The 57,671-nt window shown below is 51.3% G+C and carries 41 protein-coding genes, 1 tRNA gene and 2 pseudogenes (1 of these 44 running past the window's edge); 11 read left to right on the top strand and 33 right to left on the bottom strand.

Going from position 1 to position 57,671, the window contains the following annotated elements:
• The 4 genes in view from DFP95_RS20140 to DFP95_RS20125 are tightly spaced (at most 25 nt apart) and all read right to left on the bottom strand, a layout consistent with a single transcriptional unit that may run on beyond the window.
• On the bottom strand, positions 1-779 hold the 5' portion of the coding sequence (locus tag DFP95_RS20140; RefSeq protein ID WP_115994490.1) for an acyl-CoA dehydrogenase family protein. Its footprint begins 1,003 nt before the window's first position; the window shows 779 of its 1,782 coding nt (coding positions 1-779); its start codon is at positions 777-779; the stop codon falls past the left edge of the window.
• 20 nt (positions 780-799) lie between these two features.
• The gene (locus DFP95_RS20135) at positions 800-1,984 is read right to left on the bottom strand and encodes an acetyl-CoA C-acyltransferase (RefSeq protein ID WP_115994489.1); all 1,185 of its coding nucleotides are present in this window, start codon (positions 1,982-1,984) and stop codon (positions 800-802) included.
• A gap of 25 nt (positions 1,985-2,009) precedes the next feature.
• Positions 2,010-4,406, bottom strand: a complete 2,397-nt coding sequence (locus DFP95_RS20130) for a 3-hydroxyacyl-CoA dehydrogenase/enoyl-CoA hydratase family protein (protein ID WP_115994488.1) — start codon at positions 4,404-4,406, stop codon at positions 2,010-2,012.
• 13 nt (positions 4,407-4,419) lie between these two features.
• The gene (locus tag DFP95_RS20125; RefSeq protein ID WP_115994487.1) at positions 4,420-6,582 is read right to left on the bottom strand and encodes a heterodisulfide reductase-related iron-sulfur binding cluster; all 2,163 of its coding nucleotides are present in this window, start codon (positions 6,580-6,582) and stop codon (positions 4,420-4,422) included.
• A gap of 109 nt (positions 6,583-6,691) precedes the next feature.
• Between DFP95_RS20125 and DFP95_RS20120 the strand changes: the two genes are divergently transcribed.
• From DFP95_RS20120 to DFP95_RS20105, 4 genes are read left to right on the top strand one after another with little or no spacing between them, the layout of a single operon-like run.
• Positions 6,692-7,276 (top strand): fatty acid metabolism transcriptional regulator FadR, encoded by a 585-nt coding sequence (locus tag DFP95_RS20120; RefSeq protein ID WP_115994486.1) that lies wholly within the window; start codon positions 6,692-6,694, stop codon positions 7,274-7,276.
• A 40-nt stretch (positions 7,277-7,316) separates the two neighbouring features.
• Positions 7,317-8,084: an electron transfer flavoprotein subunit beta/FixA family protein gene (locus DFP95_RS20115; protein ID WP_115994485.1), complete on the top strand. Its 768-nt coding sequence runs from the start codon at positions 7,317-7,319 to the stop codon at positions 8,082-8,084.
• A gap of 37 nt (positions 8,085-8,121) precedes the next feature.
• Positions 8,122-9,105 (top strand): electron transfer flavoprotein subunit alpha/FixB family protein, encoded by a 984-nt coding sequence (locus tag DFP95_RS20110; protein ID WP_115994484.1) that lies wholly within the window; start codon positions 8,122-8,124, stop codon positions 9,103-9,105.
• Between the two features lie 3 nt (positions 9,106-9,108).
• A complete protein-coding gene (locus DFP95_RS20105; RefSeq protein ID WP_115994483.1) occupies positions 9,109-9,963 on the top strand; it encodes an SDR family oxidoreductase in 855 nt (284 codons plus the stop codon).
• A 66-nt stretch (positions 9,964-10,029) separates the two neighbouring features.
• Here DFP95_RS20105 and DFP95_RS20100 read toward each other — a convergent pair whose 3' ends face one another.
• The 13 genes and pseudogenes from DFP95_RS20100 to DFP95_RS20040 all read right to left on the bottom strand — a co-directional run bounded on the left by DFP95_RS20100 (position 10,030) and on the right by DFP95_RS20040 (position 28,038).
• Complete coding sequence (locus DFP95_RS20100; RefSeq protein WP_115994482.1) at positions 10,030-10,227, bottom strand: hypothetical protein; 198 nt, start codon at positions 10,225-10,227, stop codon at positions 10,030-10,032.
• Positions 10,228-10,405: 178 nt separating this feature from the next.
• Positions 10,406-11,299 carry an ABC transporter permease subunit gene (locus DFP95_RS20095; protein ID WP_115994481.1) on the bottom strand — a complete coding sequence of 298 codons (894 nt, stop codon included), beginning with the start codon at positions 11,297-11,299 and terminating at the stop codon, positions 10,406-10,408.
• Positions 11,300-11,314: 15 nt separating this feature from the next.
• Positions 11,315-12,211 (bottom strand): ABC transporter permease, encoded by an 897-nt coding sequence (locus tag DFP95_RS20090; protein ID WP_115994480.1) that lies wholly within the window; start codon positions 12,209-12,211, stop codon positions 11,315-11,317.
• A gap of 70 nt (positions 12,212-12,281) precedes the next feature.
• The gene (locus DFP95_RS20085; RefSeq protein WP_115994479.1) at positions 12,282-13,994 is read right to left on the bottom strand and encodes a type 2 periplasmic-binding domain-containing protein; all 1,713 of its coding nucleotides are present in this window, start codon (positions 13,992-13,994) and stop codon (positions 12,282-12,284) included.
• 144 nt (positions 13,995-14,138) lie between these two features.
• Positions 14,139-15,818, bottom strand: coding sequence for a helix-turn-helix domain-containing protein (locus DFP95_RS20080; protein WP_115994478.1), 1,680 nt, complete (start codon positions 15,816-15,818; stop codon positions 14,139-14,141).
• Complete coding sequence (locus DFP95_RS20075; protein ID WP_115994477.1) at positions 15,811-17,586, bottom strand: sensor histidine kinase; 1,776 nt, start codon at positions 17,584-17,586, stop codon at positions 15,811-15,813. Before DFP95_RS20075 ends, DFP95_RS20080 begins: the two co-directional genes overlap by 8 nt.
• Before the next feature lie 268 nt (positions 17,587-17,854).
• On the bottom strand, positions 17,855-18,856 hold the full coding sequence (locus DFP95_RS20070) for an S-layer homology domain-containing protein (protein ID WP_115994476.1): 1,002 nt from the start codon (positions 18,854-18,856) through the stop codon (positions 17,855-17,857).
• Positions 18,857-18,929: 73 nt separating this feature from the next.
• Positions 18,930-24,740 carry a X2-like carbohydrate binding domain-containing protein gene (locus tag DFP95_RS20065; protein WP_115994475.1) on the bottom strand — a complete coding sequence of 1,937 codons (5,811 nt, stop codon included), beginning with the start codon at positions 24,738-24,740 and terminating at the stop codon, positions 18,930-18,932.
• Positions 24,741-25,961: 1,221 nt separating this feature from the next.
• A tRNA-Leu gene (locus DFP95_RS20060) sits at positions 25,962-26,048 on the bottom strand.
• 280 nt (positions 26,049-26,328) lie between these two features.
• Positions 26,329-26,652, bottom strand: a pseudogene (locus tag DFP95_RS20055) (carboxymuconolactone decarboxylase family protein); the annotation flags it as partial.
• Between the two features lie 87 nt (positions 26,653-26,739).
• Positions 26,740-26,955, bottom strand: a complete 216-nt coding sequence (locus DFP95_RS20050; protein WP_115994473.1) for a hypothetical protein — start codon at positions 26,953-26,955, stop codon at positions 26,740-26,742.
• Positions 26,956-27,044: 89 nt separating this feature from the next.
• Positions 27,045-27,380, bottom strand: coding sequence for a hypothetical protein (locus DFP95_RS20045; protein ID WP_115994472.1), 336 nt, complete (start codon positions 27,378-27,380; stop codon positions 27,045-27,047).
• 85 nt (positions 27,381-27,465) lie between these two features.
• Positions 27,466-28,038 (bottom strand): xanthine phosphoribosyltransferase, encoded by a 573-nt coding sequence (locus DFP95_RS20040; protein WP_115994471.1) that lies wholly within the window; start codon positions 28,036-28,038, stop codon positions 27,466-27,468.
• A 253-nt stretch (positions 28,039-28,291) separates the two neighbouring features.
• On the opposite strand from DFP95_RS20040, the gene DFP95_RS20035 reads away from it, so the two are divergent.
• A complete protein-coding gene (locus tag DFP95_RS20035; protein ID WP_115994470.1) occupies positions 28,292-29,005 on the top strand; it encodes a hypothetical protein in 714 nt (237 codons plus the stop codon).
• 625 nt (positions 29,006-29,630) lie between these two features.
• The gene (locus tag DFP95_RS20030; protein ID WP_245987768.1) at positions 29,631-30,761 is read left to right on the top strand and encodes a YkvI family membrane protein; all 1,131 of its coding nucleotides are present in this window, start codon (positions 29,631-29,633) and stop codon (positions 30,759-30,761) included.
• On the opposite strand, the gene DFP95_RS20025 is transcribed toward DFP95_RS20030, so the two are convergent.
• Genes DFP95_RS20025 through DFP95_RS20015 form a run of 3 tightly spaced genes read right to left on the bottom strand, consistent with a single transcriptional unit; the run spans position 30,685 to position 36,452 of the window.
• Positions 30,685-33,969, bottom strand: a complete 3,285-nt coding sequence (locus DFP95_RS20025) for an AAA family ATPase (RefSeq protein WP_115994469.1) — start codon at positions 33,967-33,969, stop codon at positions 30,685-30,687. The genes DFP95_RS20030 and DFP95_RS20025 overlap by 77 nt on opposite strands.
• Before the next feature lie 16 nt (positions 33,970-33,985).
• Positions 33,986-35,284 carry a metallophosphoesterase family protein gene (locus DFP95_RS20020; RefSeq protein WP_181907538.1) on the bottom strand — a complete coding sequence of 433 codons (1,299 nt, stop codon included), beginning with the start codon at positions 35,282-35,284 and terminating at the stop codon, positions 33,986-33,988.
• 4 nt (positions 35,285-35,288) lie between these two features.
• Positions 35,289-36,452, bottom strand: a complete 1,164-nt coding sequence (locus tag DFP95_RS20015) for a glycosyltransferase family 4 protein (protein ID WP_115994467.1) — start codon at positions 36,450-36,452, stop codon at positions 35,289-35,291.
• Between the two features lie 134 nt (positions 36,453-36,586).
• On the opposite strand from DFP95_RS20015, the gene DFP95_RS20010 reads away from it, so the two are divergent.
• The 3 genes from DFP95_RS20010 to DFP95_RS20000 all read left to right on the top strand — a co-directional run bounded on the left by DFP95_RS20010 (position 36,587) and on the right by DFP95_RS20000 (position 39,091).
• Positions 36,587-37,786 carry a GGDEF domain-containing protein gene (locus DFP95_RS20010; RefSeq protein ID WP_115994466.1) on the top strand — a complete coding sequence of 400 codons (1,200 nt, stop codon included), beginning with the start codon at positions 36,587-36,589 and terminating at the stop codon, positions 37,784-37,786.
• Positions 37,787-37,836: 50 nt separating this feature from the next.
• Positions 37,837-38,787: a D-2-hydroxyacid dehydrogenase gene (locus DFP95_RS20005; protein ID WP_115994465.1), complete on the top strand. Its 951-nt coding sequence runs from the start codon at positions 37,837-37,839 to the stop codon at positions 38,785-38,787.
• Between the two features lie 211 nt (positions 38,788-38,998).
• Complete coding sequence (locus tag DFP95_RS20000; RefSeq protein WP_106359402.1) at positions 38,999-39,091, top strand: sporulation protein YjcZ; 93 nt, start codon at positions 38,999-39,001, stop codon at positions 39,089-39,091.
• Positions 39,092-39,177: 86 nt separating this feature from the next.
• On the opposite strand, the gene DFP95_RS19995 is transcribed toward DFP95_RS20000, so the two are convergent.
• From DFP95_RS19995 to DFP95_RS19970, 6 genes are all read right to left on the bottom strand, one after another.
• Positions 39,178-39,975: a Cof-type HAD-IIB family hydrolase gene (locus tag DFP95_RS19995; RefSeq protein WP_115994464.1), complete on the bottom strand. Its 798-nt coding sequence runs from the start codon at positions 39,973-39,975 to the stop codon at positions 39,178-39,180.
• Positions 39,972-40,814 carry a pseudouridine synthase gene (locus DFP95_RS19990; RefSeq protein ID WP_115994463.1) on the bottom strand — a complete coding sequence of 281 codons (843 nt, stop codon included), beginning with the start codon at positions 40,812-40,814 and terminating at the stop codon, positions 39,972-39,974. The genes DFP95_RS19995 and DFP95_RS19990 overlap by 4 nt, the downstream gene beginning before the upstream one ends.
• A gap of 152 nt (positions 40,815-40,966) precedes the next feature.
• Positions 40,967-42,595, bottom strand: coding sequence for a catalase (locus DFP95_RS19985; RefSeq protein ID WP_115994538.1), 1,629 nt, complete (start codon positions 42,593-42,595; stop codon positions 40,967-40,969).
• A 79-nt stretch (positions 42,596-42,674) separates the two neighbouring features.
• The gene (locus DFP95_RS19980) at positions 42,675-43,118 is read right to left on the bottom strand and encodes a DUF309 domain-containing protein (protein ID WP_245987766.1); all 444 of its coding nucleotides are present in this window, start codon (positions 43,116-43,118) and stop codon (positions 42,675-42,677) included.
• 1 nt (position 43,119) lies between these two features.
• Positions 43,120-43,923 carry a GTP diphosphokinase gene (gene yjbM / locus DFP95_RS19975; protein ID WP_115994462.1) on the bottom strand — a complete coding sequence of 268 codons (804 nt, stop codon included), beginning with the start codon at positions 43,921-43,923 and terminating at the stop codon, positions 43,120-43,122.
• 11 nt (positions 43,924-43,934) lie between these two features.
• A complete protein-coding gene (locus tag DFP95_RS19970; RefSeq protein ID WP_181907537.1) occupies positions 43,935-45,029 on the bottom strand; it encodes a quinone-dependent dihydroorotate dehydrogenase in 1,095 nt (364 codons plus the stop codon).
• A gap of 325 nt (positions 45,030-45,354) precedes the next feature.
• Between DFP95_RS19970 and DFP95_RS28995 the strand changes: the two genes are divergently transcribed.
• On the top strand, positions 45,355-45,498 hold the full coding sequence (locus DFP95_RS28995; RefSeq protein WP_181907536.1) for a hypothetical protein: 144 nt from the start codon (positions 45,355-45,357) through the stop codon (positions 45,496-45,498).
• An 18-nt stretch (positions 45,499-45,516) separates the two neighbouring features.
• Here DFP95_RS28995 and DFP95_RS19965 read toward each other — a convergent pair whose 3' ends face one another.
• The 7 genes and pseudogenes from DFP95_RS19965 to DFP95_RS19940 form a co-directional block, all read right to left on the bottom strand.
• Positions 45,517-46,989, bottom strand: a complete 1,473-nt coding sequence (locus tag DFP95_RS19965; protein ID WP_115994460.1) for a L,D-transpeptidase — start codon at positions 46,987-46,989, stop codon at positions 45,517-45,519.
• 138 nt (positions 46,990-47,127) lie between these two features.
• Positions 47,128-48,699 (bottom strand): stalk domain-containing protein, encoded by a 1,572-nt coding sequence (locus DFP95_RS19960; protein WP_115994459.1) that lies wholly within the window; start codon positions 48,697-48,699, stop codon positions 47,128-47,130.
• Positions 48,700-48,721: 22 nt separating this feature from the next.
• Entirely contained in the window at positions 48,722-51,382 is a 2,661-nt protein-coding gene (locus DFP95_RS19955) for a cadherin-like beta sandwich domain-containing protein (protein ID WP_245987763.1), read from the bottom strand.
• A 57-nt stretch (positions 51,383-51,439) separates the two neighbouring features.
• Positions 51,440-51,691, bottom strand: a pseudogene (locus tag DFP95_RS29845) (FecR domain-containing protein); the annotation flags it as partial.
• A 539-nt stretch (positions 51,692-52,230) separates the two neighbouring features.
• Positions 52,231-54,060, bottom strand: coding sequence for a CHASE2 domain-containing protein (locus DFP95_RS19950; RefSeq protein WP_115994457.1), 1,830 nt, complete (start codon positions 54,058-54,060; stop codon positions 52,231-52,233).
• Positions 54,061-54,244: 184 nt separating this feature from the next.
• Positions 54,245-54,481 carry a ferredoxin gene (locus DFP95_RS19945; protein WP_115994456.1) on the bottom strand — a complete coding sequence of 79 codons (237 nt, stop codon included), beginning with the start codon at positions 54,479-54,481 and terminating at the stop codon, positions 54,245-54,247.
• Positions 54,482-54,607: 126 nt separating this feature from the next.
• Positions 54,608-55,942, bottom strand: coding sequence for a DNA polymerase IV (locus tag DFP95_RS19940; protein ID WP_115994536.1), 1,335 nt, complete (start codon positions 55,940-55,942; stop codon positions 54,608-54,610).
• 89 nt (positions 55,943-56,031) lie between these two features.
• On the opposite strand from DFP95_RS19940, the gene cimA reads away from it, so the two are divergent.
• Positions 56,032-57,630 carry a citramalate synthase gene (gene cimA / locus DFP95_RS19935; protein WP_115994455.1) on the top strand — a complete coding sequence of 533 codons (1,599 nt, stop codon included), beginning with the start codon at positions 56,032-56,034 and terminating at the stop codon, positions 57,628-57,630.
• Positions 57,631-57,671 lie beyond the last annotated feature (41 nt).

Raw genomic sequence — 57,671 nt, 5'->3', positions numbered from 1 at the left:
ATATTGAACGCGATCAAGTGTCCTTTGCCGACTTCCCAGAGCAAGTTCTCCGCCGGAACCTTGACGTCCTCGAGAATAAGCGGGCGCGTTGAGGAGCCTTTAATCCCCATCTTCTTCTCTTCGGGTCCGAAGCTTACGCCGCCCATCGTTCTCTCTACGATAAAGGTGCTGAACTCATTGCCGTTTACCTTCGCATAGACGATGAAGATATCCGCGAAGCCGGCATTCGTGATGAATTGCTTCGCTCCGTTAAGTACGTAGTGCTTGCCGTCTTCCGATAGGACGGCGGTCGTCTTCGCCCCAAGCGCGTCCGAGCCCGATGAGGGCTCCGTCAAGCAGTAAGCCGCAATCTTCCTGCCAGCCGCTAGATCCGGCAAATACTTCGTCTTCTGGTCCGTTGTCCCGAAGTATACGATAGGTAAGGTCCCGATGCCTACGTGCGCGCCGATGGTAAGCGCGAACGAGGAGGCTTTGGATAATCTTTCGCTGATCAGCGTCGAGCTCACCTTATCTAATCCGAGACCCTCGTAAGCTTCCGGTACATCCGCTCCGAGCAGTCCGACCTCGCCGGCTTTTCTCATTAGCTTAACCGTAAGCTCGTAGTCCAGCTTTTCGAGCTCTTCGTCGACCGGAACGATTTCTCCCTCCACGAAGTCCGACGTCATCTCCGCGATCATGCGCTGCTCTTCCGTCCATTCATCGGGAGTAACGATCGAGAGAAAATCGATATCGTCGATAATGAAGCTTCCGCCGATTCCTTTATCCGCTGATTTTGCCATCCTGCGCATCTCCTCTTCCTCTATTCAGGATATACTTCGAACACGCCGGCCGCGCCCATTCCGCCGCCGATGCACATCGACACCACGCCATAACCTCCGCCGCGTCGACGCAGCTCATGGATCAAGCTCGTCGTAAGCTTCGTGCCCGTGCAGCCGAGCGGATGACCCAACGCGATCGCTCCGCCGTTAACGTTGACCTTGCTCTCGTCCAGCTCCAATTGCCGAATGATATGCAAGCATTGCGAGGCGAAGGCTTCGTTAATCTCGAACAATCCGATGTCCGCGAGAGTAAGACCCGCCCGTTGCAGCGCTTTAGGAATCGCCTTTACCGGGCCGACCCCCATGAGTTCGGGGTCCACGCCGGCTAACGCGAAGGATTTGAAGCTCGCGAGCGGCTTTAGTCCAAGCTCTTCCGCCTTTTCCCTGCTCATGACCAGTACCGCTGCCGCTCCGTCGCTCACTTGCGAGGTATTGCCTGCCGTAACGCTCCCGCCAGCCTTAAACGCAGGCTTCAGCTTTGCTAGAACCTCGGGCGTAGTATCCGCTCGTACCCCTTCGTCCTTCTCTAGAACGATCGGCTTCACCCAAAGCTTTCCATCGTCGCCGAAGCCTCTCAACACTGTGCTAACCGCTATGATTTCGTCGCGAAACACGTCTGAATCCAACGCTGCCGCCGCTTTCCAGTGACTCGAAGCCGCGAACTTGTCTTGGTCCTCTCTCGATATCCCATGCCGATCGGCGACATTCTCTGCCGTATGACCCATCCCGATATAGACTTGGGGCATCTCCTCTACGATGGACGGATGCGGCGAGGGCTTGAACCCCGTCATGGGGACATGGCTCATGCTTTCCACTCCGCCGGCAATGATGATGTCCGCGCTTCCAGCTAAGATTCGTTCCGCAGCGAAGGCGATCGATTGCAGTCCGGAGGAGCAGAACCGGTTGATGGTTAACGCCGGAACGGACGTAGGAAATCCGGCGTATAACGACATGATCCGGGCGAAGTTCAAGCCTTGCTCCCCTTCAGGCATCGCGCATCCGATGATGATATCCTCCACGTCCTCCTTCTTTACGCCCGGAGCACGATCGATCACGGCCTGCAAAACGATTTTCCCGAGATCCTCGGCCCGAGTATGAATAAGGCTTCCTTTCTTGGCCCTTCCTACCGGAGTTCTAACGGCGGCAACGATAACGGCTTCTCTCATTGCTAGTCACCTCTCCTCCTATGAATTAATTGCGAAGAGCTTTCCCTTTGGCGAGCATATGCTGCATCCGTTGCTGAGTCTTCGGCTCGCCGCACAGGCTAAGGAACGCCTCCCGCTCCAGATCCAGCATGTATTGCTCGGTCACCAACGTCCCCGATGGAACGTCGCCGCCCGCAATGACGTGCGCGAGCTTGCCCGCAATCAACAAATCGTGGTCGCTAATGTAGCCGCTTTGTTTCATGGCTAACGCGCCAAGCTTAAGAACGGCCTTTCCGTCGGCGCCTACCACCCTGATTTTCTCTGCTGGAGCGACATCATAGCCGGCTTGAACGAATCGCAATGCCGACTGCTTAGCCTCGTATATCAAATAATCCCGATTCGCGATTACCCGATCCGAAGGACGGAAATACCCCAGCTGCTTGGCATCATTCGCGCTCGTGGAAACCTTGGCCGTTCCTATGGTCATGAACATATCGTTAATGAAGGGCTGCAAATCGATTTCCGGCTTCGGGTTCGCTCTGCTAATACGAAGAGCCATTTCCTTGCAGCCGCCGCCGGCAGGAATAAGTCCCACCCCGACTTCGACTAAGCCGTAATACGTTTCCGCGTAGGCGCATACTTCGTCGGCCGGAAGACAAACCTCCACTCCGCCCCCGAGCGTCATAAGATGCGGCGCGGCAATTACCGGCTTCTCGAAGTGCTTAAGCTTCATCATCGTGTTCTGAAACTGCCGAATGATCCGGTCGACTTCGTCCCACTCCTCATCCTGCGCCTCCATGAGCAGCAGCATGATGTTTGCGCCGACGCAGAAGTGGCGTCCCTCGTTAGCGATAATCAGCGCGTCGTAGTTCAGACGCACCTCGTCTACGCTCTGTTGAATCATCGTCAGAATATCGGAGCCGATCGCGTTGTTCGGCGAATGAAATTCCAGACAGGCCACGCCGTTGCCGATATCGATCAAGCTCGCGCCGCCGTTTCCGCGAATGACCTTGTTTTGTTCCTTTAAGGTTGCAAGCGAGATAATTTCCGGAGACTGATCCATCTCGCGATATTTCCCATCGTTGAAGTATAGAAGCTTTGCGTTTTCCTTCAGGAAGAACGAGCTGTTTCCCGCGGCCACCCATTCCTTGACCCAGCTTGGAACGACGGTTCCTTCGGCTTCCATGCGTTCAACGGATTTCGCGAGTCCGATCGCGTCCCAGAGCTCGAACGGGCCGAGCTCCCAGTTGAAACCCCACCTCATCGCCTTGTCGATATCGGCTATCGAACCGGCGATCTCTCCCACCTTGGAAGCGGAATAGACAAGCGTCTTCTTCAGAATCTCCCAGGCTAGCTCCGAATACCGATCTTTAGCGCCCAGCAACGCTTTCGTTTTATTGATGGCGCCTTTGGCGGTTTTCGCGGCTTCCAGAGCGGCGGATGCGGGCTTCTTGCTTCCGGAATACTCCATGGTCGATAGATCGAGCGACAGAATCTCGCTTCCTTGTTCGCCCTTGATCTTCTTATAGAAGCCCTGACCGGCCTTTTCTCCGATCCACCCGCGCGAGACCATATCCTTTAATACTTGAGGAGGCTCGAAAATCAGCTTCTCGTCGCCGCCGTCGACCTTGTCGAATACGTTGTTCGCCACATGCACGAAGGTGTCCAGCCCGACAAGATCCAGCGTTCGGAACGTCGCGCTCTTCGGCCTGCCCATAGCCGGGCCGGTAACGGCATCCACCTCTTCCACCGTAAATCCTTTGTCTACCATGGCCTGAAGGGTAACGAGCAGTCCGTAAGTCCCGATGCGATTCGCTATGAAGTTCGGCGTATCCTTGGCGATTACGACGCCTTTTCCAAGCCTTCTCTCGCTCGCTTCCACGATCCGCGCCACAATGTCCGAATCCGTGTTCTCGCCGGGAATTACTTCCATTAGCTTCATATAACGCGGGGGGTTAAAGAAATGCGTACCGAGAAAATGAGTCTTAAAAAGCTCGCCGCAGCCTTCCGCCATTTCATTAATGGAGATCCCCGACGTGTTGGAGCTGACGACAATACCCGGCTTCCAGTGCTCTTCGATTTTGCGAAGCAGCTCCCGTTTAACGGCTAGATTCTCGACGACAACCTCGATGACCCAATCCACGTTCCGGATTTGGCTAAGGTGATCTTCGATATTACCGGGCGTTATTCGACTTGCGAAGGAATCATCGTATAGCGGCGACGGCTTGAGCGACGGGAGCTTAGCTATTGCATTCGCGGCCAAACGATTCCGCACTGCGGGGTGCTCAAGCGATACTCCTTTGGCTTCTTCATCCGGGGTGAGCGTTGTAGGCACGATATCAAGCAACAAGCTTGAAATGCCGACATTCGCAAGCTGCGCCGCAATGCTAGCCCCCATAACGCCCGAGCCGATAACGGCGGCTTTCCTAATATTGGCTGCCATACGATTCTACCTCCTAATTAATGATAGATTTACCGAATACGGCTTGCTCCAAAATCTCCGCGATATCGCGTGCCTTAACGCTATCTTCCACCTCCTTCTGCTTAGTGCCGTCTTCGAGCATCGTGAGACAAAACGGACAGGCGCTGCTGATCATCGTCGGGTTCGTTAACAGCGCTTGCTCCGTTCGTGCCACGTTGACGCGCTTGCCGGAGGTTTCCTCCATCCACATCATGCCGCCCCCCGCACCGCAGCACATTCCGTTTTCCCGCGATCGTTCCATTTCGAGCAGTACTACGCCCGGAATCGCCCTCAGAACGTTCCGCGGCTGATCATAGACATTGTTGTAACGCCCCAGGTAACAGGAATCGTGATAGGTAATCCTTTCGTTCACTTCATGCTTCGGTTTGAGCTTACCCGAGCGTATTAACTCTTCGAGGAGCTGGGTATGGTGCAGTATCTCGACCCCCTCCAGTCCAAAGTCAGGATATTCGTTCTTTAACGTATTGAAGGTATGCGGACATGCGGTCACGATCCGCTTCACGCCGTATTTCCGGAAGGTCGCGATATTCTCTTGGCATAATTGCTGAAATAGCAGCTCGTTTCCCATCCTGCGAGGGGTATCTCCCGAATTTTTCTCCTCGTTCCCGAGAATGGCGAAATCGATTCCGGCCTCGTTCAGCAATCGCACAAGAGCTCTGGATACCTTACGGGAACGGTTATCGTAGGAGCCCATCGATCCGACGAAAAACAGGATATCGAAATCAGGCTTATCCTTAACGGTCGGAACGGGAATGCCGCCTATCTCCTCCACCCACTTGCTGCGGTCGTTACGGCTGATGCCCCATGGATTGCCTTGCCTTTCGATGTTCTGCATCGCCCGTTGTCCCTCTTGCGGGATGCTGCCCTCCATCAGGACGAGATGACGGCGGAGATCGATAATTTTATCGACGTGCTCGTTGGCTACCGGACATTGATCTTCGCAGTTCCGGCAGGTCGTGCATGCCCAAATCTCTTCCTCCGTCATGACGTCGCCGATTAAGTTCATCTCCCCCGCTTGTATATCCGACGGCTGCCAGGTTTCTTTCTGCCATGCCATCGTTGGGGCGATGTCCGTTATAGAAGCTTTCTCGGTCGGTTGAGCGAACCACTCTGGATGAGCGCTAACCATGTTTCCGCGGTGCTGCGTATTTCCCGTCGGGAAAGCCAAAGCCGGCATCCAAGGCGACTTCGCGGTGATCGAGGCGCCTTTCTCCGTCAGATGATCGCGGAGCTTCACGATGAGATGCATCGGCGACAGCGCCTTGCCCGTATTCGACGCCGGGCATACGTTCGTACATCTCCCGCACTCGACGCAAGCGTAGAAATCCAGCATTTGCTTCCGGGTAAAATCTTCGATCTTGCCTACGCCGAACGATTCGGCCTCCTCGTTATCCAGATCAAGCTTGCGAAGCCTTCCGACCGGATCGCTTCGTCCCAGAAAAATATTGATAGGCGCAGTAATAATATGAAAATGCTTGGATTGCGGGATATACACGAGGAAAGTAAGCAGGATAATCAAATGCGCCCACCAGAAGGCGAAAAACGAGGCTTTCGCGCCTCCTGTTGATAGAAAATCGAACAATGAAGCGATAATCGAGGATATCGGCGCGTAAGCCGAAGCTTCATGCCCGAGCCATATTCGGTGAAAACCAAGCGAGAGAAGAACCGATAGCATGAGGAAGAAAATCAGGAACAATACGATGCTCGGCTTCCAATCTTTCTTCAACCGTTTCAGCTTCTCTCCGTATCTGCGGTAAGCCGCGTATCCGGTTGCTAGCACGATAAGCAGCACCGTAATCTCCTGCGAGAGACCGAAGGCCGCGTATCCGGGAATCGGGAGCGGGTCACCGCCGGATAGCCCGGTATAAATAAGATCCAGAGCGCCGAACTGTAAGATGATGAAGCCGTAGAAGATGACGAGGTGCATGAATCCGCTCTTGCGATCTTTCAGCAATTTCCGATGACCTAAACCTTGCGAGACAAGCTCTCTTACTCTCTTTTTCCAATCGAGGAACCTCTCTTCGGGCTGCCCTAGCTTCATGTAGAGGTACCGATGATAAACGGCCCTGTAAAATAAAGAAAGAGCATATCCAACCGCCAGCAAAAATAGGATGTAATGCGTCCACGTCCAGAACATGAGCAACCGTCCCTTCGGAAAGTCGAATTGTAGATTGCATTAGATCGGATTCGAAAATGAATGGCACTTCATTCAGTTTTTGGTTTGATTCTTACGTCGAGGTGAGCGAATGGCAAGTAAAAAAACGGAAAAATTCGATCGGATCATCGACGCCGCCGTTAAGGTGTTCGCCGAGACCGGCTATCATGGCTCGCAGGTTTCGAAGATCGCCCGCGAAGCCGGAGTAGCCGACGGAACCATATATCTATACTTCAAGAGCAAAGAAGATATTCTCGTCTCCCTCTTCCGCTTGCGGCTTGGGGAGCTCGTCGGCAAATTCAAAGAAAGCGTGGAGGCTTCGACCGCCGCGGATGAAGCGATTCGCAAAATATGCGAGCTCCATTATAGCGAGCTCGAGAACAATCCGGACTTCGCATACGTCACCCAGATCGAACTCCGTCAAAGCTCGCTCGAGCTTCGTAAAGCTATAGGTCAAGCCCTCAAGCCATATATTCAATTAATCGAGGACGTATTGGTTCAAGGGATGGAGGAAGGAACCTTCCGCCAAGGGCTGGATGTCAAATTAACCCGTCTTCTTATTTTCGGAGGAATCGACGAGGCGGTGACTTCGTGGCTCATTTCCGGTCGCAAATACTCTCTCAGCGCGCAGATTAATAGCACCGCGGCGTTTTTCCTAAAGGCTCTCAAGCCTTGATTCGCATACCGGCTCGTAATCATAGAGAGGAGCAATATCCATGAATGTGTACGTGATTCTCAAGCAAACCTTCGATACCGAGGAGAAGATCGCGATTCGGAATGGTCGAGTCTCCGAAGATGGAGTCAAATTCGTCATTAACCCTTACGACGAATATGCGGTAGAAGAAGCGATACGGATCAAAGAAGCGAGCGGAGGCCAGGTCATAGTCGTCTCCGTTGGTCCCGAACGAAGCGCCGAAGCTCTAAGAACCGCGCTCGCCATGGGTGCCGACGAAGCGGTACTTCTCTCGGGAGACGGCATTCCCGCCGATGAATATTCCGTTTCCGTCGCGCTTGCGGCCTTCTTCGCGGATCAATCTTACGACCTAATCCTCGGAGGCAACTTCTCGGTTGATAACGGGGCAGGTCAAGTCGCTATCCGCTTAGCCGGACTTCTCGGAATTCCTCATGTCTCTTCGGTCACGAAGCTTGAATTGTTCAATGGAAAAGCAAACGTAGAGAGAGACGCGGAGGGCGACTTGGAGGTATTGGAAGTCTCTCTTCCTGCCCTGTTCACTGCCCAGCAAGGGTTAAACGAGCCGCGTTATCCCTCGCTCCCCGGTATCATGAAAGCGAAGAAAAAGCCTTTCCGCCATATCGCGTTGGATGAACTCGCCATTGATCCCGAACGGTTGACGGCAAGAACCAAACAAACCGAGATTAACCTTCCTCCGGCAAGGATAGCCGGGCAAATTCTCCAAGGAGATCTACCGTCGCAAGCCGCCGAAATCGTACAATTGCTTCGCACGAACTCTAAAGTCATTTAATTCCGGACGACATGGATATCTAAGGAGGATTCTACTTATGAGCCATACGTATCTGATTATAGCGGAGCACCGCGACGGGAAAATTCGTCAAGTTACTTTGGAAGCGCTTCAAGCAGCTCGTACGATTTCTCATGATGGCGACCGAATTTCGGCCGTCCTCCTAGGGAGCGAACTCGATTCCTTGGCAAGCCAGCTTTCGGGCTATCCTCTATCCGAAATCCATCTGATCGACCACGACGGCTTGCGGCACTATAATCCGGAAGCTTACGTTGGAGCGTTGATTCCCCTTCTCGACTCTTTACGACCGGATGCGATTTTTACCGGACATACCGCTTTGGGTCGCGACCTCGCGCCTGCAATCGCGGCGCAGCTTCGGGCCGGCCAGTTGTCCGATGTCATCTCCTTAGAGGGTAACGGCGAAGGGGCTATTTTCAATAGAGCTATCTACGCGGGAAAAGCCTTCGAGAAAAAGCAATTTCAGAGCTTCCCATGGGTCGTTACCGTTAGGCCTAACAATTTTCCTGCCATCGAGCCCTCCTCCTCCGGACTACAGAACGATCAAATCATTAAGGTGGAATATACTCCGCCTACATCTCTTCATACTCTAGTGAAAGAAGTCGTTCGGAAAACAACGGGAAAAGTGGATCTTACGGAAGCTAAAATCATCGTTTCAGGGGGGCGAGGCGTCAAAAGCGAGGATGGCTTCAAGCCATTGGAAGAGCTGGCGAACGTGCTTGGAGGCGCGGTTGGCGCTTCCCGGGGAGCCTGCGATTCGGGTTATTGCAACTATGCGCTGCAGATCGGGCAGACCGGTAAGGTCGTCACCCCCGAAATCTATATCGCATGCGGCATAAGCGGCGCCATCCAGCATCTGGCCGGCATGAGCCAATCGCGCATCATTATCGCCATCAATAAAGATCCGGAAGCGCCTATCTTCAAGGTTGCCGACTACGGAATCGTCGGCGATCTGTTCGAGGTCGTTCCTCTTCTTACTCAAGAATTTCGGAAAGCGTTGGTCTAGAGGATGGGACCCTTCGCGAACGATCTATTAAAGGACAAAGTCGTTCTCATAACCGGCGGAGCTACCGGTTTGGGCCGTGCCATGGGGGAAAAATTTCTCGAGCTAGGGGCTAAGCTAGCCATAGCCGGCAGACGCGAGGAAGTACTCAAACAGGCATCGCACGAAATGGATTCTACTGGAAGCGCCATCTTCTATAAGAGCTGCGACGTTCGGGATCCCGTACAAATCCATGAGTTTGTAGATGCGGTCTGCCAGCGATTCGGCCGGATCGATATTCTCGTTAACAATGCGGCCGGCAACTTCATCAGCCCTACGGAGCGCCTCTCGCCCCGAGCGGTAGATGCCGTATTAAATATCGTTCTTCATGGCACCTTCTATACGACCTTGGAAGTCGGGAAGCGTTGGATCGAGCAAGGGCAGAGCGGAACGATGCTTAATATAGTGACCACCTATGCTTCTTCCGGTTCCGGGTTTGTCGTTCCATCCGCCGCGGCCAAGGCTGGGGTAATGGCCTTAACCCGATCTCTCGCGGTGGAATGGGCTAGATACGGAATCCGCCAAATCGCCATCGCGCCGGGACCCTTCCCGACGGAAGGAGCTTGGTCCAGGCTTTCCCCGACGCCCGAGATTCAGGACAAGATGATCAACCGCATCCCCCTGAAGCGCGTCGGCGACAAAGAAGAACTGGCGAATCTGGCAGCCTTCTTAGTCTCCGACTACGCGGGATATATGAACGGCGAAGTCGTTACGATCGACGGCGGAGAGTGGCTACAAGGCGCGGGTCAATTCAATGACCTTATCGATGTGACCGAACAGCAATGGGATGAGTTGGCGGCTCTCACTAGGAAAGGGAAGTGAGCAATTGAACTAAGCAAAAACGAGAAAACAGGCTTCTGAGGTTATCCATCAGGAGCCTATTTTTCTTTATAAATAGCTATACGATCGCATCGTACTCACGTCAATTACGTCATCAAGGTCGAACCCATCGGATACAAAGCACTTACAAGCTACGACAATTGCAAGCATTTCGCTCTTAGCAGGTACGTGTATCGTCCATTCTTTCTCCAATTCGTCTTCCTGATGTCGGAAAAAGACTTGTATCATCTTTTGTCTACGCTTCATTCCCTCTTCCTCCTTCGGGAAACATAACCTCCGTTATTGATATGTCTCTACCCGCTTATCTAATTCCATTTCCTTCTAGTCAACCCTTTAATGGCCTCCCCGATAATCCAAGAACAACTCCAACACTGTGATCATAAGAAGAGAAGCCATAAAGTCCGGCTTCACTCCGTTACGTAAATCAACCTTTGACGCTTCCTAGAACAAGTCCCGACGTGAAATACTTCTGCAAGAACGGATAAACGAGAAGAATCGGCAGCGTTCCCATGAACAACTGAGCCGCGCGGGACGTTCTCGCGTTAACGAGATTGAGCAAATCGGCATAATCGCCTCTTGACAGGTTGATGATGTTTTCCGGATTAATAATGACCGTTTGCAAATAGCTTTGCAGCGGATAATTTTCCGTGCGGTTCATCAGGATGAGTCCGTCGAACCACGAATTCCAATGGTTAACGATGCAGAACAAAGTCAAAGTGGCCAACGCGGGCTTCGATAACGGCGTAATGATCTTCCATAACACCGTCCAATGGCTGGCCCCGTCCATAAAAGCCGCTTCCTCCAGCTCTTTGGGCAGCCCGCGGAAAAAGTTAAGCAGAACGATGACGTTAAACACGGGAAGGGCGTTTGGCAGAATCAACGCCCAAATGGAGTCAATCAAGCCGGTTTTGCTAATGACGACGTACCACGGAATCAAGCCGCCGCTGAACAAGATCGTCACGACGAAAAACCAGGCATAGAAATTGCGCCACTTAAAGTTCCCCTTTTCCTTGGAAAGAGCATAGCCGGCGAGAATCGTCAGCAGCATGTTGACGACGACGCCGAGCGCGACCCTTTCTACGGCCACAAGCATCGACTGGGAAAACTGTTTGGATCTCATGGCGAATTCGTACGACGCCAACGTGAAATCGACCGGCCAAAACTTCACTTCCCCGGACGCAACGGCGGTACTACCGCTAAAGGAAGTCGCGAGCAAATTTATAAAAGGCAAGAGACAGATAAGCCCGACCAAGGACAGAAACGAATAATTAAAAATAACGAACAGCCGGGTTCCTAAAGTGTCATCGCGTGTCATCATCCATCCTATCCTTTCTTAGAAAATGCGATAGTCCGCGAACTTGGAGGCTAAATAATAGGAAAGCGCGATAAGAGTGAAAGAAATGACCGATTTAAACAATCCGATCGCGGTGGCCGGCGAGAACTGCGTCTGTTCGATGCCGAGCCGGTAGACGAAAGTGTCGATGATATCGCCGGTTTCGTATACTTGAGCGCTGTATAGATTGAAAATCTGGTCGAAGCCCGCGTTCAGCACGTTGCCGAGGCTCAAGACCGACATGAGCACGATGATCGGCGTAATACCCGGCAACGTAATATACAGCGTCTGCTTCCATCGGCCGGCTCCGTCGACGCGCGCCGATTCGTATAACGCGGGATCGATGCTCGTCAGCGCGGCCAAGTAAACGACCGTACCGAACCCGAAGCCCTTCCATACGTCGGAAACGATCATCGTTATCGGAAACCAGGTAGCATCGCCTAGGAAATAGATCGGATCGATGCCGATCAAACCTAGCGACTTATTGACTATGCCTTCCGAAGGAGACAAAATATCGATCAGCACGCCCGCCATGATGATCCACGACAGAAAGTTTGGCAAATAGATGAGCGTCTGGAACGTTCGCTTGAATAGGGATTTTCCGACTTCGTTCAATAACAACGCGAACGTGACCGGCACGACGATCAGGCCGATAATCTTGAACAAAGAGATCGTCAGCGTGTTCCACAAGACTTGCATCGAACCCGGCATGTCGTACACGTATTTGAAATTTTCCCAGCCGACCCAGGGAGAGTCGAACAAATGCGCGGGATTGAATTTTTGAAAAGCGATTAACAATCCGACCATCGGCAAGTAACTATAGATCAACACGAGCACGACCGAAGGCAGCAGCATAAGGTGCAACGGGGTTTCCCGGCTATTTCCGATTTTCAGCATCTCCGGCTCCTTCCGAAAAGCGAAGGCAAACGAAGAAATCCCGAAGATTTCCCCGTTCGCCTCCTTTTCTTTATTTGTTGTACTTATCGTTCATTTCTTTCGTAATGGCTTCGCCGCCGAGCTTGTTCCAGCTATCGACCATTTTGTCGAATTCGTCCAACGAAGCGCCCATAATGATTTTCGTAATCGCTTCCTTCTCCAATTTCTCCAAAGTCGCCTTTTTCTCGGCCATGGTCGGCGTATCTACGCCGCGATATTCCGTAGGCAGCACTCTGCCTTCGTCGAACAGCTTTTGAAGGATCGAGAACGAGCCGACCGAAGAGTTTTGCAGCCAACCGCCGATGCCGTCCGGATCTTTCGACTCTTCCCACTTGAGCGCTTGCTCGTATTTGCCAACGGAAGAAGCGGTCAGCTTCGAAACGTCCTTCGTCTTCAATGCTTCCGAAATTTGAGTGTATTCCCGCGTGCTCTGCTCCGGATCGTTAACGCTGACCGGACTGAGCCAAGCTCTGCCGCCCGCGTTAAAGTTAGTATATTGTTCGCCGTCGTTGGTAAGGTTGAGCTTGACGTACAGGTTAATGAGCTTGATAACCGCTTCCGGGTTCGCGAAATCTTTGTTCGCGACGACGTACGAGCCTACCGGCCAGTTGCCCGGCTGCAGGACGGGCTTGCCGTCGGCGGAAGGAATCGCGTAAGGCATCAGAACCGCTTCGGCACCGTTTTTCTTAATGATGTCCGGTCCCGGATAGAAGCCGTTCCAGTTCGAGCCGATCTCCATGCCGACTTTGCCGTTGGTGAGATCCTCGGCGATTTTAGCCGTATCCTTCAAGCCGAACTCCTTGCTGATCAAGCCTTTTTTGTACATGTTCTGAAGAACCGCCAAGCCCGCTTTCATCTCCGGCTGCACCGAGCCGTAAACGATTTTGCCGGACGCGTCCTTGATCCATGCGGCAGGAAAAGCATGATACGCGTTGAGGATGCCGTCGGCGAGCGCGATTCCCGTTCCGGAAATCGTCGTGTCGTAGAGGTTTTTGTTGATCGCGAGGCCGTAGGAATCGTCCTTGCCGTTGCCGTCCGGATCCTGCGTGGTGAACACTTCCGCGATATGGAGAAGTTCGTCCATCGACTGCGGAGGAGCGAGGTTGTACTTTTTCATCCAGTCGTCGCGAATCCAGACGACGCTCGGAATGCTGATCATCCCGAAATGCTGGGCGGAGATGCCCATCAGCTTCCCGTCGACCATGCCCGATTCGAAGCCGGCTTTATCGGAATCCATAATCCTTTTCAGCTCCGGAGAAGCATACTTCTCGTAAGCTTCCGTCATATCGGTGACGAGCCCCGAAGCGTTGACCTGAGCGAATTGGACGTTGTCGACCGTGTAGACGTCGGGCAATGAGCCGGAAGCGATGCTGACGTTCAGCTTCGTCTTGAACTGCGTGGCGTCCGCCGTCCAAAGATTTTTCATTTTAATATTGAAAGTGCTTTCGATTTCCCGAGTCCAAAGGTTGTCGTCGTAAGAATCGTTGCCGAGCTGCGTAATGCCGGTATTGGTCGATAGCGCCGTCGTCACTTCTAGCGGCTTCTCGTATTTCGTCCACGGCCCGTCTTCGTTCGCTGCGCTCGCCGACGGCGAAGCGGCGGATGTCTCTGTCGCCGGCGCGGCCGAACTTGCGCTTGAAGAGCTTGCGTTTTCTTTTTTGCTGCACGCCGATACGATCAGCGCCGCAACCAGTAAACACACGACGATTGCGGATACGCGAGCTTTTTTCGTTTGTCTCAACATAAACCCTCCTTGAATAAATGCGGTTCGTTACGATCTCTTCTCTCGGGAGGGGCCCCTACGAATTATTGTAAGCGTCACCAACAACGATTTATAGTTCAAACGGTTTACATTTGTTTGATCCGTTGACCGGCTTCGGCGATCGATTCAGGAAAGCTGGTTCCGATACTCGTTCGGAGTCATGCCCGTCGTTTTCTTGAACGCCGTCGCGAAATATTGAGGGGAATCGAACCCGGCGGCTCTTGCGATCTCCTGAATCGGACGCGATCCCTCTTCGAGCAGCTCTTTGGCTTTGCCGATTCGGGCTTTATTAATAAATTCGAACAGATTCATTCCCGTGGCTTGCTTGAAAAATCTCGAAACGTAGGAAGGATTATAATTCACTTTTTCCGAGATGCGAACAAGCGTCAGTTCTCCGTGAAGGTTGCCTCGTACGAAAGCTTTAATGCGCTCGATCAACTCGTCCTCGCGAATGGTCAGCTCGTCTTCCTTCAAAGCGAAGACGGCGCTGCCCAGCTCGCGCAAATAATCGAACGATTCCCGCCAGGAATCGAACCCGTTGGACGGGATTAGCTTGTTTAACGATATGCGTTCGGCAAGCTTGTCGGCTATGCGGTTTCTGTTGATATAGGTCAGAAATAACAGCGATATCGTATAGTACACTTGGGTAGCGGACAGATCGCGCATGCGGGAAACGTGCTTCAAGCCTTCGTCCACTTCGTCCAGCTTTTCGAAAAACTCCTTCCGAAGCCCTTGTTCCAGATAATCCTGCAAAACTGCCGTTTTCCTGGCATACAGGCTGCCGTCCACGGCCAGTTTATTGGCCGCATCCAACTCCGATGCTTCGTCTGCGCTAATCGTGCAAACGATCGGCATGCCCTTAGGAGAATGAATTCGGATGTCGGCCACGGATTTCAATAAGTCGCATTTTTCTTGTATCGAAGGCCATGGAACCGGTTGATCGTACAACACGAGCGAGATCTTCGTCTCCAGCGCTTCTTCGCTCGCGATCTGCAGCGTCTCCAACATCCCTTTGACGAATTGCGCCGTTTTCCTCCACGGCTTATCGTCGCTATCGGATGCGGAGTTATTCGAGATAAGTTCCGCGGTCGGTTGCAGGAGCCACAGAAAATCAAATTTGTCGATATCGACTAGCACATGGGTGGCAATCGACGATATATATTGTCCGGTCAGCGAGGAGAGCCCCCGGATGCTTAGAAATTTCTCCGAGTAATCTTCGCCGGCTATTCCGCCATGTACCCGGCCGAATAGCAGCAATACCGGCCGTTCCTCGTCGAAAGGAATCGCAAGCTTGTCCAGCCAACCCCGATCCGCGTCCGCCAATCGCACCTTGCCATCGATGACGTCGAGCAGCAGCTCCTTGCGCATCAGGTGGGCGACAAGTTCCTCTCGTTCCAGAGCGCGACTTCGCAATAAGCGATTGCCTAGCTCTTGCTCTAACGCGGCGATCGCCTGCCTGACGGCATCGACGATCTCTTCGTCGTCTTCCGTCTTCAACAGATAACTCACGCCGTTCTGCTTCACCGCGTTATAGATGTAATCGAAATCGTTGTATCCTGTAAGGAAAACGATTTTGCATCCCGGCCAGCTCATCTTGATTTGCTCCATTAATTCCAATCCGCTCATTCCCGGCATACGAATGTCCGACAAGACGACATCGAATTTGGATGCTTCCAACTTAAGCAAGGCTTCGTTGCCCGAGTATGCTTTGACGATGTCCAATTCCAAATTCGGCGTATCCATGAACAACTCGTACAGCCAATCTACGATATGTCTCTCGTCATCCACGATCATCAATCTATACATGTTCGCTAGCCCCCGCTTCCGCCGCAATAATCGTAAGACGTACCTTCAACCCTCCGATTTCCGCACGGGAAACCGCCAGACCGCTTCCTTCTCCGCAGAACAGCCTAACCCGTCTATGAATATTCGATAGGCCGGTAACTTCGGAATAGTCGTTGTCTCTCTGTATGCTCGGCAACAAATTGTCCAAGTCCGATTCCGACAACTCTTCCCCGTTATCCTCGACCGTAACGACGATGCCTCCGGCAATCGGCTCGAACCGTACGGCAAGCAAGCCATTTTCCTGCTTGTTCTCAAGTCCGTGCTCGAATGCGTTCTCGATAATCGGTTGAAGAATAAGCCGCGGAACCTCCAGGTGCGCGAGTCCCCCCGGAAAATCGGCGAATTCGACCGCGATTCTTCCCGCAAATCGCATCGCTTGAATCTCCGCATAGATCCGGGCATGCTCGACTTCCTTGTCCAACGTTACCGTATCCGCCGCATTCCTCGTCACGAACTGGAAATACCGGCCGATTTCCTTTGAAAATCGCAGTGCGTTCGCGTAGTCTTCCTTCTTAATGATCCGGTGCAACAGAAAATAGCTGTTATATAAAAAGTGCGGATTGATTTGCGTTTGCAGTTGCTTTAATTCGGCTTTCTGGCTCAGTATTTTCTGCTCGTATACTTGCTCGATCAGATTCTGCAATTTTTCGACCATCGCGTTATAACGTCTATACAAGTAGCCGAACTCGTCGCGGTGGGCATAATCGATTCGAATCTGAAGATTCCCGCTCTCCACCATTCTGAACGACCCGATCAGCTTGACGAGCGGCCTCTTAATTAACCGATAGAGGGAGAAGGAATAGACCGCCGTGATCATAATAGCTATAAAAAGGAAAATCCAGTTCCAAGTAACCAAGCTTTTCAACGATTTCAAAATACCCTCCTGCGGCAAAAAATAGGAAAGCGTAATTCCCGTATAATCGGACTTCGTGTATACGATCAAATAGGGTTGGCCGTGGAGCTCGAGCTTGATCGAACCGTTCCTGCTTTCTTGCGCGGCAACGTTTAACCGTTCGACTAATCGATCCCGCAAAACCTCGTCGTTCACGTTTTCCAACACGAACCGCTGCGAAGGCTGCCGCATCATGAATCCGCTGTCCTTATACCCGTCCAATTGGAGCAGCGCCGATTTCAAGGCCGTTTTGGACAGCTCGATCTCGATGATGAACAGAGGCGGTTTGCCTCCTTGCGCATAATTCGGGAAACCCGCCAACAACAGCAGCCGATCTTTCCACTGCACGAGCTGCGAGGCGGAATCGCTTTTCAACACCCTTAACTCATCGAACTCATCCCCCAAGATGTCGCTGTATACGCCCCTTGAATGTCCGTCCGCGTTGATGGACCAATTTAAGGAGGGGATGAGCACCCTGGCATCTTGTATATAACCGCTGCTATTCTTGATAGAGGACAACCTCTGATGAATTCGCAGAATCGCTTTCGTTTTCTCGAAATTATCCAAATACTGCGAGGCGTTGGCGATCTGATTCAAATCCTCGTCTTGCGTCATATCGAACTGCAGCTTCTGGATCCGCTGGATATCGTGATCGAGGCTGTCCATATAGTACTCGACCTGCAGCTTCATCGACTTGAAGATTTCCTCGGACATTTGCTGGCTGCTCCACTTATACATCCAAATCCCGAGCACGAATATCGGCACCATGCTGACGAGAAACGTAACGATTAGCCTTGTAAAGATCGAGTGCTTCCAGAAAACCCCCGTGTCGTTCATCCGTAATCCCCTCTATGTAAGCGTTTTAAAATATTCACATGATTCTATCACAGATTTCGAATGCGGGTAATGCCTTTGTTGGAGTGGGACTCTTGCGATCGTTATGTGTTCTATCGCACATTCAGAAACAAACGACGGCCACCATTGTATCGGAAACGCAGATAAGAGGCCCTGGTCCGATGTTCTGTCGGACTAGGGCCTCTTATTATCCTATACTGCTTCAATTTATCAAAAGCGATTGAGTCCGGTCACTAAGCGTCACCGAATGTTACTTCTCTTGCTTTTCCAGCATCCTAAGTAAGATCGTAACCGCTTCCGCCCGGGTCGTTTTCCCGTTCGGATCGAACCGATTGGCACTTTTGCCGTTAATAATCCCTAAATGTACAAGGCTTTTGACTGCTTCTTTCCCCCATGCCGGGATGCTGGAATCGTCCGCAAATCCGGTATCGCCGCTCGACTTCACAGACAGATCCAAAGCCCTCGCAATCATGGAAGCCATTTCGAGGCGTGTAATTTCGCCTCTAGGACGGAATGTGCCATCCGAGTAGCCGTTGATAATCCCCGCTTTTACAGCGAGCGCGACCGACTGTTTGGCCCATAGACTCAATACATTTAAGTCGGTGAAAACAAAATCTTCGCCTTCGCCCGTAAGCTTAAGCGCTTTGACAAGCAGAACAGCAAATTCTTCTCTGGTTACGGTACGGTTCGGTCTGAACGTACCGTCGTCATAACCGCTTACAATACCAAGCTCCGCAGCCTGAATAATAGTCGCTTCGGCCCAGTGGCCTTTGATATCCGTAAAATACTCCTTTCCGGCCGGAAGGTTGACGCTTGTTACAGCTTGCAATTCGTGAAGCGCCAACTCGGAATCCACGAGCTTGAACTCGCTTAGCGAGATTGTAGCAGCGCCGCTTTTCACTCGCTTGAATTGCAGCGTGACCAGATCCGCCTTGCCATTATAACCCGGCACGCTGCCTACCTTAGTGTGTGCGAATTCAATTGTACTCCCTTTGACGATCGGTTGAACGGCGAAGCCTTCCAACTGCGTTACTCCGGAAACGAAGGACAATCGGCCCGAATCAAATGTCACAATCAAGTCAAAAGCATACATGTCCTTGAGGCCATCGGCTTGAACGGTTACTTTAACAATTCCGTTTGTATCGCTCCATTTCATTTCGAAAGTCGGGTTGCTTTCTGCCGAAGCAGGTATGCTCCAGGTGACAAATAGGATTGTCAAGATCAGCGCGCTTAAACACCATTTCCGCATCATCACAGGATGGCCTGCCTTTCTTTATCAAGTCCGCATGCCCAATTGCTGGATTGGGCATGCGGACTATATTTGATTAGTGATGTTCCTCCAGCCAATTGCCTACAATCATTCGAGCTACAGCTGCCAGCTCTACGATGGTGATTTTGCCATTGTTAAACAAGTCGGCTTTTTCGACCTTACTCCAGTTCGGATCCGATTGATCTATATTGAAGTATTTGGCGATAATCGACAAGTCGCGAATGGAAACTGCGGATTGTCCGGAGACGAGCGTAACCACCTGCCCTGCGAATGTCGTCTGAGCGATCGCGAGAGCCGTTACTGCAGCATCTACCTCGGATTGAGTCGCCACTGTTTGGCCGAATACCGTCTTGGCCGTTTGTACGGCCGCATTGAACGCGCTGATCGCGCTACCCGGATATTGACCGATTTTTTGACCTTCCACCGCGTGGCTAAGCTTGCTTTCCGCTGCAGTGATCGCTTCGTTCAGCGCCGACTTGTTAACCGACGGAGTCTGCGTAATGACGCTGCTTTGGAATGTGCTGACTGCCATATTCAACGCCGTAACCGCCGCGTTTATTTGATTTTGCGTCACGGACGTACTGTTGCGGACTTCGATAGCCGCTTCGATCGCGCTGTTGAACGCCGACGCCGCATCGCTCGGATATTGTCCCGGAGACGTACCGATCGAGGCTCCGCCGTACAGTTGCTCTGCGTTCGTAATGGCGGTATTGAGCGCCATTTTGTTAATGCCGATAACACTTTGAATGAAGGTCTGAACGGCAGCATTCAAGCCGGCCAGCGCGGTATCGACATCCGTTTGCGTCGAAGCCTCTTCGTTCGCAATAGCTCTCGCCGCATTGATCGCCGTGTTGAGAACTGCTTTCGAGCCTGCAGGATATTGTCCTTGGATTTCGCCTTCGACGGCCGAATCGTGCAGACTTTGAGCCGATTGGATCGCTGCCAGGAGCGCGGTCGGATCGGCCAGATTAACCTGGATCGCCAGAGTCGCATCTGAAACGTCTACATCGGTGGAACTATCGGCATTTGCAATGACAAATTCCGATAACGTAACGGTGGTCGAGCCTAAGGATGCGCTCGCTTTGGCATTCAATTTCAGCAAGTCGGCCGTGCCTAGCGGCACATGTCCCGAAGTACTCGTCAGCATAATCAAGATCAAACCTTGTTCTGGGATAACGCCGGTTCCGATAATGGAAACTCCCGGTGCGAGAGATTCCGCTACGCCCTCGTCGAGTATGAGTTGGTTATCCGAATCGAGGACTGTCGCAATTTCCAGCTTCGCTGGATCGTAATGAACGACCAGGCTCGCGGCATTGTAGTTCTCCTGGACCCCTTCAAGTGCTACTTTCGCTTCAAAGGAATGGTTTACCACCACGGACGACGGTCCCGTCAGGACAGCCTTCGGAGTCGTCGGCACAATAACCGTCGTATCGGAGATCGTGATGACGAGTTCATTCGTTGCCCCAGAGCTGAAAGTAAACTGCAGAGTAACGTTTCCGACCGCGAGCGTACTCAGATACGACTTGTTTATCGTAACCGTATTGCCGGAAACCACGTAGTCGATGCCTAGCTGTAATGTCGTGTCGCCGTTGGCGATGCTGCTCAGACTATTCCCGTTCAGTGTCAGAACGGTGGTCACGTCCGCCTGATTGGCGACATTCTTGTCAAAGCTTGCCGTTGTAGGCTCAATCGTGCCGCTCATCACAAGCGCTTTGAACGCGTTACGCAGCGCGTAATATGAATTGTCCGTTGCTTCCTGCCCGATCCCATCATTTGCGGCGGCAGTTTGGGCCTCACTTAAGGCGCTTGCAAAAGCATTCCATGAATCGATTGTATATTCCGTTTCGTTCAGGCTATTGACAGTCCCTATCAAGCCGGTCAGCAGGGTTTTGTCGACCACTGGGACAATTGTGTTCGCTGGCCCACCACGGCCGGCTTTGACCTCGTTAAAATAGGTTTCTACTTTCGTAATTTCGTCAGCTGTCAACACCCTGTCGTAGATGAGAACTTGCAAGACTTTGCCTAGAAAGCGGTAGGGGGTTGCTGCCGCCATCGTGTAACCTACGCCCAGATCCGAACTGTTCCCTAGAAGGGCCTTAGCGTTGGTTCCAGGGGTGCCTATGACGTTGTTATTAACAAAAACGGATCTATTGGTTCCGTTTAGCTGCGCCCGAACGCTGACCAGACCGTTAGTGGCGGTTGTTGCAATTTGTTGCCCGCCGCCCGATACGCCGCTATCCGTGTTACCAAAGCGAATGTTAATTCTATCTGTTCCTACGCCCAGATTAATACCGCTCCAACCGCTGTTGGCAGTCCAAGTTTGGTAAGCTTCGTTTAATCCGAAATAAACAAGGCCATTTTGGTCGCTGGAGTTGTTGGCTGTGGCTGTCGGACTAACCAGCGTGTATATCGTCATCTGCGTACTGCCGTTATAATTTTTAAAGCCTGCGGCTTTTAGCGGCCTTGACATCGCCGCGAAGTCTACATAGTCGTATACATTGTTCTTAAGCATGGGGTTGCCGGTTGGTGTTCCAAGACCATCGCCGCCGCTACCGGGGACGTTCGCCGGGACAAGCTTCGCCGGGACGCTTCCCATATTTGTCCATCCCGTCACGTTGCCGCTGCCGTCTTTTTCCACGCCCTCATCGGCCTTGAGCCACAAGTCAAGACCATTTCGAGGAATGTCGGCAGGCGTCATATCGCGCACCACAATACGAGCGTGCGACTGGCTAAGTACATCGCCTTCTTGCGCCAGTACATAAATAATGTAGGGACCTGGCACCATCGGCGCGGTCATCCCCACCCTGTCGCCGGGGGCCATCGATTCGTCGTCGCCTCCGTCAAAATGTCCGCCGCTCGACGAGGAAATCCATATTTTCTTTGTCGCGTCGTCCAAATCGTGCGCAAAATTGACTCTTCCTCCGGGGGCTACGGTCACGTCAGCCGGGAGCAACTTATTGGCCACCGATATCGTGGTGGTGAAGTTAATGATCATGGCATTCGGATCCGTCGGTGTGCTGACGACCAAAGTCCAGTTTCCTTCGGTAGCGATTTGATGCCCGCTCACCACGGGATTACTATTGAGCGTATAGGTGTAGTCTCCGCTCAAAGTCAGTTCAAGAGGCCGGACCGCTGAAACTTCGTAGCTTTCTCCGTCTTCCACGTTGATCGCTGACGCGTTCTGGTCGACGTATACCGTAAACTTGGAAGTGGCCGTCTCTCTGGCGTCTGCATAATCGATAAAGAGCTTGTATTCTCCTGCGGCGGACGGAGCTTTGATCGACTTTGCGTCGCCGGCCGCTTTGGTCATCTTGCTGCCTTCCGTAAAGACGGTTGCGTCCGCCGGCGCGAGCCAAACCGTGTCTTGAGCTTGCAGCAGACCCCTGCGGTTCAGCGTCTCTCCTCTACCCATGATGACGTTGGAAGCCAGTTCGAACTCGGTATCGGCAATGAGGCTTCTCGGAATCATATGAGCGTATTCGTTGGTAAGGCCCGAATTTAATACGATTTCGTTGCCCTTAAGTGGCCAAATGCGGCTTGTGCTTTTGAAATTGTCAAAAGTAGTCCTCGGGGCGCCATTCTGGTCGTTATCCCCGTCCACGTAGCCTTGGACCATAATCATATCGCTTTTGCGCTTCCAGTTGTTAAACTCAATAAGACGGCTCTTTCCGGGGGAATGGGAGAGCTTTGACTGCACGACGTTGCCTATCATCTTAATGAATGTGCTGCCTTCGTCGGGATGGAACCCGTTCGTCCAATTATTGGAGGTCGTGGGTTTGTTAGTTGGATTCGGGTCAAGAAAGTTGTAGTTCATCTCGGTGAAATTCGTCCAGTTGTCAGAATTCCAGTTACTATTCTTGTTGCTGACGGGGTCGTTTGTCAAAGGGTAGACGGTGTTGATGGTGTCCCATGTCCCTCCGTCCGGCAAATTACCCGGATCGCCCTGCCGTCCCAGGGAATAAATGGCTCCGGAGTCGTTAACTACCGTGCAAATTTCCTCTACGCGGTTAGAGTTTATTTTGTTATTCCTCGAGGTCGTAGAGATTGCTGGAGACCTTCCAAGGCTCGTTTCATGCGTACCATGGTAAGGGCCGCCGGTCTTGTTGGTACCTTGGGCGGTAAAGCCGAACCCATCGTACTCGTCCCAGCCCCATCCGATGCTCATTGCGCCGTAAGTGGAGTCATAAATGTAGTTGTGCAGTACCTGCATGTTAGTAGTGTAGAAAGAGGTTAGTGAGTTGGCGCCTGGGAATCCGTAGCAGTTCCTGTACAAAAAGTTATTTGTAATATAAATATTTTCCGGCACGGCTTCCGTACCCGCCGTATATTTTTCCTTATCAACACCGGCCCAGTTTCTTATTGGCGTGCCGGAGACTGAAACACTAGATTCATGCGTAATCGGCACATCGTTTTCATAGATATGTTGCGGATGTCCGATTACAATGCCGGAAGCGAGCGTATCTACGATATAGTTGCCCGTGATTTCGATATTCTTGGCATCATTTTCCACATGGATGCCAATAAATCCGGCAAGCCCGATCTCTCCGTTCAGCACTTTAATATTCCTCGCCGCGTTAATCATGACCGCTGCAGGCGGTATGTCATAACTTCGGTAGAAAGTCTCATGCCAGTTAATGCTGCTAGGGAAGTAAGCTTTGTTCACGATAGCGCCCTGAACGGACGCGAAGCCGCGGGAACTAGTCGTTACCGGACCGGATCCGTCGCTAAATGTATAGGTGCCCGTCACTTCAGTCAGTTTGTAGTCGGTATGGGCAAACGTCAGCCCGTTAAAGGTGATGTTCTTGACACGTCCATCATCCGAGCCTGCAACAGGGTTCAATCGATCTCCTACAGGGATCCCTCTTATGTCGAGGACCGTCTCAAGCCTTGGAATAATCACGTCGGCAGTATTGACATCCTCACCTTCAAGCGGGATGTAATAAAGCGTGCTTTCCGCCTGGTCGAAATAGAAATCTCCGCGTTTGTTGAAGAACTCGAAAGCGTTGCGGATCACTTGATTGTTACCTGGATTGTATTGCGTGTTATTACTCAAAGACTGTGAAATCGCCGCATACGGCATCTGGAATCGGAGCATGACACCGCCGGGCTTGTTGCTGGCTACCGGCGCCTGTTCGATCGAAGCGAAGGTGACAAAAGGCCTTGCCCATCTGGCGGTGGAGCCGCCCATGCTTTCGGCTTCAATGTTTTGGGGGTTTTTCGTTGCCGTCGTCAGACCTACGCTGGCATCAAATACGATAGCCGCTCGGATGTTGCTGCCGTCCCGCCACGCCCAAGGGTTATCGGTAGCTGTAAAGCTGACTGTGGGGGTGCCAGTGACGGTTCTGTTGGCCGAAGCTATTTGCGAACTCAGCGTCATGTTGGCGCGCTTATCGTTGACATAGATCGCGCGCAACTTATCGCTCCGGTTAAGTGTTGTTTTATACGCCGTTAAGCCACCCGTCTGGGTAAGGCCGACCGCTTCTGTCCATATGCCTTTTTCCAGCATTGTACCGGCGCTGATGACCGGCTTTGCGCCAGGCGCCGCCTCATAGCGAATCGTGCTGCTTGCACTTCCGGAATCATCCTTGTCAAATACCAGCGTTTCATCAAGCGGATAATAGCCATCCGCAATTTGCACGACGATATCGCCACCGGTTTTAGGCAAAGTCCTTACTACTGCTTTTGCCTTGGCAATCGTTTGGTACGGATTTAATTGTGTTCCGTCACCCGTGTTATCATTGCCTGTTGTAGCAACATAGATCGTGGCACCTGGCGTACTTTCAGCCGCGATTACCGCCCCTGAAAATGGTAACATGGTAAATACCATTACAAAAGTCATAATCCAAATTAATGCTCTTTTTCTCACTACGTAAAACCTCCTTCAATATAAGTAAAATTTTATATACATTACCGTCAAAGCGGTATTAGTGCCGGTTTCTCAGCTATAGTTGTCAACAATAAAAATAGCCCGTCGATGCATTTTTAAGAATTGCAAAACGCTTTCATTTTTTAAGAATATTCTTCTTACCATGAACAAACTAAACGACTGTCCGGGATTGAGTTAGATTCAATAAACGGCGATGGCGACCGTGCCTTACCCGGCAGCGGTCAACTAAAAGCGGAAGATGAGTAAAAACGTAGCTATGAAGGTTTCTATGGGTCTATTATTTCAATGCAAGGTCACCTAAAATATAAATGGTGCCCGTATTCATTAAAGGGAAAATTAAAGAACAATATTTCACATAAGCAATTACTCACCCTCAAATAGGTAGTATCTTTCATAAGAATGTGCGCCTATATTTTGTTACAAATTTCCATTTCACTCGTTCCGTTACCATCGTCTACGATCGCTTTTTCATTTTATAGCTCCTTTCAACATAATATTGATCTTCATTTGAAAACGCATTCATTTGCTATTTTTTATTATAGATTAAGCGCTTCCATAGCTTCCATGCAGATACTTGTGCATTTATTTGGACTTTTTTTCCCTGGACATAGTTAGAGGGTTATATTCCGTAACACTTCCCGTTGGTGCTAGCGAAACATCGGCGTTGGTATGAAGGACATCCAGGAATCACTTGATTAAATCCACTATTTTACAATAAACAATATCCACGCCAATTTAGACAATACGTCGAATCGAAGATTTCTAACAATCCGAACATTTAGCCGTTGTCGGATGTACAAGTCTAGCTTGCTCCCTTGTTTGCCTGCACTCTTCGCCATGCTTCCTGTACCTCCTTGAAAAACTTGAACAAATTACGCCGAAGGATTCTTCAAGGTCGCTCCAAGTTCTAGATAACTTCCATGGCCTTCGTCCAAGTGTGCGGGACTCGGCTTCCTCTCTATCCTCTTGCGAGGCCATTTTGACGACGCCGCACGCTCTGTCTCCGACAGGTACTTTCGTCGATACGCTTTTACGCACTGATTTCGCCATACGCAAATATCCTAGCTACTCGGAGTCTTGGCTCTTCCCGCAAACGGGCTTTCACAGGCTAGAAGATGCGTGCCTCTGGGCACGCTGAAAACTTAAAAAGGCTCCTGATCCTCAGAAAGAGAAGGATCAGAAACCTATTGTTAATTAGGATGGTGCGGCCAAGAGGACTCGAACCTCCACGGCTGTTACACCACTAGAACCTGAATCTAGCGCGTCTGCCAATTCCGCCATGGCCGCATATCATAGTGATATTGGGATTTCCTGCACCACGTTGCCGCGTTGAAAGGTAACCTTGTCGCAATCACGTTACTTATAATAGCACGGGCTTTAAAGCGAAGTCAAGCCGATCGCGGATGTTCAAATATTCAGTTAATGGGGCTTTTTAATAGGACGGAGATACCGCATCGCTCCCCGGAACGCTCATCCCCGGCTCATCCTCGTCCTGACCGAATTCCGTGTCATGAAAGGCGTTATACTGCAGGCTATCCATCGCTGAATTCTGCTGTCTTTCTCCACCTAAAGCACCTTGAACCCGAATAACGCTCTGAGACAAAATGTGCCCGCTTGCCGCCGCGGACGCTACGGCCGTCGCCTCCATGATCTGACGATCGCTTGCTCCGAGCTCGCGCGCCGCCTGCACGTGATAATACGTACATACCTCGTTATTGGCGAATAACGCAACGCCGAGGGCGACGAGCTGCTTAGTCTTCGCATCCAGTTCCCCCGCCTCGAAGCATTGCCCCGTGAATCGATCGTAAGTATTCGCGATATCCGGCAGCTGCTCCGATAAACCCGCCGCGTCGTTCTTATACTGTCGTACCTTCTGTTCCATGATGGCCATTCGGCATTCCTCCGCAAACTAGGGAATTTGTCATCCAAGCGCTCAAGCGCTGGGAATCTTATCTAAACTCCCTCGAGAGCGGCATATTTATTCATTCGACCATTGCCTAGGCTCGCTTGCCAACTGAATGTCGTATCCGCGCTTCACCTTCACTACGCGCCTGTTCGGACGTCTGATGAGCAACTGCTCTTCATCCCACGCCACCACGATGCCGACGACGTCATTCAACTCGAGCGCATCTCTAACTACCCGTACTTTCGTTCCTTCTACCCGAAAATGGTTCAACTGCTCATCGTTCAACATCGTTCTTCCTCCTCGATTGTGCCGAAAAACCCGCAAGGACCTAAGTCCAGGCGGGTTCTCCGGGTTTGTTCCCAAGCAGCACCGAATCCTTACCCGACGTGCTCTCTCGTATCGTTCGTTTCATACCAGCAATCCAGTACCTTGCTTGACATGACCCGGTTGCTAACATATTCGGCTTGATGCGTCTCGAATCTTTCCGTCCAAGCAATATCGAGCTCCTCGCAGAGCTTGACGATCGTGAGTAACTCAGACCATGCGACATAACGTTTGTACCAGAAAAATTGCGGGTGTTCGATCATGTATGGATACAGGTCGTCGAACTCCGTGTGTTTGCAATCGAGCGCTCTTTCGAAATGAACTTTGGACTCTTCCAGCTTATTCAGGAAAAAGTCGACCGACAAATTCACGTTATTTACGTTATCCATTTGCTGTTCGCCTCCCCATCTGCAGGTTATCCCTATTATACGACATTGAAATCCGATTGGGAAAGGATGTTCATAGCCCTATTATTTAATCGGCAAAAGTTATGGTGTTGTCATCCAAGGATTGGATCTTAACGAGCGTCTCCACCCGATACCCAAGCTCGCGCAATGTTCGGCCGCCCGCTTGGAAAGATTTCTCAAGGACGATCCCTATTCCTTTAAGCGTAGCTCCCGATTGTTCGATGATTTTAATGAGTCCGCGTGCGGCATCCCCGTTCGCGATAATATCATCTATGAAGAGCAAGGAATCCTCGGAGCTGATCAAATGTCTGGAAACGATCAGGTCGGTAACGATGCCTTTGGTGAAGGACGGAACTCTTTCGCAGTAAGCATCCGGCTCGCCGAGCAATGTTTTCTTCCTTCGAGCGAAGACTAGCGGTACGCCAAGCACCAAAGCGGTAGCGAAAGCAACGGGAATACCCGAGGATTCTACGGTAATGACCTTCGTAATCGTCTCGCCCGCGAACTTAGCAGCGAACTCTTTGCCCATCTCCATCGTCAATTGCGGATCGACGCCATGGTTGAGCAGAGAATCCAATTTCAACACCCCTGAGTTAATGACGCTTGCTTCTTTCAGAATTCGCTCCTTGAGAATATCCATCGTCTTCCCCACCACCCGTTGTCTTTTCCGTTTAACGTACCATATCCCTTTCCCGCGCGCAACATGGAGTTTCAGATTCGTACCTATTACCGCAAGCCATTTTTATGGCGAAACAACAAGACTAAAGTCCCGACAAACTGCGACCCGATGCGACAAAAGGATGAATTCTCAAATAAAGTTGACGAGCACGAAACTTTTCCATGATTTGTAATGTCTTATATAGTGTAAAAGGTTTTATGAGGGGGGGATTAACATGCCGAGATACTCCGCAGCAAGACTGAAAATTTGGAGTGCTCTTTTGTTGTCCGCAAGCTTGGTGTCCTGCAGTTCCTCCCCTGCAACCGAGCCGATTCCGATTTCTTCCGAGGGGCTTCCGGTGATTTTCTCGCCAACTCCGTCGCCTATTTCCAAACCTTACGAGGAATCCACGGAACAAGCTAAGGACATACCATCCGATTCTCCTTTACCTACAACTACCATAATAGATGTTAAACCTTCGGATGATCCGATTCCGGCGGTCGAAGTATCCAATATCCAACCTGAATCGACGGCGAACGATCAGCCCTCCGACCTGGCATTCCAGCCGAAATCACCTTCTTTGGCAGGAATTAAGCTAGGCGTTTCAGATAAAGAAGTCGTCAAGAAGCATGGCTTGCCGGAGGAAACGTACCTGCTTCCCGGCGACGATCAATCGGTGAATATTTGGGAATATAACGGTCTCTCCATCGGGTTAGACGAACAAGACAAAGTCGTATACGTGGAAATTACCTCTCCGAATGTTCTAACCGGCATCCAAGGACTTAAGAGCGGAATGGACGGTTCGGCAGCCGGCGAGCTTCTGGGGATTCCGTCTGACGATCAAACGAACGTGTTAACGTTGGAAGTATCCGGGGGATGGTTCAAGTTAGATCTGGACCCCGATAACCGGCAAGTGTTGTCTCTCAAGCTTCTTAGCAGAGAAATCTAAAGCGCCTTCTTCCAAGCGGATGTCTAAGTCCGCATTGAAGAAGGCGTTTTTGTGTTTGCGTTCTCTACGAAAAACTTATCGAATAGGGCAGCCGTTAGCCGAATGCCTCTAAATAACGGTGCGGGGCACTCTTATTTCGGCCGTTGGCTGCAACTTCGGCAATATAGCCGCGCGACACACGCTTATTTCAACCGCTGCGGCATTTTCGGCAGGATAGCCGTGTGAGGCACGCTTATTTCGGCCGTTAGTGACAACTTCGGCAGGATAGCCGTGTGAGGCACGCTTATTTCAACCGCTGGCGGCAACTTCGGTAATATAGCCGCGCGACACACGCTTATTTCAACCGCTGCGGCATTTTCGGCAGGATAGCCGTGTGAGGCACGCTTACTTCGAGGATACCAACACCGCCGAGTTTCCCGCTATCGCATCCAGGAGGTATGGTTTCTTACGTAAATGTTCCCAATGTTTGTTCGTTAATACCTTAACTTTCTCCTCTATCCTCCCCGCATACCATTTCTTTCCGCCGTCATGATCGCCTCGAATCGCTCTCATGTCATGCTCGTCCGCTTGCCCACATAGAGTAGTAAGAAAGGTCGGACAAGATTGGATCGGGAGGTTCCGCGTCATGAAACAGTGGGCCGTAAGCGTACAAGTAGCACTCGTATTTATCGGAACCGTCGTCGGCGCGGGGTTCGCTTCCGGACGGGAAGTGATGCAGTTTTTTACCCGTTTCGGCTATTGGGGTCCTTATTTGATCATCGTATCCACGCTCTTCTTCGTATGGATCGGCGCCAGGGTCATGCTTCTCGCATCCGAATTAAAGGCTAGGTCCTACGAGGATCTCAACAAATATTTATTCGGGGAAAAAACGGGACGGTGGGTGAGCAACCTCATGCTCATCGTGCTGCTGGGAGTCAATGCCGTTATGCTCGCGGGGGCGGGAACCCTATTCTCGGAGCATCTCAATTTAAGCTATCAAACCGGCCTCCTCGTGACGATGTTCGCTTGTTTCATGCTGCTTCGCAAGGGCATGAACGCGATACTCACTATCAACACCTTCGTCGTTCCACTTATGATCGGTTTCACGGCATTCTTGGTATACGAGACGCTAAAAAGCCCGCTCTCCGCCCACTGGATCACGAGCAAAAGCGAGCTTTCTCCTTGGGCGGCGTGGCTGTCCCCATTCCTGTACGCCGCGTTTAACTTATCCATGTCCCAAGCCGTGCTCGTACCTCTTGGCGCTTCGATAGGAAATGCCAAAATCTTGCGAAGGGGCGCTTGGATGGGAGGAATCGGCATCGGCTTGCTCCTGCTCGCGGGCCACCTCGCGTTGTCCGCCCGAATGCCGGGCATCCTGCAATTCGATATTCCGATGGGCGGCATCGCCCGCGAACTAGGAGCTTGGATTCATTGGATCTATATTTTCCTCATCTTCATGGAGATCTTCACGACGCTCGTTGCCGATATTTACGGGCTGACCTTGCAGTTGCACGATAGAACGAACGCTTCCCAGTGGATGTTAACCCTCATGTTGTTGCTGCTCTGTTTCCTTGCGGGTCAATTCGGATTCGGTCCGTTGCTCTCCACGCTGTATCCGATGTTCGGCCTGCTTAGCTTAGGCTGGCTGTTCCTCATAAGCCGGGACCGTTCCGGGCGCCCGCCGCTAAATCCGGGGTTCCCTACTCCCCCAGCGTCACCGCCCGGGCTGTTGGAATCCCCTCAGCTATCGTCCGGGCGACATGCCGATGGCAAGTGAAAAGGATAACCTGCCTTTCCTTAGCGAGATCTTGCAATATCGGAAGAGATTGAATTAATCTGCTTTCATCGAAATGAACGAACAAATCATCCAGCAACAACGGAAGCGGATGATCCGGAGAAGCGGCAGCGCATAAAGCAAATCGCATGGATAAATAGAGCTGTTCTTGCGTCCCCCTGCTAAGGAAGATGCTGTCCAGAACGCGACGATCCTCCGTCTCCGCCAGTAGCGCTTTCGTATCGCCGGGGGCAATAATCCGACAATAAGCACCGTTCGTCATCTGTTTGAAATACCGGGAAGCGCGCCGAAGTACTTCCGGCTGACGCTCTTCCTCGTAGACGGCTTTCGTCCGGGCGATCAGCTTATCGCTTATCGCTAGAATCGCGTATCGCTCAGACAGCAGCTCGAGCTTGCTTTGCAGCTCCAGAAGCCGTTGCCTCTTATCTTCGAGTTCGGATTCAACGCGTAAACGTTCCAGCTCTTGCGTTAGACGCCCGCGCCTATCGAGCAGCCCGGAACGCCGCTCCTCTTCTTGAGCTAATACCGCCTTCCGGTCGCTCAGAAGAGTAAAGAGAGAAGCTTCGTCATGTTGCTGAAGCAAGGCGTACAGTTGATCACGCGACTCGCTATCGCGGCCGGACTCCAGCCGCAATTGTATTTCCCGAGCCTCAAGGCGAATCTCCGCGCTTCGCTGATCGATTCGAAGCCTATGCTCCAATTCGGCTTCCGTTGCGCCTCCCGCTTCCTGCAACAACCGCTCAATCCGATATGCCGCGGTCTCAAGCTCGGCGCCGGCAGACCTCACGGCAGCATCGGCACCGGCTAACTCGCGTTCGAGATGCCCCGCTTCTTCTTTCCGAGCGAGATGTTTGACCGAATCTCCGTAAATCCATTGCACCGCTCGTCCGATCTCCGATCCGAGGCCGACGGGAGGCGGGCACGTTTCCATTAACCGGGAAGCCGCCTGCTCGAATTCCTTGATCGCATGGCTCAGCGTATCGGAACGTTCCGTTACGCGTTGCCGCTGGCGAAGCGCGGCTTGTCCTTGCTCAGCCATCCCCAGCAGCTCCGGAAGGTTATCCGGAGCAAGGTGTAGAGGCAACTTGCGGACTTCGAGCCAGTTGCGCCAGCTCGCATGCAAGGCGTCCGCTTGTCTGCCAAGCTCCTCCGAATCGCGTTCGACGAGGTCCTTCTCCACCTGCAGCTCGTGCATGCGATTTCTCAGCTCTTGCCGCTTGGATTCTCCCCGCTCAACCTCCTCCAGCTGCTCTAACCGCTCATGAACGGCTTCGCGGAGCTTCTGCCAAACCGTATCCTCCATCTCCGAATGTTCCTGAATGTCCAGCGGGGCATAATCGGAATTTTCCTGGATCAACGAAGTCGCCGCCGATTGCGGATCGTTCATCAATTGACGTAGGCTTTCGTTGAATTGCTTGCGGTACAATTGCAAATTCACGTTGTAATCGGCGCTCGGGTTCGATTGACCCTCCTCGGCAGATGAAGTCGCTCGCGATCGCGTCCGCGAACCCGATCGGGAACTACTACTCGAGGATGAGAATGCCAGAAACACCACAAGCGCCGACAACAATAACAATCCGCCGAACACCCCATAAGCCATCGAAGTCTCTACGCCGTTGCTTCCCGATAAAAAGAAGAAAATCGCAATAGCTGCAGCCCCTAACAACCCCGCGATCAAGAACAGGAGGGCCGACCCTCGCGCCTTATCGTCGGAGGTTCCGCGCGAGTTCGCTGTCGTTCGGGAAGGCCGAACGCTTGTCCTTGCCCGATCGTAATTCCGACGGGCGTCCTCGGCCCGATGCCATGCTTGCAGCAACGCGGGCTTCGTGCGCGGAACGAAATAGTCGTCCGCCGAGAGTGCTTCCCTGCTTGTAACAGATCCCGCTTGATCTCCCTCATTCAGATTACCGGAAATCGAATAGCTCTCTTCAGATCGAAGTACTTCCTTCTGCCTTTCAAGCTTGCGCAGTTCCGCGTGGTAGGACATAGTCCCCCGCTCGGTTTCCTCCCAAGCTTGCTGCAGCTTCCGGACTTGCTCCCGTTCCGCGGCAAGTCCGCCGAAAGCCTGCAGCTCGGCTTCCCCCCACTCCGCCGATATCCGGGACAACGTCGCCTGAACGGTTTCATCCAACGTTCGCCGTTCCGCTTCAAGCTCCGATCTCTCCTCGCGCTTGGCGGTTACGACTTCCCGCAAGGCCTCCAGTCTCTCTGCTTCCGGCAGGGCAATAACCCGTCGCTCATCCCAATCCAACAGCTCGCGTCTTGAACGCAAATCTTGGAGCGCACTCTGCTCTACCGATAGCTTCGTCTTGGCTTCGTCTCGTTTGCTTTTCATTTCCGACCATATTTGCGCTGTTCCTTCCGCTAGTAGCTGCGCGGATGGATCTGGCAGACTTCGGCGTAATCCCGCGTCCGCTTCCAGCAGAGCTTCCCGTTTGAGCCACCATTCCCGCAAGTCGTATGCGCTCTGCAGCTTGGCTGCCTGCAATCTAAGCTCCGGGAAGCCTGATTCCAACGACGATAACTCAAGCTCTACTTGCTCCAAGCCCTCTCTTGCTTCCCCGTACTGTCGAACCGCATCCCGGCTTGAGCGAATTTCCGTCTCGATTTCCTTCATCGAGATCAACAACCGGTTCATCTCCTGAGTCGTCCCTTTCGGACGGAACAATCTATCCATCTCCGAGCCGACCTGACGCCTTGCTGCCGATAAGGATGAACCGCCCGCCAATCCTGCGTTGTACAAGTAATTGCCGATTTCCTCACCCTGCAGCGTGCGTAATTCATGCAGCTCGTTCAACGACACCGAGAAGAGCTGGCGAAATAACCTTTCGGATATTCCGCCGAGCATCCATCGTTCCCACTCCGCTTGTCCGAGGACCCGCACCGCCCCAACGCCATCTCGAAGCGTGATTTCGCCGCCCCGTTCCGCATATCGTTCAAGCAACCAACTCTCGCCCGCTTCGTCGGATATAACGATGCGTCCGCCATGACGGCCTCCGGACATCGGTTCACCCCGCTCCACCATATCCTTGCGGTTCGGAAACCCGTACAGCATGCTGCGGACAAAACGAAGAAGCGTGCTCTTGCCCGCTTCGTTCGGTCCGTATATGACGTTTACCGCCGCATCCAATTCTAGATTCAAGCCATGAAGAGCGCCGTATCCGTCTACTTTCAGTTCTCGTATGTACATCCAGTAATCCCCCGCCCTACGACCGGTTATCCGCGCCGTCGCGATCTTCCCGCAATAGCGAGACGGAAAGCTCAAGCGCTTGAACGATCCATTGGGATCGCTCCTCGTGGCTTCTCGACTCCAGCCATTCCCGGATTTTCGGTTGTTTGCGCAACGTTTCCATCGCTTCGTCCAACAGTTCGCGCGAAGCGTCCGAATGCTCCGTCGCGGCTAATCCGCCGCGAATAAGCTCGCCGACGAATCCTTCCTCTTCGGCTACCGATTCAAGCCGGACGATCCCCCCCGTCCTCACGGCGATCGATTCCGGCCATATCCATGCATCCGTCTCTTCCGGCTCTCCTAACCATTCTCTTAATTCCTCGATCCACTCTTCCGCGACGTTCGGTTGCAGGAGCCGTTCATGCAGCATGCCTCGTCCTTCCAGTTTGATCCTCACTACGGAAGGGCGCCCGCCGGCTTCTCCGCGAACGGCTTCAAGCGCGCTAAGAAGCCGATTCTTAAGCTGCTGTTCGCTTTCCATGCCTTCGATGGACACTGGGATTTCCCGCCATAACACATCGGCGAGATCCTTGAATTTCATCTCGATGGATCCCGCTTCGTTAACGGAGACGACGTATGCGCCCTTGCCTCCCGTTTCTCGAATACTTCGGCCTTGCATATTGCCTGCATAGACGACGTGAGGGTACTCGCTTAGAACCCGTCGATCGTGAACGTGCCCGAGTGCCCAATAATCGAAGCCTGACGTTATCAGCTCCTCAAGCTTGCAAGGCGCGTAATTATCGTGGGAAGGATCGCCGTCGACATTGGCATGCAATAAAGCCAAGTGAAAAGGCGCCCCCTCCCTTTTCTTGAAGCGGAGCGCCAGATTGTCCGTTACGGACGGAGTAGGATAGGAGATACCGTACACATGCGCGACTAAATCGCCTTTGCGAGAGTAAGCGGGGATACAACCCACTGTCGCCGAACCGAACGCGAATACGCCTTCCGGCCAATCTAACCGGGCCTGTCTGCCGCTCTCGGGATCGTGATTGCCGTGCACGATGAACACCCGGGCTCCATGTGCGGTCATTGTTCCCAAAGCCCTTTGCAATCGAAGCTGCGCGCGCAAGGAACGATCCGCTACGTCGAATAGGTCGCCGGCCAGAACGACGAAATCCGCCTTTTCTTTTTCCACGACTTCGCTTAGCTTCCCAAGAGCGACGAACGTCGACTCGCGCAAGCGTTCGCGAACGGCCGCGGGAACCTTGGTTAATCCCTTGAACGGACTATCTAGATGCAGATCCGCCGCATGCACGAAGGTAAAAGGAACGCCCACTCGATCACGTCTCCCGTATGTCTGACTCTTGTTCGGATTTTGGAAGGCGGAATGACGTATAAATGATTTTCAGTTCGCTGATGACCCTGTTGAGCGAGTAGGTTTTCTTCGCTTTATTCCAACCGGCCCGCGCCATTTCATAGCGGAAATGCGGGTCGTTGATCACCGTTTCGAGCGCATCCGCGAGTGCCGAAGGATCCTCGGAGGGAACGAGCAAACCGTTCGTTCCGTTCTCGATTTGCTCGGCGATTCCGCCTACGTCGGTTCCGACAAGCGCAAGCAGACAAAGCGCGGCTTCGGCGAACACCGATCCGAAGGCTTCCGCTCGGGAAGGCAGCACGAACACGTCGAAGAAAGGAAGCAATTCTTCCGGGTGAAGCATGTATCCGTAGAATATCGTGTCGTCATAGATGCCCAGCCGTTGCGATAGGCCTTCTAGCTCTTCCCGGATCGGTCCGTCTCCGATAATATGAAGGACGAATTTGCTGTCTCTCTTGCGCAGCTCGGCGCAAGCCTGCAGCAGGATGTCTAGTCCCTTGGCCGGTACGAGCCTGCAGATGGTGACCAACTGCGTGACCTCGTTCTCGTGAGGGATCGGCTTGAACCTTTTCTCGTCGTATCCGTTGGGTATGACTTCCGTCTCATTAGGTTTTTGAATGTACATGCCGATATATTGAGCAAAAGAGTTCGAGACGGTCATCAACCGATCGGTCTGATGCTCCAATTCGCCGTAAATGGAAGTTAAGAATCGATGCTCGTCTCCGCCTTCGGAAATACGGCCGTTAAGAATCAGCTCCCGTTCATAGCTGGAGTGGATCGTCATTAATACCGGCGTGTCGGGAAAAACGTGTTTCATCGCAAGTGCCGCGATCGGATGGTGAGCATGAATGAGGTCGTAACGATTCGCAGCAAGGCGAAGCTTAACCCACCAAATGTAATCCTTGTAGGTTTGTATATATCTGTCGACGATGGCATTGCCTTCGTATGCGCGCCAGTCGAACGTTGCGAATTCGATATCGTCATGTCCTTTATTGCGGATTCGTTTCGGCAAAGAGAACATTTCCATCTCCCAGCCGATTTTGCGGAACCGCTCCCCGATATAGGGAACCATGGACGAGACGCCTCCCGGCTGCTCCGGGGGGAAAAATAGCGCCTGTAAGATGTTCAAGGGCGACTCCTCCTCACTTCCGTCAATCTATAGCGATCGTATTGAACAAATTTCTGCTCTAAGTCTCTCAGAAATTATGATATATTAGAAACATATGTTCTGCAAGTTACATAGTCTTCCTAAAGGAGCCCGACATGACTCTTATTACGCTTACGCCCAACGAATTTGGACTTCTTTTCTCGTCTTCGATGGCCGTTATTATCGTCTCCTTAATGCTTTTCATGTCCCATCGGCTGTATGGTCGCAATCGGAAGCAAGCTTACAGGTCATTGCTTACATCCCTTGTTTTTATTCTTATCCACCATCTGCTACAGCTAGCGATGTCGCTCGAGCTAACGCCGGCGACGCCTACGCTCGTGTTTATCGGGAAGCTTCTACAAGTATATGCATTCATCGTCATCAATTTCGCCGTTTTCGAACTTTATCACCGCCGGCGTCCCAGAACCCGTTTATGGTTTTTCGTCTTGCTCGTAATCGGCTTGCTGATTGCCGCCGGAGATATATTGCCCGGCATCTCGGCCGCGGACGACGCATGGCTGAAGGGAATGCAGTCCACGCCGGCCTTGGACGGATTCATGCTTTTGCTCAGCCCCTTGTTCGTGCTCATGTTCGCTCCGCACATCGGACAGCCGCGTAAATACATGACCAGCATCATGATTGCCTTCACGATGCAGCTTGCCGAAATATCGGGAACATATTGGGCCCCGGATGTTCAGATCTTCAAGATGATAGCCGGATTATTGCCCGTTTTCTACTATATCCTATTATTCGCCTTATTGTTCGAACGGGTCGTCGAGATTCTGCAATCGGTATACCGCTCTTCCATCACCGACGGCTTGACCAATCTCTATAACCGCCGATATTTCATGGGAAGACTGGAGTCCGCATTGCTTACTGGCCGGCCGCTCGGCGTGATTTTCTGCGATATCGATAATTTCAAGAAGCTGAACGACACCCATGGGCATCATAAGGCGGACGGCGTTCTGAAGCAGGTTTCGGCGCTATTGATGGAGGAAACCGAAGGAATTGGTCTATCCGGACGTTATGGCGGAGAAGAGCTCGTGGCTTTCGTTATGGGACCGACGCTTACCTCGCTGCAAACCGCCGAATCCATACGTTCGCGCACGGAGAAAGAAACGCTCGTGACGGTCAGCGTGGGCTTCAGTATAGCCGCACCTGGAGAGACGGCGGAATCCCTTATGAAGCAAGCCGATCAAGCGATGTATAATAGCAAGACGACCGGAAAAAACCGCGTTACCGATTACGCGACGATCGGTGGGGAAGCCGAACCCGCAATCCCCTCCGTCGGCAAGCTTCAGCGGCGCGGAAGTTAGCTTTTTCATTCAAAACCGCTTAACCAACAAGCAAAGGAGACTAAAACTCTATGACTACGATGCTGTTACTTTATGAATTAAAACCCGAGCAAGAAAAGCAAATACAAGATGTCGTTCCGGAATGGACGATCGTATCCGGACGGAACGGTCCCCTAACCGAAGAGCATTACCGGAACGCCGAAATCGTACTTGGATGGAATGCCGACATGGAGAAGGCGCTAGATTCCGGAAGCAAGCTGAAATGGGTTCAAACGAGCTCCGCCGGCGTCGAGAGGCTTCCATTGGTCAAGCTTAAGCAACACGGCGTTCATTTAACGAGCGCCAGCGGCATTCATCCGGTGTCGATGGCGGAGACGTTATTCGCGATGCTGCTTGCTTTCAGCCGTAATCTGCATCACGCGGTTCAGAATCAAAGCCGACGGGAATGGAAAGCTTCGGATCGCTATTATCAGTTAAGCGGCAAAACCATGGGAATTATTGGCGCGGGAGTTATAGGCGGGGAGATTGCACGACTCGCCGGCGCGTTCGGCATGCGTACTCTCGGCATCAGACGAAGCTCCGCTCCGCTTGAAGGAATCGATCGGATGTACGCGATGGAGCAGTTGGACGAAGTGCTGTCGCTCAGCGACGTAGTCGTGAACGTACTGCCGTTTACGGACGAAACCCGCTACTTATTCAACGCCGAACGATTCGCTCAAATGCGCAAAGATGCTTGGTTCTTTAATATGGGGCGAGGAGCATCGGTCGATACGGATGCCTTGGTTCAAGCCTTGCGGGTAGGTACGGTGGGAGCGGCGGGGCTTGATGTATTCGAGGTTGAGCCGTTACCGGCCGATCATCCCTTATGGACGATGGATAACGTCATTATAACTCCGCACATCGGGGGTTGGACGGATCACTACAAGAAAAGGGTGGCGGACATTTTACTTCATAACCTGCATGCTTATACGGCTACCGGCAAGCCCTCTCGCAACCTTGTCGATTACGATCGGATGTATTAACGATCAAGGGTCCGGGACGTGCTCCGCGGCCGTCATTCCCGACAGATTGCCTACCTCCGCATTTACCCAAAATCATGTGCCACGGGGTAAATGTCCAATCCGCAAATCTCCTTCTTCATACAATAAGTGTAGACCGAGGATAGGGATAACACGCAAGGTGTGACCCGCTTCGGCATCCCACCAAAACATTGTTCATGAAGGAGGAATTTGCATGTCTGGTGCAGTCGGCGGATACTATGCATCGGCAGCCTTCGTGCTGGTCTTGTTCATTCTGCTAGTCATCATCTTGCGCGCTGGTTACTGAGTCAGGGATTGGGCGAATATCCCGCTAACGGTGCGTAAAGCAAGTCAGGAAATTCCTGGCTTGCTTTTTTTTGCCCCATACAAGGCTTAGAAGATTCCTAGCACGCGTTGTTCGATCACGATCGCCACGCCATCTTCATTGTTGGATACGGTTACTTCGTCCGCTTCCGCTTTAACCTCAGCAGGGGAATTGTCCATGGCCACTCCCCAGCCTGCATAAGTTAACATTCCGATATCGTTATAATAATTGCCAATCGCCAATAGGTTCTCTCGCTCAATCCCTCTAATCGAGGCCAAACGTTCGAGCGCTTTGCCCTTAGTCGCATGCAAGTGCTGCACGTCGATGAAATTATCGCCGCTGCGCACGGCTTGCAGCTCATGGCGCCAGCTCGCCCACTCGAGCTCCACCTCGTCTAGAACTTCCTTGGGCGCGTAGATGGACATCTTGACCAACCGCTCGGGGAAAGCTTCGCTTGCTCCGCGCATGATTGGCCGAGCCAATAAGTTACGGTACATCTCCTCGGCATCCTTCTTCATTCCTTCGACGTACAGATCGAATGCGGTATTCATATCGAAATGAATTCCCCGCTCCCTGCAGAAAGTCACGTATCGAAGCGCCAAGTCATGGGATATCGTCGTATCGTACAGAACCTCCCGAGTGGCGCTGTCAACGACCGATGCCCCGTTATGGGTTATCATCGTCCCTTCCAGACCTAACTCCTTAAGCACGGGCAGAGCGCTCGTGGAGCCCCTTCCCGTGCACAACACGATCTCCGCTCCTTGTTCTGCCGCCGCCCGCACGGCTTGACGAACTCGCGGAGTTACCTCGTGATGATCATTTAACAGCGTTCCGTCAACATCCAGAGCAATCATGCTTACATTCATGCAAGACCTTCCTTCCGATAGTTCCGCAGGCTATCCAATTCTTCTTCCGTCAATTCTCGCCATTCTCCCGGAGCTAGAGCCGGGTCCAATTGAAGCGGCCCCATGGAGACTCGGCGCAGGTAAAGCACTTTCTTGCCGACGGCCTCGAACATCCGTTTGACTTGATGGAATTTTCCTTCATGGATCGTAAGCTCGATCCAGCTAAGAGCCGCATGCTGAACGGGCTCTTCTTCCCGAGGCGCAAGCTCGATGGCTTTCGCCATCTCTTCGGCATGTTTCTCAACGGCCGCCGAAGGCAGCTCGTCACCTTTGGATCTGGCAAGTACGCTAAGCTCTGCGGGCATCGTAACGTATCCGTCATCCAACGCGACGCCTAGTCGGAACGCCTCCGCGTCTTCCGCTCCAACTTCTCCGGAGACGAGCGCGCGGTACGTCTTGGGGACGTGCTTGCGGGGAGACAATAATTCGTGCGACAGCTTGCCGTCGTTCGTAATCAAGAGCAACCCTTCCGTATCCTTGTCCAAGCGTCCCACGGGAAAAGGAGACAATACCGCCAAATCCTCGTCCAGGAGGTCGATGACCGTCCTATCCCGGCTGTCTTCCGTCGCGGACACGACTCCGGCGGGCTTGTGCAGCAATACGTAGACGGTGTCGCGGTAACGAATCGTTTCTCCATCCAGAACGACGATATCTAAATTCGGATTAATTTGCATGCCATGATCCTTGGCCGTTTTGCCGTTTACGGTCACGGCGCCTTGTTTAACGAGTATCTTAATTCCGCTTCTCGTGCCGTAACCTAAATTTCCGAGCATTTTATCGAGACGTATCGTTGCTTTCATCTGAAATCCTACTTTCTTATAACTACGGTTTCATTTCTTCGGGCTTGACCCTACATTAGTTTACTACAAAAAACTTCAAGACCGAAGCTTCTTCGCATAATTAAGGGGGTGCCGCTAAGCTTACACTTAAGCGGCACCCCCTGACTAAAGCCTTAATACGGTGAGGCTTCATGTCCTTTCCTATCGGCTTCCCGAACGGCCGAAGCCGCTTTGGCGGCACCCATCGGTTCTCCCGAACCGTCTCCCGGTCCCCGCGCGTCCAGCCCCGCTTTTACCTTGCGACCGTACTCCTCATCGCATTGGGTGAAATGCTCCAGCATTTTCCTACGTACGATTTCCGGGCACGGCTCCAAAGCGTCTACAAGATTAGCGATCAGCTCATCCTGCTCCCACTTTTCGAAGGAGCGGTAACGCTCCCCTGCCTGTTGATAGTCGTTTGGCCGATCGATTTTCTCTCTAACGAGCTGACCTTCGATGAGCGGCGAATGCTCTTTCCCCGCCGTGCGCGCTTCCTCGATTCCTCCTAAAGAGGAGGGCTCGTAATTGACATGCGGGTTCCTGCCTGGAGGGGAGTCGACGGCATAGGCCATTTGTCCGTCACGCTGATTGGTCGCGACCCTCTTCTTGGGCGCGTTGATCGGAAGCTGCAAATAATTCGTCCCCACCCTGTGTCTCTGGGTATCGGAGTAAGAGAAAGTTCGCCCCTGCAGCAGCTTGTCGTCCGAGAAATCCAACCCGTCCACGAGAACGCCCGTACCGAACGCGACCTGCTCCACTTCGGCGAAATAGTTTTGCGGATTCCGATTCAGAACCATTTTGCCGACCGGGAGGAACGGGAACTGTTCCGGCGGCCATAGCTTGGTCGGATCGAGCGGATCGAAATCCAGCTCGGGGTGGTAATCGTCGGCCATCCACTGGACGCAAAGCTCCCATTCCGGATATTGTCCGTTATCGATAGCCTCGTAGAGATCCTGCGTAGCATGGTTGAAGTTCTTTCCTTGAATCGCGTCCGCTTCTTCCTGCTTCAGGTTCTTGATCCCTTGCTTCGGCTCCCAGTGATATTTTACGAGCACCGCATCTCCCTCGGTATTGACCCACTTATACGTATTAACGCCGGAGCCTTGCATATATCGATAGTTGGACGGAATTCCCCACGGCGAGAAAAGGAAGGTGATCATATGTAAGGCTTCCGGCGTATTGCTAATGAAATCGAATATGCGCACGGTATCTTGGCGATTCGTTACCGGGTCGGGTTTGAATGCGTGAACCAGATCGGGGAATTTCAAGGGGTCCCGGATAAAAAACACCTTCAAATTGTTGCCCACCAAGTCCCAATTCCCGTCCTCCGTGTAAAACTTGACCGCGAAGCCTCGCGGATCCCTTAGCGTCTCGGGAGAATGTCCTCCATGGATGACCGACGAGAACCGAACGAACACGGGCGTTTGCTTGCCTTGCTCTTGAAATAGCTTAGCCCGGGTCAGCTTGGCGATCGGTTCGTCCCCGACCTTCCCGTAGGCTTCGAAGACGCCGTGCGCTCCTGCCCCGCGCGCATGTACGACGCGCTCCGGGATTCGCTCCCTGTCGAAATGGGTGATCTTCTCGAGAAAATGATAATTTTCAAGCGTAGTAGGACCTCTGGAGCCAACGGTTCTTACGTTCTGGTTATCCGCGATCGGATGCCCTTGCCTATCGGTTAAAGTTTGTCCGCTCTCTTGCGCCGACAATCGATGATCCGATGATCCTCCCGCTCCGGTTACGGCGGTACCGTTATGCTCGTCCATATCGTCTTTCTCCTCTCGATCGGTCGGCAGCAATTGCAAACGCGTGCCTATTGGAATAAAATTCCCGATCAAGACGGATTTATTCTGGACTTGCCGGGGAGTCTCCCGCATTCTCAACAGTCTGGAGCAAGGCTTCATCGAGGATAATTAGCTTGAAGGAACGGAACGGAGCGGTATCGGGGGAGCGCGCGATCGCTTTCAAGCTTTCGCTCAAATTTTTCTTTAAATCAACTAAATCGAGCCCTAGGACGACGTCCTCATATCCTTGGAGCTTATCTTGGGCAGCATTCATTAGCATCACGGCTCCCGAACGGTTCCCGTTGTCCCAATGATGCAAACCGACCGCCGCTTGAAGGAGACCTTGAAGCAAAGAGCTGCGGCCCTCTTCCAGCCACAGCTCCTCCATCACCTCATGGCATTCGTAATAATCCCTATCCCGATTGAAATAAAGGATAAAAGCAACGAAACGCTGATCGCTCATGATGCCGATTAATCTATCCGTCTTCTTCCATTGGCCCGGCATATCACGGTGTTCCGCCTTTGCCCGCTCGATCCAGCGCCGCTTGTATTTCGTGCGACAGCTCCTTCAGTCCCCACAGGTCGTCCTGCTCCCACAGCTCGTTCACCCTGAGCTGAAACTGTGCAGCTTCTCTTACCCTGCGGAAAAAATAAAGCTCCTGAATCTGATTGAGTACCCTGCGGACGATGACGGAGCTTTCCTCGAAGTCCTGTTGCGCGTCGACGATTTCCTGCCGAATGCTCGACATCTCGTTATCTAGTTGAAACGCGGCTTCAGCCGCGTTGCGCAATCTTTCCCTTACATGCTCCGGCAATTGATCCCGGTATTTATAATTCAGGGAATGCTCGATCGTGGCCCAGAAATTCATCGCCAACGTACGGATTTGAATTTCCGCGAGGACGGGTTTAGAGCCTAGAGAAGTTTGGACCGGATATTCCACGATCAGATGATAGCTTCGATACCCGCTATCTTTATAATTCGTAATGTAATCCTTCTCGTAAACGAGCGTCAAATCCTTGCGTTGGCGAATGAGCTCCGCCACCCGGTGAATATCGTCCACGAACTGGCACATGATGCGGATTCCCGCGATGTCTTCTATGCCGAGCTCGATTCGGTCTAAGGGAACGGACAGTCTTCGGGCTTTCTCCAGAATGCTCGATACCCGCTTCACTCGCCCGGTCACGAATTCGATCGGCGCGTATTCGTCGCGCGCCTTCAACTCGGCCCGTAGCGACTTCAATTTTACTTTTAGTTCCTCTGCAGCTTGCTCATAGGGAAGCAGGAACTTCCCCCAGTCCCTTCCGTCCATCGAAATTCCTCCTAACGATGATCCGCGCCTACCGCTTGCGTTATTCGGGTAAACCCGTCTTTTTTTAGTCTTTTGATGAGCCCGCCGTGGATTTCCTTGAGAAGCCCCGGTCCTTTGTAGATCATAGCCGTATAGACTTCGACGAGGCTTGCTCCGGCTCGGATTTTATCATAAGCGTCGTCTGCCGTGAAGATACCGCCAGATCCGATTATCGGAAGCTTTCCTTGCGTAATCCGATAGAGGTTGCGAATAATTTCCGTCGAACGTTGCGTAAGCGGCCGCCCGCTTAATCCGCCCGTTTCACCGGCGCTCTTATGAGTCAACCCGTCTCGGCTGATCGTCGTATTCGTTGCGATAATACCCGACATACCGCTAAGTTGAATCGCCTCTGCCATATAGAAGAGCTGCTCCTCCGTGTTATCCGGGGCAATCTTCACGAGAATCGGCTTGGACAATTCCCCATGCAGCTCGGCTTGCTTCTCCATCTCGTCCTTAACCGCATCCAATAAATGACGTAACTCATCTCCGTGCTGCAAAGCCCGTAAATCCGGCGTATTCGGAGAGCTGATGTTGACTACGAAGAAATCGCCGTAAGGGAACAGCTTCCGGACGCAAGCCCGGTAATCATCGGCGGCGTTCTCGTTGGGCGTCATCTTATTCTTTCCTATATTCACGGCGAGCGGGATTCTACGCTTCGGAAGCTTGGAAAGCCGCTCCGCCATCGTATCCGCTCCGTCATTGTTAAAGCCCATTCGGTTGATCAAAGCTTCGTCGGGCGGAAGCCTGAACAGCCTTGGCTGTTCGTTGCCGGCTTGCGCCTTGGGCGTTACCGTTCCTACCTCCATGAAGGACAATCCGACCCTGGATAAGCCGGCGACCGCTTTGGCGTTCTTATCTAAGCCCGCGGCCAGGCCGACCGGATGATTGAAATGCAGTCCGAACAGATCAACCGCTAGCTCGGGCGACGCTTTCGTTCCCCAAGCAGCGGACAGAACGGAAGACATTCCCGGAATTTTCGCGGCAGCGCCCATTCCGTCGACGATCAAATGATGCGCGGCCTCCGGGTCCATTTTGAATAAGAAGGGTTTAGCTATTTGATACAACAATGAGTTCGACATCCTTTCAAGGAACCAATACGATAGAGTGTTTCTTAACGACCTAAAGAAAACCTTTCGGGTAACAGTTTAGCCTTTTCCAATGGAAAAGAAAAGGGTATTGTGCCCGATGATAGGTTAACGTTTATGAAAACATAAAGAGACCGCTTATTTCGCCTACGGTGAACGGAATCAACCGGCTTGCTTCGCTACCTCTGCCATGCATTCAATGAAAACCCGCGGTCGCCTCCTGGAAAATAGCCCATCTGGCATTTACCCGAGAAAACGATTACAATGGGAGGAGATCGCGAATCATATGATAGAGAGGTTGATATTCATGAGCACAGCCAGAAAAAAACCACCCGTCACGTCACGCCCTAAACAGAAGGAGACCATTAATAAGAAGGCGCTTATTTGGATCGGGGTGGCTTTCGGCATCATCGTAGTGGTCATGGCTTTGCTGCTTTCGTTGGATGTATAACCGAAGCTAACTCTTGACTTAATTTAACCAGTCATATACTTTGCGGGGGTTTGTCTGATTCTGCGAGCTCTTTAACCGGAAACGTTCCGGCGGAGCGCGCAGCTCGTCGGGCAAACCTCCTTTTGCGATTGACACCGGAGTACCCATGGGCACGAGATCGAACAATTCTTCGATGTCTTCCTTCTTCATTCTAACGCAGCCGTGGGATTCGTCTTTACCGATGCTTGCCGGTTCATCGGTTCCGTGTATTCCGTATCGGGTATCTGATAAGGTCATCCCTCTACTGCCGAATACTCCGTTGCTGCTCCCGTTCGGATCCTTTACCTTCTCCGAAATGACGAATTTCCCCTCGGGCGTTTTCTCGCCTCCAAGTCCGACTGCGTAATTCCGTATTATCACATTGCCGCTGACGACCGCCAGCCTGTGATTTTCTTTATCGATAACGATAGCCATCGGCTGCTCCGCCATTGGCTTCAATTGTCCGGCGGGTACTCCGTGACTCGTCTCGGGTCCCGAACTGTCCGGCCAACCTGCGGTTTGGGGTATTTTTCCGTCCGTCTTATCCTCTAACGAATCTTTTAATTCTTCAAACCAAGGGCTCATGCTTTCCGACCAACCTGCTATCGTATTGTTCGGATAATCTCCTGCCAACGACTCTGGAGTTGCCGGCCACTCCCCCTTGCTCTCCTTGTAACGGATCATCGCGGAACGAAGCGCCATTTTCTCCTCTTGAACCGGTTTCCAGCCCTGTACCAGCTTCTGTATCGACGAGGAATCATCCGGCTTGCAGTCGCACCACTTCGGATCGAACCACTGTAACGCCGCGGATCCCGACTCCTGATCCGATTCGACCGAAGCAATCGGCTTGCCGGACTTCACCCAATCGTGCCACTTGCCGAGCATCGGCGTTGCTATGAGCAATCTTGGTTGTTTAGATGGATTCGCGGTAAGAAGCGCGCCTAACACGTCATGCCCCGATTCGTTCGGTTCGGCAGCTCCGGCGATCTGATCTGGCGGCACGATGTTAGCAGGCACTATCGAGGTCGCAGGTTGTTTGATCTCTCCGGGAGGTTCGCTTGCTGCCGCTGATGACACCGCGCCTTCAATAGTCGGCTTCGGGGTTGCTATCGGCTCTTTCATCCCCGGAGCGAATTGTTTTATGGCGACTATCGCGCCGCCGACCAAGATAAGCGGGATCAGGATGCCGAGCACCCACTTCCAACGGTTCCCGCTTTTTGGGGAGGAATTATCGGGTAAACTCGGCGCGGGCTTCGACTCGAATGCCTCGTAGATTTCCCCCGCCTGGGCGAAACAATAGGTTGCCTTAGCCGCATCTCCGCGTCCCTCGTATTCCTTGCCAAGCAAATACCAAGCCATTCGGCTATCTTCGTGCTTCAGAAGGTAATCCTTAAGCGGCAAAGCGTCTCCCACATTGGGAACGTTATCATAAAAGTGTTGGATCTGTTCGTCAATGCGCGACTCCTTGCTCATGATTCACCTCGTTAACCCAAAAATGCATTCTTCTTATTATCGGTGAACCGGGTATCTATATTAAGAGTCTGAAGGCCCCTTCCTTCGGAATAGTCCGATAGAAGGAGCCTTCGATAACCATTATTGGATTATCCTGACTTAGAAAGTTAAATGGCGGATGACTACGATTTGAGCTTCGCTATCCCACTGAATATCTAGATTGCTTTCGGTAGCGAAGAAGCGAACCGGAATGAAGAAGCGTTTGTTAACGACGGTCGTTGCCGCATTTAAGGTGAGCGTTTCGCTCTTGCCCGCTACCGTTTTCGTGACCGTTGTTACGTCTTTTCCGATCGTGTAGACGGTTTCGCCCTTAGTAAGAATCGCGTTACCCGTCTTATTGTCGAAGTCGACCTCATAGCCTAACGCATCCCCGACGCTGCGAACCGGAAGCATTACCGCATTGGACTTCGCTTGAGCCGGCACGTCCGATGGAACGAGATTCCCGTCATACACGACGGAAATAACGGAGGTTGGCAATGTCGCAGGCTTGGCGTATTTCTGCAATACCCGCACCTTATTGCCGAACTCGTCTACGATGACTAGCCGCCCATCCGCGAGAATCGTAACGTCTGTCGGGTGGTTAAATTGCGCCGAACCCACTAATCCGTCCGTTTTGCCGAACTCGGTGGCAGCGCCCGCGAGCGTGGATACGACTCCGTTCTTCACGACGCGAATCGCATGATTTAAGCTATCCGCAACGATAAGAGAACCGTCCGCCGTAACCGTCAATCCTTCGGGAGCATTCAATCGGGATTGTGCGGCAGTTCCGTCTACATATACGCCTTGTACATACGGAGTTTGCTTAGCAAGTTCGCCTCCGCCCGCTACCGTAGATACGGTACCTGCGGCGAAATCGAGATAACGAATTCTCTGGTTGCCGCGGTCGCTGACGTAAAGATTGCCTTTGCTATCGAGAGCAAGTCCGCTAGGTTCATTGAATTTCGCTGATGCTATCGCACCATCTAAATAATCTCCCGTCGACTCAACCGCGCCTGGGAAATACTCGATGACTCTTGTGGACGGCGCCGTTAAAGTAGTAACCGTTCCGTCGGCCGTGATCTTGCGAATGACATTGTTCAGCGTATCCGCAACGTAGACATTTCCTTGCGCGTCTACCGCAACGTCCGAAGGGCTGTAGAACGTTGCTTTACCGCCTACTCCGTCCGCTGATCCCAGATTTCCATTACCGGCCAGGGTCGTGACTTTATTATCCTTGGAGATCTTACGAATCGAATTATTATTCGCATCGGCGATATAGACGTTGCCTTGCCCATCGATAGCAAGCCCGGATGGCTGATCGAAAGCCGCGGAAGCGACTACATCGTCATTGAACCCGCCCAATGGGAGATTTGCCTCATCTTCTCCCAAATTAAGTCCGGAGAAAGTCTCCACTTTATCCACTAATACCTTGCGAATCAAATGATTCGAAGAATCGGTAACGATCAGATTACCGTCGGCGGTCGCAACCGCGGATTTCGGATGGAAAAACGTCGCTTCGTTAAGCGAACCGTTTCCGTGGCCGATCTCGGACTTTCCAGCCCACGTGCGGACTTCATAGAGCTTGGTGGAGGTTGTCCAATCTGTGGATGCTGCTAGTGTAGCTGTGGGAACTGCCGTTGTTAGAATTCCCGTCAATAAACCTAAAACTAACTTTCGAGATATTGTTATCATCTTGGTTAACTCCCTTTGAATTTTAAGCTGATGTCGTTTCTTTAGTTACAAGTAACTCGTATTTTATTACCAATCCGTTCTCATCCCTTACGTGAACTCTGAATAGATTTAAATCTTCTGAGTCTAGATTTAATTCATAAAGTCCAAGTCCTTCGATATCCTCTATTGGAATTTCCACCCCTTCAACAACATAAAAAACTTGAATTACAGAAGAAACTTCATTCAATATAGGTTCAATCCTTATGGATGGGCTGTCGTAAACAACAGCGTTAAACGATAACGGATTGGATGGATCATCCGGATTAACGGTAATCGGTACTCCTTCATAATCATGAGCTTGAAAATCCGAAACCTTCAATGTGTTTGGGATGTCTCCCCTGTAAACTAGTAATGAATATTCCCTAGCAACATTAACATCATGAACTGGATTGAATACCATTATTTTATATTTTAATACACTGTCGTAAGTATTACCTGAGAGATGATATGAATCCACGGAATCATAGTCATAGTACACATTAGAATTAGCAGCATCTGATTCGATAATGAAATCACCGCCATAACCATAATCAGAATGTACGTACACGGAGCTTTCAGAATCAGGAGAATATATAACAAACGTATCGTTGCCCGCGTCAATCGCACTTAATGATTCGTCGTTAACATATATTTCTGCTGCGCTTAATGGAGCAGTCGACGGGACCGGACTTTCCCCTTCGAGAATCAGTTGGTAGTCGATCTCCGTTCCATCCATTAACGTCAACTTAATATAAACATCATTGTATATAGAAGAAGTCGATAAACTAATATCACCAGATAAAGGTAAATAAGATCCCGAGCCTACTCTATACGAACCGCCAGTAACCTTACCTTGATCAACTTCGAGATTTAACTCGGAAGTACTGTTATGGTTAATAACGTAGTATCGATTCGTACCTTCTACAGCATTAGGAGTCTGAGAGCCATCAATATCCCAACTAAGAAACCCGTAAGGTAAATTTGAACGTAAGTATTCTAAACGATACGTATAGAGCACCGAATTTTCGAATCTATTATCAATAACATTGATCGAAATTTCATGTGTTCCTTCAGTCGAAGGTAAATAATATGGATATTGCGATAGTGGCTGTTCGTCGATAATCACTTCAATATTCTCAAATAAATCATCTAATTGATAACCGATTATTAGTTCCACGGTTTCCGACACAGATGATTGCGCAAGATATGTCCCATCTTCTCTATGGCTTAGTTTTAACGGAAGGCTATTAAGATTTGAATTGCTTAGAAGCTGAAACGGCTCAATTAATCCAAAATCCGGAATTTCCAAATTAATGTTGAATTCGTAAACCTTCTCACTTTCATCCGGTGCCGATACATGAATTTTAATAGTATTATGTTCGCTTCTTAGAGGAATATAATATATATCATCCGATTCACTATATTCAGACTCTTGGTCATTTACCGATACAGAAACTACTGAATCTTCATTTACAGTTAATAATTTTAACCCTATAGAATCGAGTTCAGCTGGTGCGCTTCCTGTGTAAAATGTTTTAGAACTTATAAAAGTAAATGGCATTTCCAATTGCGCCCAGTATTCAATATCATAGTAAAAAAAGCCCACGTAAGACAGCTCAGCCTCAGTCGAAGTTGGATCTTCACTTTCACTTGGATCCGGACTCTCCGTCTCGCTTGGATCCGGACTTACCGTTTCGCTAGGGTTCGGACTTACCGTCTCGGAAGGGCTAGGGCTCACCGTTTCGCTAGGGTCCGGACTTACCGTCTCGGAAGGGCTAGGACTCACCGTTTCGCTAGGGTCCGGACTTACCGTCTCGGAAGGGCTAGGACTCACTGTTTCGCTAGGACTAGAACCAGGATTCGCCCCCCCCGTCCCCACGCTAGCGCTAGGAGTTGCCGTTTGCTGTTTGATTTCCTCGTCCCGATTTTTCTTATCTTCCTTGAACTTTGTTTTTTCTACTTCCGAAAGCTGCTTTTCATACTCTTCCATCGATTTCTTGGCAGCTTCTTCAAGTGCTTTTTTATTTGCTTCTAATATTTTCTTCTTTTCTTCGATTAATTTCAGCATTAACTCCTGTTGCTTTCGTAGTAACTCTTCTTGCGCCTTTTCCTTCGCTAATTTATCGGCTTTTTCTTTCTCGAGCTTCTTAATCGTTTCTAGTTTCTGTTTTTCCGTTTCGGTTAATTGTTGCTCTTTCACTTTGTCCAGCTCTAGCTTTTTGGTCAGCGTTTTGTTCTCTTCATCTATGAGCTTTTGCAGCTTGTCTTTTTCTACTTTGTTCTGCTCGATCGCTTTGTTAACGATGTTTCCGACCAGATTTTCTAGGTTTTCTCTAACTCTATCCAATTCATCTTGCGTTTTGAGTACCCCTTCATCGTCCTCTTGGTCGATAAGCTCCTTTTGTTTCTTAAGGTATTCTTCGTTCTCTTTGTCTATCGATTCTTTCGATTTAATAATTTGCTCGATTACGCTCTGTGATGCGTTTTTGAAAAGCTCTTCGATGTCGATAACCGTGACGTCATCCTGAGCTTCGTCCTTGCTCCCGCAGCCTTCCACCGAATCGGCTAGCGATATTTGTTGACTTGGGTACAAGGTGACTTCTTTGTCCGTTACGCAATTATCGTTCTTAGGAAGGACTTTGCCGACCCCCGATGCGATCCCCATCTTCGTATTGCCCGTAGCCGGATCGACGGTTACCGCTAGATTCGTTCCGCGAACGCCCATGATCGCCGTCGGAGTCTCGAGCGTAAACTCGTCTTCCGCGTTCTTGATCGACTTCACGCTCGACCAAACGGAACCGTTAAGCATGCTGACTTTGGTTGTCGTACCCTTGCTGTCCGACAACTTGGAGAACGTCAATGTCGTATTCGCCGACACGGCCATCGTGTCGTCTTCCGATTCTCCGTTCGCGAACTGAAGGACAGCCGATCCGCCGGCACCGACAGCTAGAATATCCCCTTCGTTCAGGCTCATTTTCGTGAAGGCCGTGAATTCTTTGGAGCCTCCGGATTTCTTTACCTTGACGGTCCCCTTCAATTCCTTGATAACGGCCACGCGCGACGATGCGGCGGATGTTTCATGTGCAAGCACGCCAAGCAAAGGCAAGACCACTAGTAATGCAACGATCAAATTTAACGTAAATCTTCTTATCATTTTGGTAATCTCCCTTGTTCAGAACTTTAATAGAATGGTGTGGTTACTACTTATGTAGCTAACAGGAGTAATCTTGGATGAGCTTCATACCTATGCAATAGCGATGTGTTTCAATGTACTTATGAATCAAATTCAAATAATCAGAGGCATAAGGATGTATTTCATTACTATTGGTCTAATTTTGTTCTACTCCTTTCAAAAATGCGATTCATAGCAATATTCTTCATCCTACTTTGCTTTCAAATTGGCTCATTCGCTTGAATAATGATGATTACCATTCTACTTACCTTGATTCACTCTCCGGGGGGGACCCACTAATACCAGGGGTTTCGCTTATTCCCCTCCGAGGAACTACCTTCCTATCGCTCAATCGGTCCAAGAACCTCGTAAACCCTAATCGGATGAGACTTCCCTTTGAACATGCGATCCTCGCCTTCGTCGAAACGGAAGCTTTCTTTCGTTTTCTCGTACACCTGCTCCGAGACGTGGACTTGTCCCTTCTTGGTTTGGGATTCGATCCGGGCGGCAATGTTCACGTTATCGCCGATGGCCGTATAATCCACCCTGAGATAGGAACCGATATTACCGACGACGACGTTACCCGTGTGAATTCCGATACCTACGTTAACTTCGCATTGATATCTCTCCATGATCTCGTCGCGGATTTTGTTCATTCCTTGCTGAATTTCGTATGCGGTTTTTACCGCCATCCGTTCATGCTCGACCACTTCCAGCGGGGCATTGAACAAAATCATAGCAGCATCTCCGATAAACTTGTCTATGGTTCCTTCATTGCGAAGAGTCGTCTCCGTAATCATATTGAACATCGTGTTCAAGGTGTCTACGAGTTCCGGCGGCGTAAGCTTCTCGGAAAGGGGTGTAAACCCGCGGATATCCAGGAAAAGTATAGTGATCAGCTTCAAGTCTCCGCCCAACTTGATCTCGATGTCTTGCGCTACGATCTGTTTAACGAGATCGGGAGAGATGTAGCGACCGAACTGCCGCGTGACGAAGCTTTTCTGAACGCTGTCCATATACGATTTAAGCGAGACGTTGGCAAGATAGGCTAACGTCATCGCCAACAACGCATAAACGATGTTGATATGTAACGTAGAAGCTTCGTAAATAGCGAATTGTCCATACAATACGCCTGCGAATATTCCTAAGAAGATAAGAATCGAATAAATATTTTTCAATCTCCATGGGAGGAAAACGAAAAGCGCGAACAGAAGTACGGCTATTGCTAATTCAGACCAATTGGGAGCATACGAGACAACCGTACCCTTTAATAATTGATTCGTTATATTCGCATGCGCGTACATGAGCTTGAAGTTCTTCTCGATCGGGGATGCGCCGGTATCCTGTCCTCCGTCGCTTGCCAAACCGACGGCCGTGAACCCGACGAACACGATGGAGTCCTTGAACAGATCGGGCGGCAAGCTCCCGTTTAATACGTCTACGAACGATACCGTCGTAAAATCATCCGTTTCCAGCTGATAATCGATCGTTATCGTGTTTTTCGCGACCGGCTCTTCCGTTTTCTTCGGATCCGTAAGATTCTCGTATTTGCTTAGATCCGCCCCGGCCATCTCCGCCGCCTTCCATGCTAAGGAAGGAATGACTTCGCCGTCCGGTCCTTGCATCTTCAACCAAGTCTGGCGAATGACGCTATCTTTGCTGATTACCCGATTGATATGGGCAAGCTGGACAAGATCGGAGTACAGGTCGTAAGGCTTGTCGACGGCTTGAGCTTTGATCAACTCGTCCCGTTTGGCGATCGAAGTGCTGAAGACGTCGCCCATCATGCCCGTGACCGGAAGGATGACATTCGGATAAGCGGCCAATGCTTCCGCGAAAACCATATCGGCATCCGGATTGTCGCTCTCTTCGCCGAATATAATATCGAACGCGATCGCTTTCGGCATGTTGCCTTCTTGATTGAGGTTTTCAAGAAATGGCGCGTAAATATCGCGGCTCCACGGAAACCGGCCGATTTGCTCCAATGAATTATCGTCGATTGCGACGACTACGATCCTGTGATCGGCCAAATGGTCCGCAGCCCGCTTCATGCTAGTATCGAACAGTTGGTTATCTATCCTCTGCAAAGCATGAGATTGATAAATGAAATAAACAGCTGCCAGCAGTAAAGCATTCAACACGATGGCTATTCTTTTGATCCGCTCTTTCAATGGATATCCCGCCCGCTCTATGTAAATGATTCCAGTTACACTTTATTATATATTAGGCAATAGGTTTTTTGTTGGATTTTGTCTAAAAAATGACTTTCATGACGTAAGTCACAAATATCGCAACAAAAAAAGCCCTTACCTAGGTCTTGAAACCTAGATAAGAGCTTTTTTCTCCCGCTATCTGTTACATATTAAACTTAGAGTCGGCCACCTTGATGGAGTCTGTAGGACATCCGTCCGCTGCGTCTTGCAAATCGTCGTACAGATCCTCGGGAATTTCAACGTTGCCGTGATTAGCATCGCTACCATATATTGTTTCCGCGAGGCCTTCATCGTCGTAGTCATAAATGTCAGGAGCTGTCGCGCCGCATGCCCCACAAGCAATGCATGTGTCTTTATCTACGTAAGTATACTTTGCCATGAGTTACCCTCCTAAATTCCGAGTCGAGTACAATAGTAGTCCACTACTGTTCAATATAATACAAATCGTTGCCAAGATCAAACGAAATCATTGTTCATTCACGTTCATAACCATAGTATTCGGCAGTTAATAATCGTTATCACCGTCATTTGATTTTTCGCGTAAAAAATCTTTCTGCAGCGAGGTTCCCCTAACCTTTTTATTGCGAATCAAAGTCGATGGATCGTCTCCCAACATCCCTGCCGTCAAGATCGCTCCTTCTCCGTACTTATCCCTTAATATATCCATCGCCGTTACGAGTCGTTCCTTCTTGGGTTGCTCCTCGTAGGAGAATAAATCCAGCTGCAACGGCGTCTCTTTTTTGACCGTTAATCCTTGCAAAGTAATTCCCAGCAGTCTGACCGGATTCCCTTCTTTCCAGTGCGCGTCCATTAGCCGGCAAGCAACCTGATAAATGTCTTCAATCGTATCGGTGGGGATAGGTAATGTCGAAGATCTCGTAATGGTCCTCATGTCCGGATCTCTAATCGTAATCTGAACGGTCGTGCTTACCATATGTTGATGACGTAACCTTCGGGTCGTCTGATCGGCCAAATTAAGCATGACTCTCCGATACTGTTCCCGCTCCGTCAAATCCGCGGGCAGCGTCGTCGTATGTCCGATCGACTTGGGAGCTTCGTGAAGCGGCTCGACCGGAGAGTCGTCCAAGCCGTTAGCGGCCTGCTTCATCCAAGCGCCATATACGCCGAATCGTTCAATGAGTATCTTCTCTTCCGCGGCGGCTAGCTCGCCGATCGTTCGAATATTCAACCGCAATAGTTTGTCCGCCGTTCGCGAACCAATTCCGTACAGGGTTTGGCAAGGTTTACTCCACAGCAATTCCGGCATTTCCCGTCTCCGCAGAATCGTGATCGCATCCGGTTTGCGCATATCGGATGCCATCTTGGCCAGCAATTTGTTCGGCGCGATTCCAATCGAGCAAGGCAAACCAAGCTCTTCCTTGACTCTTCTCGAGATCGTCTCCGCGATCTGAACCGGAGTTCCGAATTGCGAACTCCCCGTAATATCGAGAAAGCATTCGTCAATCGAGACCGCTTCGACGAGCGGCGTATAGTTACCCGCGATCCGAAGAAATCCGCGGCTGTACTTGCGATACAAATCGAAGTCGGGAGAGATCAATATTAAATTCGGACAGACGCTTAGCGCTTGCCGGACGGTAACTCCCGTACGCACGCCCATCGCTCTCGCCTCGTAGGAGCTCGTCACCACGATCCCTTTGCGCAGCTCCACGCTTCCCGCTACGGCCGTCGGTTTCCCTTTGTAAATTCCCGGTTCTTCGGCGGCATGAACGGAGCAATAGAACGCGTTCATATCGATATGAAGTATGACTCTTCCCTTGCTTGCGCCTTCGCTCACGTCATCCCTCCGTTCTTTCTTATTATACAGAGGATAGGATCGCATCGGCAACGGATCGTCACTCTCTACATTTAATGCGAGGCATGCTATAATAGTTTCACCTGTTTTTACCTAAGGAGGCATTCAGCTTACGTATGTCAACTCCTCTCTGTATTTTCGATACCACTTTGCGCGACGGCACGCAAGGCGAGGGCATCAGCTTAACCGCCGAGGACAAAGTCAAAATCGCCCTTAAGCTAGATGCTCTAGGCGTTCATTATATCGAAGGCGGCAATCCCGGCAGCAATAGCAAAGACATCGAGTTTTTTCGCCGCGTCCGCGAATTGAAGCTTCAGGCGAAGCTTACGGCTTTCGGGAGCACCCGCCGGAAAAACAGCATTTGCGAGCATGACGTCAACTTGAAGCATTTAACGGAATCGGGAGCGCAGGCGGCTACGCTCGTCGGCAAATCGTGGGATTTCCACGTCCACACGGCTTTACAGACGACATTGGATGAAAACCTGGCCATGATCTACGAATCGTTAGCTTACGTGAAGAATAGCGGAATGGAAGCCTTGTTCGACGCGGAGCACTTCTTCGACGGCTATAAAGCCAATCCGGAATATGCGCTTGCCGCTCTGAAGAAAGCCAAAGACGCAGGCGCCGCATGGATCGTCCTCTGCGACACGAACGGCGGCACGCTTCCCGGAGAAATCAGCGAGATCGTTTCCCGCGTCGTTAAGGTAATCGATGCGCCAATCGGCATTCATACGCATAACGATAGCGAGTTAGCCGTTGCCAATACCCTTGCCGCGATTACCGCAGGCGCCCGTCACATTCAAGGTACGATCAATGGATACGGCGAACGTTGCGGCAACGCGAATCTCTGCTCAATTTTGCCGACGTTGCAATTGAAAATGGGCTACAGTTGCGTAAGCGACGACCAATTGAAAATGCTGACCAGCGTCGCCAGATATGTCAGCGAAATCGCCAATGTACATATGCCGGTTAACCAGCCGTACGTCGGCAATGCCGCATTCGCGCATAAAGGCGGGATCCACGTCTCCGCGATCATGAAGGATTCGAAAACGTACGAGCACATCGAGCCCCATCTCGTCGGCAACAAGCAGCGCGTGCTCGTCTCCGAGCTTGCCGGTCAAAGCAATATTTTGTCCAAAGCTCAGGAAATGGGCCTCGATGTAAATCCGGAAAGCATGAAATCCCGCCAGGTGATCGACCGAATCAAAGAGCTCGAGCATCAAGGATACCAATTCGAAGGCGCGGACGCTTCGCTTGAGCTGCTTCTCAGGGACGCTTATGGCGGTTCCGTGCAAGAATTCACCGTTGATTCCTTTAAGATCATGGTCGAGAAAACGGCTGGCCAGATGGTTACGGAAGCCATCGTGAAAATATCCGTAGCCGGCGAGCAAGTGTATACGGTAGCTGAAGGCAACGGTCCAGTAAACGCTCTCGATAACGCCCTTCGCAAAGCGCTCGTACAATTCTATCCGGGAATCCGAGACGTGCACTTATCGGATTATAAGGTACGGGTGTTGGACGAGAAGGATGCGACCGCGGCGAAAGTGCGCGTGTTGATCGAGTCGACGGACTTCAAGGATACTTGGAGTACCGTCGGAGTTTCCTCGAACGTCATTGAAGCCAGCTGGGAGGCTTTGATCGATAGTATCCGCTACTCCTTGCGGGTAAACCCCCGTATTATGGACAGCGCACCTCTTATTCGATTGTGCACTTAGTATTCCTATGATTTTCACCGTTTTACGCCGAATTAGACTTT

Source organism: Cohnella lupini (assembly GCF_003386205.1).
Taxonomy (GTDB): Bacteria; Bacillota; Bacilli; order Paenibacillales; family Paenibacillaceae; genus Cohnella; species Cohnella lupini.
The sequence above is the reverse complement of the archived record's forward strand: the minus strand, read 5'-3'. Positions and strand labels throughout refer to the sequence as shown.

Coding starts and splice junctions, on each gene's coding strand:
- DFP95_RS20125 (WP_115994487.1), bottom strand. CDS start 6,582: ATGTTCTGGACGTGGACGCATTACATCCTATTTTTGCTGGCGGTTGGA.
- DFP95_RS20010 (WP_115994466.1), top strand. CDS start 36,587: ATGACTCTTATTACGCTTACGCCCAACGAATTTGGACTTCTTTTCTCG.
- DFP95_RS19945 (WP_115994456.1), bottom strand. CDS start 54,481: ATGGCAAAGTATACTTACGTAGATAAAGACACATGCATTGCTTGTGGG.
- DFP95_RS19955 (WP_245987763.1), bottom strand. CDS start 51,382: ATGGGGATCGCATCGGGGGTCGGCAAAGTCCTTCCTAAGAACGATAAT.
- DFP95_RS20120 (WP_115994486.1), top strand. CDS start 6,692: ATGGCAAGTAAAAAAACGGAAAAATTCGATCGGATCATCGACGCCGCC.
- DFP95_RS20000 (WP_106359402.1), top strand. CDS start 38,999: ATGTCTGGTGCAGTCGGCGGATACTATGCATCGGCAGCCTTCGTGCTG.
- cimA (WP_115994455.1), top strand. CDS start 56,032: ATGTCAACTCCTCTCTGTATTTTCGATACCACTTTGCGCGACGGCACG.
- DFP95_RS19985 (WP_115994538.1), bottom strand. CDS start 42,595: ATGGACGAGCATAACGGTACCGCCGTAACCGGAGCGGGAGGATCATCG.
- DFP95_RS20090 (WP_115994480.1), bottom strand. CDS start 12,211: ATGCTGAAAATCGGAAATAGCCGGGAAACCCCGTTGCACCTTATGCTG.
- DFP95_RS20080 (WP_115994478.1), bottom strand. CDS start 15,818: ATGTATAGATTGATGATCGTGGATGACGAGAGACATATCGTAGATTGG.
- DFP95_RS20085 (WP_115994479.1), bottom strand. CDS start 13,994: ATGTTGAGACAAACGAAAAAAGCTCGCGTATCCGCAATCGTCGTGTGT.
- DFP95_RS28995 (WP_181907536.1), top strand. CDS start 45,355: ATGAGCACAGCCAGAAAAAAACCACCCGTCACGTCACGCCCTAAACAG.
- DFP95_RS20075 (WP_115994477.1), bottom strand. CDS start 17,586: ATGAACGACACGGGGGTTTTCTGGAAGCACTCGATCTTTACAAGGCTA.
- DFP95_RS20005 (WP_115994465.1), top strand. CDS start 37,837: ATGACTACGATGCTGTTACTTTATGAATTAAAACCCGAGCAAGAAAAG.
- DFP95_RS20050 (WP_115994473.1), bottom strand. CDS start 26,955: ATGTTGAACGATGAGCAGTTGAACCATTTTCGGGTAGAAGGAACGAAA.
- DFP95_RS20100 (WP_115994482.1), bottom strand. CDS start 10,227: ATGAAGCGTAGACAAAAGATGATACAAGTCTTTTTCCGACATCAGGAA.
- DFP95_RS20045 (WP_115994472.1), bottom strand. CDS start 27,380: ATGGATAACGTAAATAACGTGAATTTGTCGGTCGACTTTTTCCTGAAT.
- DFP95_RS19965 (WP_115994460.1), bottom strand. CDS start 46,989: ATGAGCAAGGAGTCGCGCATTGACGAACAGATCCAACACTTTTATGAT.
- DFP95_RS19960 (WP_115994459.1), bottom strand. CDS start 48,699: ATGATAACAATATCTCGAAAGTTAGTTTTAGGTTTATTGACGGGAATT.
- DFP95_RS19940 (WP_115994536.1), bottom strand. CDS start 55,942: ATGCGATCCTATCCTCTGTATAATAAGAAAGAACGGAGGGATGACGTG.
- DFP95_RS20095 (WP_115994481.1), bottom strand. CDS start 11,299: ATGATGACACGCGATGACACTTTAGGAACCCGGCTGTTCGTTATTTTT.
- DFP95_RS20035 (WP_115994470.1), top strand. CDS start 28,292: ATGCCGAGATACTCCGCAGCAAGACTGAAAATTTGGAGTGCTCTTTTG.
- DFP95_RS20110 (WP_115994484.1), top strand. CDS start 8,122: ATGAGCCATACGTATCTGATTATAGCGGAGCACCGCGACGGGAAAATT.
- DFP95_RS20115 (WP_115994485.1), top strand. CDS start 7,317: ATGAATGTGTACGTGATTCTCAAGCAAACCTTCGATACCGAGGAGAAG.
- DFP95_RS20070 (WP_115994476.1), bottom strand. CDS start 18,856: ATGATGCGGAAATGGTGTTTAAGCGCGCTGATCTTGACAATCCTATTT.
- DFP95_RS20105 (WP_115994483.1), top strand. CDS start 9,109: ATGGGACCCTTCGCGAACGATCTATTAAAGGACAAAGTCGTTCTCATA.
- DFP95_RS20135 (WP_115994489.1), bottom strand. CDS start 1,984: ATGAGAGAAGCCGTTATCGTTGCCGCCGTTAGAACTCCGGTAGGAAGG.
- DFP95_RS20130 (WP_115994488.1), bottom strand. CDS start 4,406: ATGGCAGCCAATATTAGGAAAGCCGCCGTTATCGGCTCGGGCGTTATG.
- DFP95_RS19980 (WP_245987766.1), bottom strand. CDS start 43,118: ATGCCGGGCCAATGGAAGAAGACGGATAGATTAATCGGCATCATGAGC.
- yjbM (WP_115994462.1), bottom strand. CDS start 43,923: ATGGACGGAAGGGACTGGGGGAAGTTCCTGCTTCCCTATGAGCAAGCT.
- DFP95_RS19995 (WP_115994464.1), bottom strand. CDS start 39,975: ATGAATGTAAGCATGATTGCTCTGGATGTTGACGGAACGCTGTTAAAT.
- DFP95_RS20025 (WP_115994469.1), bottom strand. CDS start 33,969: ATGTACATACGAGAACTGAAAGTAGACGGATACGGCGCTCTTCATGGC.
- DFP95_RS20040 (WP_115994471.1), bottom strand. CDS start 28,038: ATGGATATTCTCAAGGAGCGAATTCTGAAAGAAGCAAGCGTCATTAAC.
- DFP95_RS19990 (WP_115994463.1), bottom strand. CDS start 40,814: ATGAAAGCAACGATACGTCTCGATAAAATGCTCGGAAATTTAGGTTAC.
- DFP95_RS20030 (WP_245987768.1), top strand. CDS start 29,631: ATGAAACAGTGGGCCGTAAGCGTACAAGTAGCACTCGTATTTATCGGA.